This is a genomic window from Silvibacterium dinghuense (assembly GCF_004123295.1).
Classification (GTDB): Bacteria; Acidobacteriota; Terriglobia; order Terriglobales; family Acidobacteriaceae; genus Silvibacterium; species Silvibacterium dinghuense.
In genome coordinates this window covers 461,372-518,719 of record NZ_SDMK01000001.1, presented here as the reverse complement: position 1 = coordinate 518,719, position 57,348 = coordinate 461,372, and the positions used below count along the sequence as shown (strand labels likewise).

The window sequence follows — 57,348 nt, the reverse complement described above, 5'->3', positions numbered from 1 at the left end:
AATCTTTTCGTCGACGTAAGCGACGGTTTCGTCCATGGTGACGTTATGAAAAGGCACGCCCAAAACAGCCACTGTGGCGGGATGCGTCGTCGGCATGTGGCAAAGGTCCATTTCCGGGGGATGAGAGATCGGCGTAAAGAACTGCGGGGGGTCAGTTCACCAGGGCTGCAGGGGTTGCGTTGCTTGTTTCGAGCAGATCGATGTCGTCCAGGTGAACTTCGACGGCGATGGCCTGGCAGACCGAGCTGATATTCACCAGGATCTTGACCTGGTTGGCAATGCGTACGACTCGTCCTTCGACTCCGGCCAGCATGCCGCTGCGAACCTTCACCGGCGTGCCAATCTCGACACAGGGATGACGGTCGCACTCCGCGCCGCTGGTCAGAGCCAGCCGCAGGGAAGAGATCTCGCTCTCCGGAACCGGTTCAGGGCGTCCGTGGTTGCCCAGCAGCTTGACTACGCCCGCCGTCTCAAGTACCCGTACCCGGTTCTGCAGGGAGGGCTCGAAACGGGCGAAGATGTAGCCGCCGAAAGCGGGCACGTCCATGACCTTCTTGCGATCCTTCCACTGATGCGTTTCCCGCAGAGTGGGCAGATAGCTTTCAAAGCCCTTGGCTTTGAGTTCACTGGCAATGCGTTCCTCGTAGCGATACCGGGTCTGAAGAGCGAACCACGAAGAAGCAAAAGGGGAGTTGGCATGAATGTCCATACATTCTCGCTTTAGATCAGTATTTTGGCCGGGCTTCGCCCGTGTCAGCCCCGTGGGACTGATTTCCACTTCCTGGATCCTGACGATAGAAAGAGAGACAGGTGAAGGCAGAACAACAGGTTGAAAAAGGCCCCAGGTCTACTTGCTTGGTGGCCAGGTTTGAGGATGAAATTCCGGGCTCTCTTCACTGAGCAGAACCTTCTGAAAAAGCCATTCGGGATCGCAGTGCAGGATTTCTGCAATCTGCGTACGCAAATCCGGGCTAGGTTCACGGAATCCGTTCACAATCTTACTGAGGTGGGCCTCATCGATCCCCACCATCTTGGCAAGACGGTTCTGACGGACACCGCTCGTATACATACGCAGCTTCAAATTTGGGTATATGTCGCGTTGGATAGGCACTTGTTTACCCAGCGTCTCTCGTTGTCGAGCAGCAAATTCTCAGGTGGGGGTCTGAGTTGCCCGTCATAGTGCACGAGACGTGCCAAAAGATTTCCACAGGATATGACAACATTTTGTTGATGATTCCCAATAACGTCCGGCTGAAAGCTGCCTGATGCTTGGGAATATGCGAAATTTATTGGTAAATATTCCTAAATTTTAGGAATATTTGAGACGAGATCGCTCCCCGCTGGATCGCATTTTCCTGCTGCCTGGCATCGCTTCCGAAGAAGGGTTGGCAGCTCGCATACTGCGTCTGAAAATGCCTGTAAATGGTTGTATATAAATGGTTTGAATGAATATTGGAGGTGTGGGGGAGAGGACATGCCCCATTGGTCACAGCGCGAAAAGGTACCTCCAATTCAATGGTAATGAGTAGGCGAATTCTTGTTGATACGCCCGGCGAACTTCATTACTGTCAGGTTTAGATCCTTGATCGTTCAGTTGCTCTTGTCTGCGATCAGTGCTTTCACGCCTCCATTACCTTGGGTTCAAATCCGTGCAAAAGGCTCACGGGTAATTGGAATATTTCTGGCAAGATAGCAATAAATTATTGAGCGCAACGGCGAGGCACGCATTTCCCCCGACCACGCCGGAATCCTTACGCAGAAAGTCGCCGTATTCGCATGCCTAGCACCATCGTTCTGGTCGCCGATCAGCAGGAACTGCACGCCCCGCTCACGCGTCGCCTCGAGGACCAGAGCCACAGCGTTTTTGTTGTCAAAGATATCCCGGAAGCGCTCCTGTATCTTCGCGATCCCGCCTGCACGGCCTCTGTTGTGGTCTTTCACATGGTGCTGCGCCGGCAGCAGGATGCTTTCACGCTGACGGAGATCTGCTCCTTCCGCCCGTATCTGCAGGTCATTCTGCTGGCGGACAAGGCGCGGGGTACGGTCTTTGACGGACAGACTCCGCATGCCAACATCCGGATTCTGCATCGCTCCATCGGACCGCAGGAGCTGCTCCATGTGGTGCAAGATGCGGTGGGCGCCGCGGATGCGCAGATGGGCAGCAAAGAGGAGGACTCAGAGGTCGATCTTGACGCGGAAGCCGATGAGAACGGTCCGACGGTTTTTACTACTCCCTTCTTGATGCGCGTGGGCATGGCCGATGTGCCGGTGCTTCTGCACGGCGAAACGGGTGTTGGCAAGGAAGTAATGGCGCGGCGTCTTTGCGCTTATTCTCCGCGTGCGAACAAGCCGTTTCTCAAGTTGAATTGCGCCGCGCTTCCTTCGGAGCTGGTCGAGAGCGAGCTCTTCGGCTATGAGAAGGGCGCATTTACTGGAGCCGCGGTCGACAAGCCGGGCAAGTTCGAGATCGCCCAGGGCGGCACGATTCTGCTCGACGAAATCGGCGATATGGATATCCGCCTCCAGGCCAAGCTGCTGCAGGTGCTGCAGGATGGCGAGGTGCAGCCGCTGGGCAGCCGCAAGACGGTGAAGCTGAATGTCCGCGTGCTGGCGGCGACGCACCGCGATCTGCGCCGTGCTATCGAAGTCGGTACCTTCCGCGAAGACCTTTATTACCGCCTGAATGTGGTGAACATCATCATCCCGCCGTTGCGCGAGCGCCGCGACGAGATCATTCCTCTGGCCGAGAAGCTGCTCAAGCGCCACATGCGGCCGGGCATGGTTGAGCCGGTGTTGAGTGAACCGTTCAAGGAGCTGATGCTGCAGTATGACTGGCCGGGCAATGTACGCGAGTTGGAAAACCTGATGCGCCGCCTGCTGGTCTATCAGAGCGAGAAGATGATCTTCGGCGATCTGGAGCGTGCGATCGAACACTCGCGCACAAAGGCGCGTCCAGTGCTTCCGGTTGCTGTCGAGACTGCCGAACCGGTTGCCGCTGCTGCGCCGCAGGTGGCCCCTGCGATTGCATCGATCACCGATCTGGCTGAGGTTGCGCGCCAGGCCGAGGCCAAGCTGCTGCTTGAGGCTCTCGAGCACACGCACTGGAATCGGCGCCAGGCGGCGGCGCGCCTCAATCTCGATTACAAGGCCTTCCTCTACAAGTTGCAGAAGCTGGGACTGGTGGGGAAGAAAGATAAGACGACCGTACCGCAGACTGTCTGATGCAGAGTCTGTCCGGAGATGCGCGTGTTTGAACTGCTGCGGGAAGACTGGGAGACGCACGAGCGGAAGTTTTCACGGCAGGGCTTCTGGGCCATGTCGGTGTACCGCTTTGGCCGCTGGCGTTACACCATTGGCCCGCGGATTCTTCGTGCTTCGTTCTCGTTTCTTTATAAGTTTCTGCAGAAGCTGGTCGAGGTGCTTGCGGGGATCGAACTGCCTTGCGAGGTGACGCTTGGCCGTCGCTTCCGGATCGATCACTTCGGCGGCATCATCATCAGCGGCGATGCAACCTTTGGAGATGACTGCGTTGTCCGCAACGGAGTAACTGTCGGGTTGCGCCATACTGGTCAGCGCGGTGCGCCGGTCATTGGTAACCGAGTGGATATTGGCGCGGGCGCGAAGATCCTGGGGCCAATCCACATCGGAGACGATGTGGCGATCGGCGCCAATGCGGTGGTGATTCGCGATGTGCCTTCGAACTCGATTGCCGTCGGTATTCCCGCTCGCATTCTGCCACGCCGCGATGCAGCTCTTGCTCAGGCGGAGATAGCGGAGTTGCAGTCGTGAAGCACTGTCGCGTAACGATGCAGGAAGGCCGCTGCGCAGTGAATTCGGGAAAGATTGCCCGGAAGCAATGGGAAAGTTTTCCCAAAATCTGGATGAGTCTCGACGGGAGATAGGAATGATGCTGCCTGCACTCTCGGTGGTGGTAATCGGCCGGAATGAAGGCCAGCGCCTGGTGCGCTGCCTCGATTCCGTCGCTGCACTTCGCAGCCATGTGGCGTCGCTCGAGATTCTCTACGTGGATTCTTCCTCGACGGATAACAGCGTCGCAACGGCATCTGCCATGGGCGCAAAGGTGATTGCGCTGCATGCCGAGCATCCCACGGCTGCTCTGGGGCGCAATGCAGGCTGGCGCGAGGCAGCTTCAGAGTACGTGCTGTTCCTCGATGGAGACACGGTGCTGGATGCGGATTTTCCGGCCCGCGCCTTTGCTGCGCTTGCTGCGGATGATCACATTGCCGCAGTCTGGGGACACCGCCGTGAGCTGCATCCGGAGGCCTCGCTCTACAATCGCATCCTGGATCTGGACTGGATCTATCCGCCCGGTCCTGCGGAGTTCTGCGGTGGCGATGTGCTGATGAGCCGTGCGGCGCTTGAGGCCGCCGGCGGTTATGACGGAACGCTGATTGCGGGCGAGGAGCCTGAGCTTTGCCGGCGCATGCGCGCGCTCGGTTACAGCATTCTGCATATCGATGCGCCGATGACCGGGCACGACCTCGAGATGCGCCGCTTCCGCCAGTACTGGCGCCGCGCCGTGCGGGCGGGGCATGCCTACGCGGAAGTTTCAGGCCGCTTTCGGCGTACCGGCGATCCCTTCTGGCAGGATGTGCGTGTGGCCAACTTCCGTCGCGGCGGTTTCTGGGCCGGCTCGCTGCTGCTGGCACTTCTGTTGTCGCTCTTGCTGCGCAGCGTGTGGCCGTTCGCCGCATGGACCGCGCTTCTGTTGCTGCTCTCACTGCGTTCTGCGCGGAAGTCGCGCTGGAAGTCTGATGATCGCGGCACGCTTTTCCTCTATGGCCTGCATTCGCAGCTGCAGCAGATACCGATTCTCTTCGGGCAGATCGGCTACGAGCTTGGCCGTCGCAGACAGGGACCGCGCAAGCTGATCGAGTACAAGGGAGTCTCCTCCTGATGCTCCTGTTCTCGCTATGAGGCCCTTTGCTCTGCTGTTGGTCCTGGCGCTTCTGCTCGTGCTGCTTGCGCTGATAGCCATGCCTGCTCTGCTGTGGCTGGCGCTTGCCGCTGCCTGTGGGGTGCTGGCGTTGCATCTGTGGCGCGAGGGCGTGCACTGGCAGATGTATCCAGCCTATGCCGCGGTGTTTTCACTGGGCGCTGTCGCGGCTGGAATTCATGTGTTGCCGATTGGACATCTTGCTCTGTGCGCCGTGGCTGCAATGCTGTTGCTTCTGCTTGCTGCTTCCTGTGGCTTGCACTGGCTCGCTCCGATGTTTCGCCTGCCGCGACCGACGGGCCGCTATGCTGTGGGCACCCGCATTCTACACATGGTTGATTCTTCACGGGACGAAGAGGGTGGATATACCTCGATCAACAGGCGGCGCGAGCTGATGGTGCAGGTGTGGTATCCGGCGCAGAAGGGACACTATCCGCATGCGGTCTACCGACGGGCTGCGGAGGTAACGCGCGCGTCTGCACATCACAGTGTGCTGCAGATACAGCCGCTGCAAGAGGCTCCGGTGGTGAAAGAGGCCGGTCCGTTTCCGCTGCTCGTCTTTAATCCCGCATGGACCGGGCAGCGCACGCAGAGCACCTTTCTGATGCAGGAGCTCGCTAGTCACGGCTACATCGTGGCCAGCATCGATCACACCTTTTATTCCGGCCTGGTCGCGTTTCCCGATGGACGCGTATTCGATAGCCGCATGGCGCCTGCACTGGGAGATTTCACGTACCTCAGCATTGAAGAGGGCATCGCGCTCGCCGATCAGTTCACCGCCATTCTTGCGGAGGATACGGTTGTCGTCGCTGACTGGCTGGTCGCGCTCAGTAATGATGCGACAAGTTCCTGGTATCAAACGATCGATGAGACGAAGATCGCAGCTCTCGGTCATTCCATCGGAGGAGCGGCGGCTGCGGAAGCCGCACAACGCTCACCGCACATTCGCGCGGCGTTGAATCTCGATGGATGGAGCTTTGGCGAGACGCTGCGCCACGGCCTCGCGAAGCCGTGGGCGGTGATCTATGGGAAAGGAGTTGAAGTTGAGCCTGCCGATTCTGCTGCGCAGCCTGAGGGCGTCCAGCGCTACTGGGAGATGAATCGCCGCAACTATGCCGCGGTGGCGGAGCATATGCGTGAGACAGATGGCATCATCGTGACAATCGAGGGCGCAAGCCACTGGAACTTTACCGATCGCCCGCTTTACTCACCGCTGCGCTCGAAGACCGGGGCCGGGACAATCGATGCGCGGGGAGCACAACGTATTCTTGCCGAGCTGGTGCTCGCATTTTTTGCCGAGGTGCTCGATACAGGACCGCAGCGCATGGAAGAGGTCGTTTCGCGCTATCCCGAAGTGCGCCGGATTTAGATGGCATGCGGGAAGAGAAAAGGGGATCGCGAAAGCGATCCCCTTTGTATCGGAAGCAGGATGGGACTACTTGCGCCGGCTCCGGTATGCGTCCGCGATGAAGGGTGGTGTGACCGCGTGCAGGAAGCTCTTTACGCCACTGCGGCCGTTAGCCTCGGCGATGACCGGAGCATCGGGGCGTTGGAGGAAGATGGTGCTGTGCGAGTCGGTAACCTCTTCTTCCGGGCGGCCATTCGAGTAATAGTAGGTCGCCATCGATTTACGCGAACGATCCGGCGGACAGGCCAGCGGCGTGGGATGTCCGTGATACGAGAAGTCAGTGGTGCTGAAGATGGCGCAGCGGTTGAAGAGCGGCAGGATCTTCCTATCTGCCCGTGTCATCTCACGATTCCATAGTTCGAAGTGGCCGCCGTACTCTTCTTCCCAGTCCTTGTTCAGATAGATGAGCACATTGATGCGGCGATCGAGCTGCAGCTGCTCGTGCCAGTTGAAGTCGGCATGTACTTCGAGATGGCCACCGCGCTTGATCTGGTGCAGGCCGCCGCCGACGAAATAGGGATCGGGAATTACGCCTTTGATGCCGGTAAGTACTTCGAGAAACTGCACCATCGGCCGGCTGTTCATGAAGAAGAGCACGTCGCGCACGGAGGTGGGCAGCTTTTCTACAAAGTCGAAGGCCAGCTTCTTCTCGTTCTGATTGGAGAATTCAGTCCACTGCAGCTGGCGGGGCTCGGGAAAGTCACGCAGTGCCGCCTCGGCTGCTTCCAGGGGAAGAAAGTCATCGAAATAGATATGCGGAAAAGGCTTGTTCGCCGCGTATTCAGGCGCTTTTTCGTGCGCCAGCTGTTTCAGTTTTTCCAGGTATTCATCGCTGTAAAGCACACTCATCGCTCGATTCTCCTCGCGGTATCTGCTCCGCTTTTCCTATTTCTCAGCAGGATTTGGTCGAAGTCTAGCATGCTGCGAAGACGCCAGAAATACCACCTGCGGACGCAGAAAGTGGTTACGCGCGGGGGATAAGTCACGAGAACCGGTCTCATAAGTAGTGCAGAAATTCTGCATGACCGCATGAGACCAGTTTTAAGAGAGCGCTTGACTCGGAACGGTCATCAGTGAGGCTGACGCGCTAACAGCTTTTTCACACGCAGACCTCCAGCCATCGCCAGAGATTTCCCGCGATCGAGCATGGCATGCTGGCCAGGCGGAGTGGGATGCAGGCCAAACTTCCTCAGATAGTAGTTTGCCTGGTAGACATATTTTCGATTGGAGTCCTTCTGCTGGTAGCTGATGCTCAGCGAGATGGAGATGTTGTTGCCATTCTGCAGCCAGTGCGGAGAATTCACGGGAATATGCACGCCATCTCCTGGCTGCATCGCGAAGACATGTGCCCGGTCTTCATACTGCTGTTTGTAGATACCCGCGTTGTTATCTCTTGACCAGAAGGTTTCCAGTTCCTGCTCCGGGGTAACTTCACGATCATCGCGGTTAAAGATGTGGATTGTCTTTGTGCCGCGGACCTGCATCAGGAAATTGCACTCGCGGTCGATGTGATAGGAAGTGATCCGGTTCGGTGAGGTCACGAAGATCATCGCTTCCTGGCTCTTGCGGTCTTCCTCGATGCGGCGTCCGCTCAGGGCTTTTACATCTCTGAGGCACTCTTCGAGGATGTCGTTGTAATCCGGATCGAGATGGACACGGCGAAAGATCATCCAGGCGCCGGAGTTCTCAATCGAGTCGAAAGCCTCTTCCATGGTGAGCGGCCGCCGCGGTACGGAATCCCAGCGTTGATCCACCTGCACCTGTCCGGAGTCGAAATAGATCCCGGCGCGGGTGATGGGATTCTCCATCAGCCGGCGCATCCTGGAGAGCTGAAAAAGGGGATGATCTGCGCCAAAGCGATGAGAGAACCCGAAAGGCAGACGATCGAAGTCCTTCTGGAAATGCTCACGAGAAGATTCCAGAAAGAACAAAGGCGCAGCAGAAGACAAGGAAACGGAGCCCATACATTCTCCTCGGGGGAAAAATTAAAGGGGCCTGAATACAAACGTACTGTAACTCGTTCCTATCGATTTGCAAGAGTGACTCGCTTCAGCCATTGGTAACCGGAAGTAATGCGAATCGCATGAGCGAGCCGCAAATACCTCCTCTTCCTGCGAGCAGTTGTGCGCGTCTCCTGTTAAGGAAAATGCATGAAATAGGGAAAACCGTGCGGGATCTAGACAAATGTATCCATAAGTGTGACAAATATCTGCGGTCACTGGATGGGGCAAATCCTTGCGGTTACTAGAAAAGGCTGCTTCGTTACCAAATGGGAATGGCAGCAAGCGGGTGCAGCCGATAGTGTCATTGCAGATTGAAAAAGGCAGGCACGATGCAGCAGATATGCTGCCGCTGGCTGCCCGCACTTTTTCTGGCGCAATCTCGGCCCAGCGCCGCCAGACGCGCAATGAGACCGGTCAGGGAATATCCGGCGAGAGCATCAGTCCCGGCAGGTCAGTTTGTAACAGTGAGCGGTCCTTTGCCATGGACTCACTTTGGCGAAGCCTTGCCTCATTGTCATGCCGAAGTATCTCGCTCAGGGATAGAGATTTCCACGAAGTCACGGAAGCCCCTGAGGGTGTTCGACACGGTCCACGTCGTTCTTCGGCATCCATCCCCCCGTAAATTCCCCTGCAAGTTTTCCCTGCTGTTGGATCTCCATGCCTGAATCCGTCTCGCTGCCGATATACATTGTGCGGCGGAGGCGTAAGACAGGCATTCCGGAAGGCATTCCTGCTATGGCAACGATTAGTCTTGGTAATTTACCGCGCAGCAAACCGGCAGCCGGCAAAGCTGCCGGGGCGAGTGTCCTGGTTTCGGGGAGGATGCTGCGCACGTCGCTGACGACCTCGCTGATGATGGTTACCGACATTGCAGCGGTCCTGCTCGCTCTGCTGCTTTCCCTGCGCATTGGCCTCGAGCGGTTGCTGGATGCTGGCAGCATCCATTCGGTGTTGAGCGGCGCTGTGCCGGTTTCCTGGCAGATGGGATATCTCGGCTGCTACCTCGCAGCCTTGCTGCTGGTCAGCCATCACCAGGGCCTTTATGGCCACAGCCTGAACTACAGCGTGCTCTACGAGCAGCGCAAGACAGTACAGTGCGGTCTCACCGCCGGACTGCTGCTATGCGGCGCGATCTATGCCACCCACGGGGGCAGCACTTCGCGCGCCGTCGTATTCGGCCTCATGTTCTTCGGCACGCTCTTTACCTGTATCACGCGTGGTTTCTGGCGTTATGTCATGATCCGGCGCTATGAGCGCGGAATCGACGCGCGCAACGTGGTCATCCTTGGTGCCAACGGTATCGGCATGGCGCTCCAACGGCAGATTATGCGGCGCCGCCACCTGGGCCGGATCTTCAAGGGCTTTGTGCACCTCTCTTCCTCGCCCTCGCAGTGCTCCTCCGAAGACGTGCCCATGCTCGGCACGCTGGACCAGATCCGCTGCCTTGCGCGTCAGCATTTCATCGACGAGATCATCATTGCCGAAGCCTGCAGCCTTGATACTGTCCGCGATCTTATCGACCTGGCGCGGGAGATGAGCCTCGAGATCCTGGTGATTCCCGGCCTGTATGACGGCATCACCCATGAGGCTCCGATCGAGTATGTCGGCGATTTCCCCGTGGTTGCACTGCATTGCCGCGACGAGAAGGTCATCAGCCACTTTTTCAAGCGTGTGTGCGATATCGTTCTGGCGGCCTGTGCGCTGATCGTCTCGCTTCCGCTCCTGCTCGCTCTCATGATTGCGGTCAAGCTCGATTCGCAGGGGCCGGCTTTCTACGTTTCGCCACGCATTGGGAAGAAAGGCCGTGTCTTTCGCTGCATCAAGTTCCGGACCATGGTTGCCGATGCGGAAAAGCGCAAGCAGGCCCTGGCGGCGTTTAATGAGCGCACCGGCATTCTCTTCAAGATGCGCAACGATCCACGTATTACCCGCGTCGGCGCATTTTTGCGCAAGTACAGTCTCGACGAGATTCCGCAGTTCCTGAATGTGCTGCGGGGTGAGATGAGCCTGGTCGGGCCGCGGCCTCCGCTGGCCAGCGAGGTGGAACAGTACGAGATCGAACATTTTCGCCGTCTCGAAGTGCTGCCAGGACTGACTGGCCTATGGCAGGTCAGAGCCCGGCAGGATCCTTCCTTCGAGCGCTATGTCGCCCTCGATCTGGCTTATGTCGAGAACTGGAGCTTCTGGCTGGATATGAAGATCCTGGTTCGCACAACCGAAGTTATCCTGCGGGGCACCGGCTCGTAACCAATGCAGGCATGTGTTCCGTTTTAGGAACACATGCCGAGATACCCTAGCCTTCGAGGGTTGGACGCGGCTCCTGTGGACGCATCACCTCTGGTTCCATCTTGAATACCTCGGTCGTTTCGATGCTGACCTGAACCTCGGATGCGGCGGATTCCCAGGTGCTCATGCCGCCGATGATGAGCAGGAGTGGCAGGATCATGGCGTTATTCAGCAGGTTGTCGACCGCGGTGAGCAGGATCGCTGCGGCCAGCGCATGACGCAGGTTCAGATATTCGATGTCGGAGCGCGCCATGGGAAACCAGATCGCGCGGATGACCGGCACGAACTGCAACATCTCGAGAGCCAGCAGCCCCAGGATTCCGAACATCCCGAAGCCCAGCAGCCATAGTCCCCACGGGCGCAATGTGCCGCGGCGCCACCAGTCCCACTCGCCGTAGCCGAGCACAGGCCGTTCCAGCGCAATGCTGACATGCCGCTCATCCTGGCTCAACCGCCAGCCGAGCGAACCCCGGCCGATCTTCTTCAAAAATACTTCGACGTCACGGGCGCCACGATACTCCCGCACCATGCGGTGCAGAGAGACTACGTTTGTCAGCCGCAATCCGGCGAAGACCATGATGCCGAAGATGAAGAGGATGGCAATCGCGCGCGGGAAGGTGCGGTGACTGACAAAGACGAAGGGCAGCAGGGCGATGAGCAGCAGGACGCTTCCCGCGGACTGGCAGGCGAATGTCGTCAGCAGTAGGATCATCGCAGCCCAGGCCACAGGAATGCGTGCCACGCGGGTGACGATGCGTTTGGCCCAGAGCCAGGTGGCGATCAACGCCGAGGTGGCCATCCAGATGCCGAGCTGATTGCCGTTTTCGAGCAATCCGATCGGACGGAAGCCGATATACCGATTCGCACCGATCCATTGGAAGGGAAGATAGCCGTAGAGGTGCTCGTAGAGGTGCGGTCCGCGAATGATTTCGTAGATGCAGATGGGAACGTAGACCAGTCCGGCGAGTACAAAGGCCTGAGCGGCAATGCGCAGCGCGCCGGTGTCTGAGAAGTAAAGGCGTCCGATGAGATAGGGTACGCCCCAGGCCAGCGTCTGGTAGGCCTCCATGCTGGCGATGTCCCCGGTCGGCAGGGCATTGGCAATCCCGGAAAGCAGGGGCGCGACGCACCACATCAGCATGGGCAGGTCCCACAGCGTCAGGCGGAAACGCCGCAGCGCATCACGGTAGAAGAGCAGCAGGCACAGCAGTCCGCAGAATCCCGAGATGGTTGCTTTGGTAAGGAAATAATCGCTGGGCAGGCAGTTGCCCAGGATCCAGTAGGGAAAAGGCGTGGTGATGTGGCCGTAATGTGCTGCGGGCAGCAGCGCCCATCCGCCGAGAAAGATCGCAAGGAAGGCGATGCGCGGAGGATATCGGATGCCGAGCGCAAGACTCACAGGTATCCAGGCCGAAAAGGCAAGTAGTGGCGGCAGAATCATGGGGAGGCTGGAAAGCCGGCTAGGCGCTACTATAACCGGAATGGCTGGGTTCCCGCTATTTTCCGAATGGTCACTGACCCAATGGGCAGGTGTGAGTTCGTATGGTGCCTCTGCATGGCTCTGTGCTGCCTGTGCGGCGCGGGAACGCGGGATGGGTTTTGAAGAGGTGGATTCCGGAAAGATTGCTGCCGCGGCTGCCCTGATCGACGCCTGCCTGGCAGGGGATACGGCCGCCGGCTGGCGGCTGGAGCTGCACACTGCTCTGGCGAATACGTTCGTACACTATAATTTGTACCAAGTTCGACACGTATATCAGATTGGATTGCTTTTCGTGCTGGGACTCTTGCTCCTATATATAGGGCGAGGTGTTTTTTCCCGGTTCCGGTCGCGGCCCGGTGCTCGGCTTGCCGCCTTCGGGCTCCTGCTGTCCAGTGCTCTCTGGGGACTGGAAGTGATCTCGCTGCACCAGACAGATCAGGTTCTGTACCATCTTTGGGGTGGATGCATGACCGTCGCGTATCTTTGGGTGCTGGCTGCTGTTTTGACCGCGTTGGGCGCTTTCCTCGATGTGCTGAGAAGAGATAGAAAACGGGCCTGCTGTTCGTAAAAGAGCCCGCTTCGCAATCTTTCTGTGTCTTGATCTCCTATTACGCCTGGTTTGCAGGCGAATCATTTTCTGCCAGGATTCTGTAAGCCTATGTCCGCTCCCGCTGCAGCCGCTCCGATTGCGGCCCCCGGTCAGAAAGAAAGCACCAAGTCAAAGGTCAATGTGCGTCAATCGCTGTCCGGTGTATGGGAGATGCTTCGTCCCCGCAAGGGCATGCTGTTCGCCGGCTTTCTGCTGATTATCGTCAACCGGATTGCCGGCTTCGGCCTGCCGTTTTCGACCAAGCTGCTGATCGACAATGTGCTCATTCATCACAAGGTCTACCTGCTGTCTCCCATTGTTCTTGGGCTGCTGCTGGCCACGCTTATCCAGGCCGTAACGTCGTTCGCGCTCTCGCAGCTGCTTTCGAAGGCTGCCTGGAGGCTGATTACCGATCTCCGCATCCAGGTGCAGGAGCATATCGGCCGGCTGCCGATCGCGTTTTATGATGCGAACCGTACCGGCGTGCTGGTGTCGCGGATCATGTCGGACGTTGAAGGCCTGCGCAACCTGGTGGGTACGGGGCTGGTGGAGTTCCTTGGCGGAGTGATGACGGCAGCGCTCACCTTTGTGGTGCTGCTGTGGATGAACGTCAAGCTAACCCTGATGGTGATCACCATCATGGGCATCTTCGTTGCGGTGATGAAGTGGTGGTTCGGCACCCTGGGGCCACTCTTCAAGCGCCGCGCCGTGATCTTTGCCGATGTTACCGGCCGCCTGACCGAGTCGCTCGGCGGTGTGCGCGTGGTCAAGTCCTATCGCGCAGAGAAGCGCGAAGCGGAGGTCTTTGCGAGCGGTGCGCGGGAGCTGCTCGATAACCACCTGCGCGGCATCACTAACAATTCTCTGATGGGTATGTCGTCGACCGTCGTGATCGGCGTGGTGGCTTCGCTGGTCATGTTCTTCGGCGCGCATAGCATCCTGGGCGGTTCGATGACGCTGGGCGGATACATCACCTATACGGTTTTCCTGGCCTTCATGGTGGCGCCGCTCTTCCAGGTCGTGTCGATTGCCACGCAGTTGACCGAGGCGATTGCCGGGCTATCGCGCACGCGTGAGATTCTCTCCGAATCGACGGAGGACAGCGACCCCCGGCGCACGCGCAGCTTTCCTGAGGATCTGCACGGTTCGGTGACCTTCGACAATGTGCAGTTCTCCTATGTTCCGGGCAAGCCGGTGCTGCATGGAATCTCCTTTACCGCGCCTCCAGGCTCGGTGACCGCGCTGGTTGGGCCATCCGGTTCGGGCAAGTCCACAATCATCAACCTGGTGAATGCCTTCCATACGGCGGATAGCGGAACCATCCTGGTAGATGGGATCGATCTGACGACCGTGGAGCTTGGCAGCTACCGGAGCCATCTCGGCGTGGTACTGCAGGAGTCGTTCCTCTTCGACGGCACGATCCGGGATAACATCCTGTTCTCCCGTCCGGATGCAACGGAAAGCGAGGTGCTCGAGGCGGCGCGCATTGCGCGTGTGGATGAGTTCGTCGAGCGGATGCCGGAGGGTTACGGCACCATCATCGGCGAGCGTGGCGTGAAGCTCTCCGGAGGCCAGCGCCAGCGTCTGTCGATTGCCCGGGCGATTCTTGCCGATCCTCGTATCCTGATTCTCGACGAGGCGACCTCAAGCCTCGACTCGGAATCGGAGGCTCTGATCCAGGAAGGGCTCTCCTACCTGATGCGCGGGCGGACGACCTTCGTCATCGCTCACCGGCTTTCGACGATCCGGCAGGCAGACCAGATCTTCTTCCTGCAGGAGGGCGTCATTCTCGAGCGGGGCACACACGATGAGCTGATTGCCGCGCGCGGACGCTACTACGATCTCTACACACGCCAGTACGCGCTCGAGAGCAATCTCTTCCTGGCGCCGGGCGAGGGAGACAGCGTTGCCCAGGAAGAGGAGTCGGTCTTCAATGGCAAGGCAACGATCCCGAGCTTCTCGCAGGCGCTGCGCGGCGCGCAATAGAGCAGCGCTGTTGTCGCATCGGTAACCGCATTGACCGGCATCGGTAACACTGTTATGTTCCTTTCCGGAAGGTAAGAAATGTCTCAGTTCGAAAAGCTCTACCATAAGGTCCTTACCGATGCTCATTTCCGCAAGGAGCTGGTCGAGGATCCGCATCGCGCTCTGAAGTCGCTCGATATTGAGCCGACGCCGGAGATTCTGGACGCCATCAAGCAGATCGAGATTGCTGTGGAGAAGCTCGGCATCGATCTGGAAGGACGGCCGCTCGGCAGCGCACAGCTGACCTGATTGGCATTTCCTTTGAGCCGGACGTCTCAAGATAGGCAGACAGCAGAGGAGTGGTTCCTCCCTCTGCTGTCCTCAACCTTTGATCGTGCTCTGGAAGAAGTTCTATTCCGTCTCCAGTCGCGTAGTACCATCCTCACTGAGAACGTTCTCCTCTGGATCTCCGATCGCTGCCCTCTTAGCGATCTGCGAGGGTATTTTCTCCATCCCCAGGCGATGCCTCTTCTTGCTTTGCCCTGGTGGGCGGAGCAGAGCATTTGCGGAGAGGTCGATGCAGCCTTCCAGGCTGCCTTGATGAGAGCCAGCATCGAAGGCTACTTCTTCATCCGCATGCTCGATGACGTGATGGATGGCCATTCCGTGCCGGCTGCCTCGCTTCCGGCAATGCATCTCTTCAGCCTGCGCTTTCACTCCGCCTATCATTCCCTGTTTCCTGCGGACAGTCCCTTCTGGGCGGTCTTTGCGGATGCTCTTGTCTGCACGGCAGAAGCCGAGTCGGCGGACACGCTGCTGACCTCGATCGAAGAAGAACAATTTCTTGCTATTTCCGCCCGCAAATCCGCTGCCGCGCTCATTCCTGTGGCTGCAGTTTGCTACCGCTATGGCCGTGTCGATGCTCTTCCGGCGTGGCGAGCCCTGCTCGACGCGTTCGCTCCATGGCACCAGATGCATGATGACCTGCTCGACTGGAGTGAGGACCTTGCCTCTGGGCGCTGCACCTGGCTTCTTTCCGAAGCGGAGCGCCGCAAGGCTCACGGAGAGACGGTTGCAGTCTGGATCGGGCGTACCGGCCTTCGCTGGGCGGCAGACAGAATGGCGGAATGGATGGATCGGCTGCACTGCATCGCCGGGGAACTGGGCAGTCCGGAAGTGATGGCCTATCTTGAGCGGCGGGACGGGCTTTTCCGTCGCCAGATCGAGGCCCGCATCCAACTGGCGGTCTTGTGCGAGCCCATGCTCGCGATTGCGCATTCCTGATTCCGATTTTTGAATCAAGAGTTTCTGATCGCATCTTCCGTCTGATATTTTCATTTACCTCGAAGCGATGAGGCCTTCCGATCAGTTTCTTGCTCTTGCCGATCAGTGCATCCCCAGCGGTCCTGCCCATAAGCTGCGCCTGATCGAGGAGGCCGAGAACCGCGCGGCGAAGGCTCTTCACATTCTGGAACGGGAAATTCCGCAGGGGATGTCCATTACGGCTGAGGCCTGGCAGGATTTGCGCGAATCCCTGGCTGCGACCCTGCTCTGGATGCTCCGTTTCGGGCTTGGAGCCTTGTGGCTTGATCGGGCGTCGGGTTGCTGGATCGAGAGTCAGCGCGAGCTGTTTACCCGGCTGGCTGAGGACAGCGACGCGATTCACAGAACCTTTGGACGCCCGGCGAGGCGGCTTGTCGGCATTCATGGCGAGCTCTCGCATCGTCATCATGGAGGCCGCTCGGTTGCATCGCTCGAGTTTGCCTCAGGCCTGCGCCTGATCTATAAACCTCGCGGCATGGCCCTCGAAGGGTGGTTTTCTTCGCTTCTCGACGAATTCGACGAGGAGCAGGCACCGATCCGCTTTCGTGCCGCCCGCGTCCTCGACCGCGGCCATTATGGATGGGCGAAGCGCATGGCGCACCGTGCCTGTCATGGTGAGGAAGAGCTGCGTCATTTCTATCGGCGCTCTGGAGGACTGCTGTGCCTGCTGCATCTGTTGCAGGCAACGGATGTCCACTATGAAAATCTCATCGCCTGTGGTCCCGATCCTGTTCTGGTGGATGCCGAGACGCTGCTTCAGCCTTCGCTGGATGCGGGGCCGGCCTCGGTTCTGCGCACGGGCATGATCCCGGTGCCGCGGGTGGATGGCTCCGACTTTTCTGCGCTGGGCTTTGTCCGCGAGCGGCATCTTCCGTTTCCGGTGGACAGCCACTGCGCCACTCCCGTGCTGCATCTGCGCCCCTCGTGCAGCGTCCCTGTCGAGGACTCGGCCGGTATCGCTCCCGAGCTCTTTGCACAGGAGCAGGTGGACGGATTTCGACTCACGTGGAACTGGGTCTCCAGGCATCGCTCTCTTCTGCTGGATTATCTGGAGCAGGCCAGGGATTTGGAGATTCGCTACGTGGTGCGCGATACGCAGGACTACTATCTCGCGCTGGCCCATGCGCTCTTTACCGGAAACCCAGGAGCCGTCGTCCTTCCTGAGCTCGACGGGGAAAGAACCGCATTTTCTTTTCTTCTTCAAGAAGAGCACCGTGCGCTCGCACAGCTCGATCTTCCTCGCTTCACGCTCTCTGCGGATGCCCGCGCCATTGCTCTCAACGGTGCTTCCGGAAACGAAGTATTTCCGCGCTCCGGCTATGCCGCGGCGAAAGAGGCCGTCACCACGATGCACGAGGACGAGCTCGAGCGCCAGCTGGCGCGCATGGACGGCGCCTGGCAGTTTTACGCTGTTGCCAGGCGTCTTCTTTGCCCTCTACAGGGGTGAACTGGCTAGAGGTGGTGTCTCTAGAGGTGGCGTCTCCATATCGCCATTACGCAAATTTTCATTTCGACCGGAGCAGGACGTTTTTTGCTCCTGCGAGTGGAGAAGTCTGCGGTTTTCTGTCCGGGCAGGCGCAAACCGCAGGCGCTGCGCTTCGGTCGAGATGACAATGCAGTGGTAAGTTTTTTATTTCCAATACCTCCATATATGGATACGTCCTAGAATGAATGCACCATGATCGGACGTATCATTGCGCACTATCAGATCCAGGAACTGCTGGCGGAAGGCGCCATGGGCATCGTGTATCGAGCCCGCGACCTGAATCTCGAGCGCTCTGTCGCTATCAAGGTGCTCAAGCCACAGCGCTCTTCCGATGAGGCCGCCGTAGAGCGCTTCATGCAGGAAGCCCGCGCCGCTTCCTCGCTCGATCATCCGAATGTCTGCACTATCTACGAAATCGAGAAGGACGAAGCCGGACAGCTGCTCATCGTTATGGCTTACTACGATGGCGAGACGCTGCGCCGCAAGCTCTTCCGCGGTCCGCTTGCTCCGGAGGATGCGCTGCACTATACCGTCGACATCGCCCAGGGGCTTGCCAAGGCTCATCGTCAGGGGCTGGTGCATCGCGATATCAAGCCGGAAAACATCATCATCACTGCCGATGGCATCGCCAAGATTCTCGATTTCGGCCTGGTGAAGCTGCCGCGTGCCACGGTTTCGGGAGATGCTGTTCCGGAAACCGTGGTCGGCACCGTCGGATACATGTCGCCTGAGCAGATCGAAGGGCACTCCGACCATCGCAGCGACCTGTGGGCCATCGGTGTTCTCTTTTATGAGATGCTGACCGGGCGCAGGCCTTTTCTCGGCCTGCCCTCCCAGGCCGTGGAAGGCATTCTGCACTCCGGCTATACGCCTGCTTCCGAAGTACGGCCGGGCATTCCCGATGGGCTCGATCATGTGATTGCGCGGGCACTGGCGAAGAAGCCCACGGACCGGTACCAGCGTGCGGAAGAGATGCTGGCACATCTTCATGCTCTGCGCCATGGCCTGGCGTCCAGTCCCGCGATGCCGGACAAGACTGGCAATGAAGCGCGGTCGATGACGATTGCCGTGCTGCCGTTCTCCAACGTAGGCGGCGGGGAAGAGGCAGAGTACTTCAGCGATGGCCTCACCGATGAGCTGATCCACCTGCTTTCGCAGCTCAAGGGACTGCGTGTCGTCTCGCATACCTCGGCATTTGAATTCAAGGGCAAGGCGCAGGATATCCGCGCCATCGCGGAACGGCTGAATGTGAATACGATCCTCGAGGGCTCCGTGCGCCAGTTCGGCGAGCGGTTGCGTGTGACGGTGCAGCTGACGGATGCGATCCACGGCTATCACCTTTGGTCGCAGAAGTACGATCACGAGCTCAAGGACATCTTCGCCATCCAGGAAGATATCGCGCGTTCGGTGGCCGCGAAGTTTGAGATGAAGCCGACACGGGAAATGGCGCTCCCGCGTTCGCGCTACTCACAGAACATCGATGCGCATGCTCTTTACCTGAAGGGCCGCTACTACTGGGGATTGCGTACGCCGGAGGCAGCGCAGCGCGGCATGCAGTGCTTTGAGCAGGCCATTGTTGTCGACCCGCAGTGCGCGCCCGCGCATGCCGGGCTGGCGGACTGCTTTGTCAGTCTGGGGTTTCTCGGTGTCATTCCGCCGGGCGCTGCCTGGGCTCGTGGCCGCGAGCTGGCGATGAAGGCGCGTGAGCTTGATCCCCATCTTGCCGAGGCGGAAATCTCGCTGGCCAAGTGCGCGCTTTTCAGCAACTGGGACTGGCGTCTCGCCGAAGAGCTGGCCATTCGTGCGATTGAGCTCGATCCGGGCTTCTCCGGCAGTCATTTCTTCTACGCGATTCTGCTGCTGCAGTCCGGGCGCTATGAATCTTCGCTGCACGAGCTCCGCACGGCGCGTGAGCTCGATCCGCTTTCTTCGCCTATCTCTTCAGGCATTGCCTGGGTTCACTACTACCAGGGCAATCACCACCTGGCGCTCGAGCAATGCGAAAAGGTTTTTGCCGTCGATCCGGATTATCCGGAAGCTCATGCCTGCCGGGGGCTGGCGCTACTGGCTCTACGCCGCCACGCCGAGGCCATGCCGTGCCTGGAGCACAGCGTGACTGTCTCAGGTCATAACCCTATTGTTATTGGCTTCCATGGCGCGGCGCTGGCTACCGGGGGAAGAACGGACGAGGCTCGTGCCGTGCTTGCCCAGTTGCAGAATATGGCGACAAAGCGCTTTGTTTCCGCAGTGCCGCCGGCCATGATCCTCATTGCGCTCGGCGAATATGAAGCGGCGATGGAGCATCTGGAGACGGCGTACAAGACGCGCGAGGCGTTTCTTGCCTATGCCCGGGTCTTTCCGCTCTTCGATCCGATTCGCGAGCAGCCACGCTTCCAGGCCCTGCTCGGAGAGCTTGACCTGGCCAGCAGCGCGGAGATGATGACGAGCGAGCTGCTGGCCTCGGCGCAATAGAATGGGCTTTATGCGTGCTGTGAGCCGCCGCGCATCATCGCCAGCGATGCAGCTGTGCCATTGAGCTGGAAGTCATATTCCTTGACTACCTTCATGACGGCGCGGCGGGTTTCGTCCGTGTGTTTGCCCTTGTTATGGAGCACACGCGAAACCGTGGACATCGAAACTCCGGCCTTGCGCGCCACGTCGGCAATGGTAATCCGCTGGCGTGCGCTGCCCGGCGTATAGTCTTCGTTGCTGTCTTCCGACTTTTCCAGCGCCTCGATGATGGTGTTGAGCTGATGCCAGATCTCGCGGTCATCGATCGTCATGCGTTCGGAGATTTCCGGACCGGTCATGCCCTGCGCGATCAGGTCGAGGATCTCCATCTGGCGCAGATCGAGGTTGGCGCGGGGCATGCGCTCAGCCAGACGCGTCGTAATGTGCTGTGGCAGATAACGTTCTCCGGCATGGACCTGGCGGATAGCGTCGATGATCTCCTCATCAGACGAGGCCTTCAGAACGTATCCCTGGGCGCCGGCCTTTACTGCCTGGTAGATGTCCTCATCGCTCTCATAGCTGGTGATGACCACCACCCGCGCCTGACTGCCTGTCTGCCGAAGTGCCTTGAGTGTCTCGATACCGTTTTTCTTCGGCATGCGGAGGTCCAGCATGACGACATCGACGGCGGGATTGCCACCAGTCAGTACAGCCACGGCCTGTTCTCCGTCTGCCGCGCTGCCCACGACTTCCATATCGGGATAGGTTGCCAGCATGCTGGCCAGACCGGCGCGGACAACAGGGTGATCGTCTGCAATTAAAATCCGGATCCGGGATGCAGTAAGCGTTTCCGAGGTGCTAGACATCTGTGATGTTCTCCTGACTTTTGCGTTTTCTATATGTCAGACGTAGAAACCATGGCTGGCGTTCTGGATTTGGTACTTCTACCCGAATTTGGCTGCCGCCGCCAGGGTCGCTTCGGACTTCGAGGGTGCCGCGGATCAATTCTGCCCGGCGCCGCATTCCGGAGAGCCCAAAGCCGCCGGAGTCTGCTCGCGGCACAAACCCGATGCCATTGTCTTCCACTACCAGAATAATGGAGCGCTCTCCATATTCCACCTCAATATGAATCCGCGTGGGATGTCCATGCTGGATGGCATTCGAGATGGCCTCCTGCCCGATACGGAAGAGGGAATCGAGCATGTGGAGGGGAAGTGGGCGTGCTTCGCCGCGCACGCGGATATCGATCGCGATCTGGCCGCGGGCTACGATGCGCCGGGCTGTCATTTCAAGCGCTGCGACCAGCCCTCTGGACTCGATGGCTTCGGGCCGCAGCGTAGTGATGCTGCGCCGGGCCTCGTCATGGCTGTGACGAACGAGATCGGTGGCGATCTTCAGGTCTTCGAGCAGATACGGTACATCGATTTCCACATCCTTTTTTGCCAGCCTGTTGCGGATCGCGCGCAACTGGAAGCCGATTCCGGCGAAACTCTGGGCCAGGGTATCGTGCAGCTCGTTTGCCAGCCGCTCGCGCTCGCGGATCACCGCATGCAGGCGCCATTTCTCGGCACGGCTGAGCAGCATCTGCACGACGAATCCCAGGGCCAGCATGACGATGGCCATCAGGATCAGGTGTTCCGGACTCCACCAGGGGGGACCGTCGATGATCTTTACATCCTCGGGCGAGCTTACAAGGAGTGCGAACGGCACCATATCATTCGTGTATTCCGAGCCAAGGACGCAGATGCCTCGAATGCGGATCGTGCTGTGCCTGTCCAGGCTGCGGAAGCGCGCTGTGGCCTCGGGTGTATCGGCGATGGCGCGAAAGGTCTGCATCCCATCATGCATGCTGATCAGGCTGCCCTGCGTCCCATAAGGCTCGATACTGTCGAACTGTCCCTGCACCTCAAGGTACATGTCGGAATACATGCCGGTTGCCGCCTGATCCGCAGTGACAGAGGAGGGTGGCAGCGGAGACGTGCCTCCGATGCGGCTTGCCATAGCCCGGGTGATCAGCACTATAAGCCCTTGCGGGTGAGCTTCGCCCTCTACTTCCACTTCGTCGCCCAGGCGCAGAATCGTCGGGCGGTCCAGCTGTACCAGCGCACCTCCGCTACGGTCCTGGACGTACAGACTGGGGGTCGTGCTGGTGACCACGCCGTGTATCGTGACATGCTCAGGCCGGCTCGTGGAAAGCATGCGAAGACTGCGAATCGAAACGGCCTGATGCGCAGGCGTCGATTCACTTATCAGCGATGGGGGCACTTCATTGGTCGAAGAAGGCATCGAGCCCTGGCTGGTGGGATAGACCATCATGTGCGGCGTCGGCGCTGGAGGGCCGGCGTTCTCCGGCAGTTCCGTGATCCGCACATTTTTCCACATACCACCTGCGGCCACGGAGCGCAGTCCGACTTTGCCCGCGGTCAGGCAGTGGGGATCTTCCGCGCGGATCTGCGTGGCTCCGGGTGCGTCGATGCCCCGGGCGTCGGCTGTGATGGTGCAGCCCTGCACAGACAGGCGCAGGTGATACCAGCGTCCTGGCACGATGCCTCCGGGAAAATGCTGCGGAGGGAATTCAGTCCAGCCATGGTTAGCGCGTCCGAGCACGAGCGTGTTGTCGAGCGTGCGCAGGCCCGCATAGTAGCCGCTGTAGGCATCCACACCGCGTTCGGTATCGCTGACACGTGCGATCAGGCCCGTATCGCCTCCACCGATCAGCTGGATGTCGGCTTCCACCACGTAGGAGCGCCAGCGATTCGAACCGGTGACGAGTTTTGCCCCGCGTTCTTCCGAGTCGTTTCGTACTCCGCCCTCTGCGGTGTGCCAGCTTCCGCCGTAGGCTGTCCAGCCATCCATTTGTCCGGAGGCGAAGGTGTCGTGATACGGCAGCCCAATCGAGCGGCTGTGCAGGAGGAGTGCTGCTCCGGCGCTGAGCAGCAGCAGGCCGCAGACAATTCCAACAGCGAGTCCACGCCGTTTCCGCTGGATTCCAGCTGTGAGGGCTGTGGTCATGGCTCGCGGCTCCAATCGACATTGATCAGCGCCCGGGATTCGTACGAGTCGAGATTCTCTGCGGTCAGCAGGGTCGGCTCCAGGTAGATGTAGGGCGGTGTGCTGCCTCGCGGCGCGGCCAGAGATTCCATGGCCCGATAGCCCATCTCATAGGTATTGATAGCCACCAGCGAGTCGATAGCCCCCTGCCGCACCAGGTTGGCCAGCTCTACGCTCTGTTCATAGCCGATTACCTTTACCTTGCCAACCTGTCCCTGGGCTCTCAGCGCTACATAAGCGCCTCCCGCGGCTGCGGAGGAGACTGCGAAGATGCCGTCCAGGTGCGGGTCGTCATGCAGCACATCGTCAGCCCGCTGTTGAGCCTCTGTCTGGTTGTGCGTTCCAAATCGCCGTTCGGCGATGACAACTCCGGGGAAGTCGTGTTCGAGCGTTGTTTCAAAGGAGTGCACCATGGCAAGGGTGCTCAGCGATTCCGGTGGTATCCCCAGAATCGCGATTCTTCCATGGCCGCCGAGAATCTGTCCCATGCGCATCGCGGCCATGCGTCCACTCGTCAGGTCGTCGTTCACGATATAGGTGAGATTCGGCCCGGGCGGCAGATCGAGCGGCGAAGCCACGATCACGGTGCGCACGCCCTTGTGGATGGCACGCTGCACCGGGGCCATCAGCGCGATGGCCTGGTCAGGCGCAAGAATCATTGCCGGATATTTTTCTTCGACGACACGGTCGATCAGCGCAGCCTGCTGCTGAATATCGTCTTCGCTCGTCGGCGCATTCCAGTACACCTGGAAGCCGTGATGGCGTGCAGCAAACTCTGTGCCGGCATGCTCCGCTTCCCAGATGGTAAGAGCGGTTGTCTGTGGGATAACGGCCACACGCATAGGAGAGGAGTGGCAGCTCACCAGCGGGGCGAGCGCTCCCATTAAAAAAAGAAAAGCGGCCCTCCGGGGCCAGGACGAACGGGGAGTCGGCATCATGGGAAAGACGTTCCCAAGTGTAACTCCGCGCACCCGCCCATTTCTCTTCTCCGAAAGGGCGGGTGGTGGGTCTGTCATCCCCTAAAAGTGGAAGTGGTAGCGGAATTCCCCGTAGATCTGCCGGGGATCGTTGTAGTGGAAGCCGCCGAAGGTCAGGCTGTTATCCAGCAGCACCCGCGTATTGGCGATATTTAACAGGTTCACCGAAAGGCTGTACTTTTCGGCGAAGGTTTTGCCGAGTGCTATATCCGCCGTGGTGTGAGCGGGCAGGTAGTTCCCTGAATATGGTGATGGAGGATCGGTGTAGCCGTTCGAAAATCCCGAGCCGTAATACACGTTGAAGGCTCCGGTGATCTGGTGCGGCAGCTTGCCGTTGAAGCCCACGTTGAGCGTGTTGCGCTGGTCGTGGTCGAGCGCGCTGTATCCGGGAGCCACGGCGCAGGCCGAAGGATCGTCCGGGTTGTAGCAGATGAGTCCGCCGGTGATCGGTCCGATCTGCTGCGCGATCTGGTTCGAGTAGGCGAGATGAAACTGCCCATAATGCCAGAGCTCGGGCGAGCGCAGTGTGAGCTCCCATCCCTGAATCAGCGCGCCCTGCACCGTTACCGGGATGAAGATGCTCGATTCGCCGATGTTGCTGTGGTCGAGGAAGTTGTTGGCCCGCGTCTGGAAGGTGTCTGCGTCCAGCAGCCAGCCCCTGAAGGGAATCTGCAGGCCGAACTGATGCTCTTCATCGCGCTCGCCGCGCAGCGGAGTGAAGCTGGTGTTGGTCGAGTTGGCATAAGCCAGTGCCGGGCCGGTGATGCTGGTGAGCGGCGGCGGCTGGTAGTAGTGTCCGTAAAAGCCGCGCAGCACCCAGTTCAGCTTCGGGATCAGCACGGCTGCGCCGATGCGCGGATAGATCGCATTTTCGCTGATCGTGCCCTGAAAGTGCGTCTGCCGTTCTCCGCCGATCAGCGTGAGCCATGAGGTTGGTTTGTAGTGATCTTCGAGAAAGGCTTCCTCGACGCCTGCGAGTACGCTCTGACTCTGCGAGAAATTCGCATAGCTGCCGTCGTTGAAGGTGGTCGCAAAGAGATCGTTCTCGTGCTGCGCATAGCCGTATACCCCGCCTGTGATCGTGTTTCTGGCGATCACGGTGCTGGCCGAAGCCTGTAGTCCGGCATAGTTTCCTGTCTCATCTACCTTTGTTGCAGTCGGCAGATCGTTCGCGCTCGGATCATAATCGGCATCATTGTAGTGGTAGAAGGGCGAGACCTGCGCCAGCGTTGTCGGACTCCACGTATGAACCCAGGTGAAGGCGGTGTAGCCGTCGGTTTCGTGCTCGCCGTCGCGCAGCCCGCTCGAGTCGTAGAGCTGGTTCTGCCAGTCATTCGGATTGGGATCGTAGGGGATCTGGTAGTAGTCGGTGCGCAGCTGATTGATGAGGCGCAGCTGGTTCGCCGGATCGTGATTGTAGATCAGCGACGCAAAGCCGCCGTAGCCGTTTTCGGCGTCATGCACCGGCTTTTCAGTCGCAGGCTGCAATCCGTAGTCCGAACGGTTGCCGTTCAGACTGGTGAACCAGGCAAAGCGCTCGGTGTGATCGCCGAAGCTGATCTGGTTGTTGGTCTGGTAGAAGTTTCCCAGCGTCATCACCAGTTCGCCCTCGCGGTCGCGCTCAAAGCCCGATCGCGGTTCCACGTTGAAGACACCATAGGTGCGGTCGCCGACGCCTGCGCCGTAGCTGCCGCGCTCCACTTCAATCGTGTCGATGTCCTTCGGATCGATCTGCGGCGCAATGTTGCTGGCAATGTTCGTATTCGGAATGTTTACTCCATCGATCATCCAGCTGAGCTCGTGGCCACCGCGCATGTGCAACATGTCGTGAGTCATGTAGGCACCCGGCACGTAGTCGGTGATCATTGCCATGCTGTTGGTGCGGTCGGCGCCTGGGGTGCTGGCAATGTCCGTGCGATTGATCATCGTTGTCGGGGTAAAGGAGTCCGCATGGATTGACTGCGTCTCTTCATGCAGCGTCGTGGTCTGCGTTACGGTTCCGAGCGCCAGCTGGCAGTGAAGAATTTCCGCAGAATCGGCTGTGACGTTCACGGTTTCGGCGAAATCTGCAAAGCCGGAGCTGGATACGGTTACGGTGTATGTCCCGATGGGGACCGAGGGAATACGGAATGCGCCGTCGTTACCGGAGACAACAGCGAATTTCAGATCGGAATAGGCTGCGTGCACCTGCACGCGCGCACCGGCGATGGGACGGTGCGCGGGATCATGCACTACGCCCTGAATCTGTCCGAAGACAGAGGCCCGTGCCGGGAGCGCGGGGAGAAAAAATGGTAATAGAAGAGCAGATAAGACAAAGAGCAAGCGAGGAGCGGGCAGAAAAAATAGAGATCGATGAACGGATCGTTGCGGCTGTAGCAAGAGACGGCTGAGAAATCGTTGTAGCAAGAGCGGGCCTCCGCCGTGAAAAACTCACGGCTCTCATATATCCATGACTGTTACAAATCAGAGAGGATGCGCATCCGCACGCAGGCACGGGGAAACACGCCTGTGAGCCGATAACACTCTGAAAGACAGGAGGGGTTAGCTGAGCGAGGGAGGTCCGCGCTTCTGCCGCGCGCGATCGTAGGAGATGCGCTGTTGCGCTTCGGTCTGCGGTGTGATCGAAGCATGCTGCTGCACGCCGGCATAGATGGCTGCTGCGGTCGAAGGCTGGAAGGAAGGAAGTACGATGATCGAAAGCGCCGCCGGCATATAGGGGCACTTCTCGCTGATGATGCCGAAGCCACGCTGCGCATTTTCGGGATTCACCATCCCGGCCATCATTGCGCAGTGGTGTTTGCCAGCTCTGCGGCAGCAGGCTGGGAGGTTGGCCTCCGCAGCTGCTTCACCGAAGAACCCCGCAAAGATGGGGAACATCAGGAGCAACAGCATCGGAATGGCAACAGCGCGGCGCATGACTCGGTTCGAGCATACACCACGCTGCTGCGCGCAGGGCGAATCGCCTTCGGTCGGGATGACAGCAGTTTTGCTCTCTATGTATCGGCCTTTTGCTCTGTGCCGATACAACATGCACCGTTTGTGTCGATACGCCTTACTCCTGCGCGTAGTACCCCTGCCGCGTCTGTACGATCTGATCCTTCTTCTTTGGTTCGAGCGTGATGCGGTGATAGCCGCCGCCAGCTACGCTCTTGTCCGGCGTGTAGCCGAGGATGTACTGGCTGCGAAGCTCTTCGGCAATCTGTGAGTAGATATCGTCGAAGTTTTCTTTCTTTTTCACTTCGAACATGCGGCCACCGGTTTCGGCGCAGATCTGCTCGAGAACTTTCTTGCCGTCTACCGACGACTTCTCCTGCCGCTGGCCGCCTCCACCCCCGCCGGGATAACCTCCGCCGCCGCTGCCTGGCCATCCACCGACGCTGCCTGGCCAGCCCATGCCGCCGCCGCGATGTCCTCCGGGGAATCCGCCGCCGTTGTTGTTATTGTGCTGCTCGCTTTTGAAGTACATCGCGTAGACCACGGTGTCGGCTCGCTGCGCGGCCTCGATCGCGGTGTGCAGCGTTTCCTTGCTGCCGCGATCCTCGCCGTCTGTCAGCACGATAAGCGCCTTGCGGCCCTTCTCTTTGCTCATCAACTCGTCCGAGGCAAGATAGATGGCGTCGTAGAGCATGGTGCCGCCGCCGTTCATCCGCCGCCCATGGTTGTTGTTGTCACCGCTGTTCTGGTCCGGGTCGCTGCCTCCGGAGGGATCGCCATTCGAGGGGTTGAACTGCGGCGAGTCGAGATGGTCGAGCGCGCGCTCCAGCGTCTGCTTGTTCGAGGTGGGATCGGCCAGCAGGTCGACCTCGCGATTGAACTCGACGAGAAAGGCGCGATCCTTGCTCTGCGACAGCATCTGGTCGAGGAATTTCTGACTGGCTGTGCGCTCGTCGCCGATGGCGTCGCGCAGGCTTCCGCTGGTATCCACGAGCAGGCCCAGGGTCAGCGGCAGATTGGGGTCGATGTTGAAGTACTTGATGGTCTGCGGATGGTTGTCATCCTGCAGCGTGAAGTCGTCCTTGGTGAGATTGGGGACGATCTTGCCGTGCTTGTCGCGCACGGTGACGGCCATGGTCACCACTTTCACATCGACATGCAGCGTTGTCGCCGGAGCATTGTCCGGGGAGGTGTTCGTGGCAGGGGTAGCGTGCTTGGCCTCCTGCGCAAAGGGCAGGGGAGTGGCCATGAGCAGGGCAAGGGAGCAGGCGGCGGCTTTCAGCGCGGTCATAGACGATTTCTGGAGGGCCGCGTATGTACTTCCCGGCCCAGCCATTAGACGAGAGAAATCTCTACTAAGCTGCAGTCCGCTAATTTGCCGCCGGCGCAATCCAGGGAGCCATGCCTTCGCCTACCAGCCGCTCCAGTTCCTGCTGGTCCTTGCTGGTATCCATCGACTTCCAGAAGCCGTGGTGCAGGTAGGTATAGAGCTGCCGCTCGGCGGCAAGACGAGGCAGGACGTCGGACTCGAGGTTTGTGCCCTGCCAGAACTCTGCTGCGGCCTTTTCGAAGACGAAGAAGCCGGCGTTGATCCAGTAATCGTGAATCACAGGTTTCTCGGCGAAGCGGTCGACCTGCTGCCCGGCGTTGAAGTGCACGGTGCCGTACTGCGAGCGCAGCGGGACAGAGGTTACGGTGGCGAGGCCGCCCTTTTCTTCGTGGAAGCGCAGCAAGGCATGGAGGTCGACGTTGCCCAGGCCGTCGCCGTAGGTGGCGAAGAATTTATCTCCCACGCGGTCGAAGCAGGAGCGGATGCGCTCGCCGGTATCGGCCTCGAGCCCGGTGTCGACAATGTCGATCTTCCACTCCGGAAAGCGGCCGTCGAAGTAGTCGTAGAGCATCTCTTTGCGGTGCCCCGCGGCCAGCACAAAATGGCGCACGCCTTGCGCCGCGTACACGTGCATCAGGTGCACCAGCACCGGGCGGCCGTGAATGGGCATCATTGGCTTGGGGAAATATTCGGAGAACGGATAGATGCGCGAGCCTTTGCCTCCGCACAGGATGACTACGGAAAGGTCGCCGGGTACTGCTTTCTGCGATGCGTTCAAGGACAACGTCTCCGCGGCAGGTCGTGGGCAGCCGCACATTTCTTTTGAAAATGATCTAATAGACATCTTAGTACCATGCGTTTCGCCGTTCTTTGTGCCATGGCGTTTCGCCGGATTTTCAGGTGTGTTGGAGAGGTTCGTTTGGCGGGATTCTGGAAGGGCAAGCGCGCGTTCGTAACCGGTGCCACGGGGCTGCTGGGAGGCTGGCTGGTCAAGGCGCTGCTGGAGCAGGAAGCCGAGGTTACCGTGCTGCTGCGCGATCCGGCGCCGAAGAGCATCTTCGCCCGCGAAGGCATGCTGGAACGCGTGGATGTGGTCGCGGGCGAGCTGGAATCCTTTGCCACCATGCAGCGCGCCATTGCCGAGTATGCGCCGCATACCGTCTTTCACCTGGCCGCGCAGCCGCTGGTCGGCGTAGCCAAGCGCGATCCCATGGGCACGCTGCGCGCGAACGTCGAAGGCACCTGGAACCTGCTTGAGGCCTGCCGCATCTCCGCACCGGCCGACGCGCCGCCGAATATCCTCGTTGCGTCTTCAGATAAAGCCTACGGATCGAGCGAGAATCTGCCCTACCTCGAAACTCATCCCCTGCAGGGACGCTATCCCTACGATGTCTCGAAGTCCTGCGCCGATCTCATCACGCAAATGTATGCCGCGACCTACGGTCTGCGCGCCGTAGTCGCCCGCTGCGGCAATCTCTTCGGCGGAGGCGATCTGCACTGGAGCCGCACCTTTCCCGGCGTCATCAAGGCCACGCTGGAGAACGAGCCGTTCCTCATCCGCAGCGATGGCCACTACGTCCGCGATTTTCTCTATGTGAAGGATGCGGCGGAGTCCTATCTGCTGCTGGGCGAAAAGCTCACCGAAAACCCGGCGCTGGCTGGCGAAGCCTTCAACTTCTCGCTCGGCGAGCACCTGACCGTGCTCGAAATCGTCGAAACGACGCTTGGTATCATGGGCCGCACCGACCTCAAGCCGGTGATCCAGAACATCGCCAGCGCGGAGATCCGCGAGCAGCACCTCGATGCCTCGAAGGCGCGCAAGCTGCTCGGCTGGGAGCCGAAGTACGCAATGCCTGAGGCTATTCGTGAGACGGTCGAGTGGTACCGCGAGTATTTCCAGAGCACTGCAGGCTGAGCGCTCTGTCGCGGGCACCTGGGAGATTTCAGTCACCCAAAATCATCTGAGAGCTGCGGAGTGACACCTGCAACTCTTGGGCGCATACTACGTCTATAGGAGCGGGACTTGTCCCTCTCCGGGAGCCGTCCATGCGCTACCTGCCTCTTTCCCATCGCCTGCCTGCGTCGCTGGTGTTGGCCTCTTTGGCCTTCGCCGCGCCCGCCTGCGTCTATGCCCGGCAGACCTCGGCACAGAGTGGCACCTCAGGTACGCAGAGCACATCCCCGTCTGGCACCTCTTCGTCAGGTACGTCCCAGTCGGGCAACGCGCAATCCGGCAGCAGTTCCCAGACCACTGGCTCCAGCTCTTCCAATAACTCCGGCCAGAGCACGCAGCAGCAGTCCCCTCAGGTTCAGAACGCTCCCATCAAGAACACGCCGGTCGATGCGCCATCGAAGGCCCCATCCGATTCCACGCCTGTGACTCCGGATGGCAGCTCGACCTCTACGGCGAAATCCGACAGCAACAGCAAGAATGTGCCCTCAAGCGGGGATGTGGTCCCCATGCGCCAGGCTAATCCCGACGGCACCATGCCGGGCGTCAAGAAGGGAACTATCGAAGATGTGAACGCGGTAGGTACGCGCAACATCGGCGGCCGCGGCATGGGTAACTGGTACTCCACCGAGTCCGAAATCAAGATGGGCAAGTCCTATGCCATGGAGCTCGAGAAGAGCACGAAGTTCATCACCGATCCGGTTGTCACGGAGTACGTCAACCGCATCGGCCAGAACATCGTGAAGAACTCCGACTGCAAGGTACCCTTCACCATCAAGGTCATCGATACCGACGAGATCAACGCCTTTGCGCTGCCCGGCGGTTTCTTCTACGTCAACTCCGGTCTTATCCTTGCGGCTGACGAAGAGGCCGAGCTGGCCGGTGTCATGGCTCATGAGATCGCCCACGTCTGCGCGCACCACGCCGCCCGTGAGATGACCCGCGCCAATTATGCGCAGATCGGCACTATCCCGCTCATCATGATCGGCGGCTGGACCGGCTATGGCATCTATGAAGCCGCGAACGTCGCCATTCCGATTACGTTTATTGAATTCTCCCGTGAGTTCGAGGCCCAGGCCGACTACCTCGGCATCCAGTACATGTACCGCGCCGGTTATGATCCGCAGGCCTTCATCACCTTCTTCGAGAAGATTCAGGACCTCGAGAAGCATAAGCCCGGAGCCGTGGCGAAACTCTTCTCCGACCATCCGCAGACCCCGGATCGCATCGCACACTCGCAGGAAGAGATTGCCACCATCCTGCCCGCGCGGGATGAATACATGGTCACGACCTCGGAATTCGATGACGTGAAGGCGCGGCTGGCCCGCATCGAGAACAAGCGCCGTCTCACCAACGGCAAGAATGGACAGAAGCCAACGCTTCGTAAAGTCAGCACCAACGATCCGAACTCCAGTACCGATGACGAGCGCCCCACGCTCCACCGCCGCGACGACACCGGCAGCACGACCAGCGGCTCGGACAGCAGTTCCGGTTCCAGCACGGGTTCTACCTCCGGCAGCAGCACTGGTTCCGGCACAGGCAGCACCACTGGTACTACTCCTTCAAGCCCCAACCAGCAGTAACGAGCTGTCGGACGCATCTTCCGTGCTGCTTTCGTAACTGTCTAAGTCGTTACCTGGCAACAATTTGTATTACTACTTTCTGCTTGGGAGCAGGGCGAAATCGCCGTATGCTGAAATCACAGCTTCCGGCTTAAGTGTCTCCCCCTGTCCGCAGCCGGCCTATGAACCTGGCGAGGCATCGTACCCACATGGCTACCAGCTCCATTGCCAACGGCAATCTCCCCGTTTCCCAGCCTGCTGTTTCTTCCGGCAGCGCGCCGCTTGTCTCCTGCGATGAGCGCATCTTCCGCGAGAACTTCAATCGTTTGCCATTCGAGGTGGCGCATCGCTTCAGCGGGCATCCGCTCTTTGAACTTTCCCGCCTGGTCGAGCTGGCGAACGAGATCACTTCGCGCAACGACCCGCACCGTCCCCATGGTGATGCCTATTGCCTCATCGGCAATCCCAGCCACGCGGACAAAGCCCTCGAAACCTCGAAGCCAGTCCGTGAGGTGCGTGAGACGATCGAGCAGATCGAGAAGGCCAACGGCTGGATCATGCTCAACCATGTGGAGCGCAATCCGGCGTATCAGAAGATTCTTGAGGACGGCATCGCCGATGTGCTGCAGCTTGCCGGCCGTCAGGTGAAAAACAAGATCAAGTGGTTTGAGTCAATCATCTTTATCACCTCACCGGGCCGTTCGACGCCCTATCACGTGGACCGCGAGTGTGCGTGGCTGCTTCAGATCCGCGGCGACAAGGAGATCCACTTCTTCCCACGCTCGAACAAGGCAGCCGTGCCGGATGAGGAGCTGGAGCGCTTCTGGGCGGTCGACAACCAGGCGGGTGTTTACAAGCCCGAGCTTGAGGACCAGTCCATGGTCTTCATGATGAAGCCGGGCACCGGCACGCATATCCCGGTTAACACCGGTCACTGGCTCAAGAACGGCAACGATGTTTCCATCTCGATGAACATCAACTTTGTCTTCCACGACCGGCTGTGGGGCAATATTTACAAGGCGAACCACATGCTGCGCCAGCGCGGCCTGAAACCGACGCCTCCGGGGCAGAGCGCCTTCAAGGATGCTGTCAAGGGCGCAGCCTGGTCGGCGATGCAGCGGGTCAACGGTGCGATCAAGAAAAAACCTTACCAGCCGCAGATCGCGAAAGAGCAGAACGAGCGCATTTTCAAACAGATGGAAGGCCGCTGGTAGCTGGCTGTCACGGGCATCTGCGCCTTTGGCGCGTCTCTCATGGTTTGAAATAAAGCAAAGGGCTGGCATCTCGGGATGCCAGCCTTTTGTATCTCATACTGCGATAGATGGTGTTCTAAGCGGTTTTGAGACGATGCACTATGGTCAGTACGAAAAGATTATCCCGGTAAGCGAGGCACGGATGTCTGTCCGCATGTGGAATGTATCAATGCTCTTCTGGAACATATTGGGAGCAGTCGTATATCTGGTCGCTGCTTCTCATGGATGGGTAATTCCGGCAGAGCGTGACGCGGGAATTCACGCTGTGACAGGAGAACCGTTCGTTTGGTTTGCAGCGATTGCTCCAGTTTTAGCCTTGTTTTTGCTTACGAACCTGATCTGGGTGATCGTAATTTCAGTGCGCAGGCAATGGAAGCACTCACGCATGTGGTTTCTAGGATTTCCAATCTGGATTACTGCAATTATTGTTGATTTTGCGCACCATGGTTAATGCGCAAAATCAGCACTTCTTGCATTTAGCAAGGATGGCCTGCTGCAGCCGCTCGCGCATGGCGTTGGGCAGCTCGTAGATTTCGTGCTTTCGATAGACCTCGATGGTCTTGCGCGTCGTGCTGAGGGTCACTTCGCAGTGTTCGCAGCCGCGCAAGTGCTCTTCCAGGTCGGCGCGCATCTCCACCGACACTTGGTTGTCGATCAGGTCATCGAGCTGAGCCAGAAACTCGGAGCACGTCACTTTGCACCATCCTTACCGTTTTTGCGGAAGTAGCGGCTAAGCCGCTCCCGCAACTGGAGTCGCGCCCGCAGCAGGCGAGACTTCACCGCCGGAATACTTAAACCCAGGGTCTCGGCCGTTTCCTCGGTCGAAAGCCCATCCACATCGCGCAGCACAAAGACGACGCGGAACCCCGGGGGCAGTCCCTGGATCGTCTTGCGCAGAATCTCCGCCATCTCCGACTGCCCATACTGGGCCTCCGGGTCCGGGCTCCAATCGGCCAGGTCGCGGGGCATGGAGCCTTCATCCGTCTCCACATCCTCGTCGATCGAGACCATTTTGCCGGTCCGCCGCTTCCGGAGCCGCATCAGCGACTCGTTGACGGCGATACGCACCAGCCAGGTGTAAAACTTCGAGTTGCCCTGGAACTGGTCCAGCTTCTCGTAGGCCTTCAGAAACGCATCCTGGACCACGTCCTCTGCGTCTTCGCGATTTTGAGTGATGTGCTGCGCGATCCGGAAGACCTGGCGGTCGTACTGACGCACCAGTTTCTCGAATGCATGCACATCCCCCGCTCGCGCCTGTTCGACCAGCAGAACGTCCGGGTGAATCTCTTCCGTGCCTTGTGTTTGGATCGTTGCCATGCGAGATAGTTGCAGAAATTCAACAGAAGTGGGAAACGCTCCCGGCTCTGTGAACTCCTTCAGGTCATCCTATATCTCTCCGGTGTCTCACGGCAAAGGAGTTGCCGGGTCGGGCTTCGAATCCGGCCATTAAGGAACAGTGGATGCCTGGATTGCGTATAGTCGGGTACGGTCCTGGAATGGGTTTGGGGCAGGAGTGTGCATGAAGATCAATCGTCTGCAAGGTATTGTGCTTTCAGCAGTCTGCCTGTTTGCAGTCCAAACCTGGGCCCAGGCTTCGGCACAGCTTCCAGTTCCAGACCTCGCCCTCCGCGGCGCGCGGGTCTATGCGAATCCGCAGGCCGCTCCGATCGATAACGCCGTGGTCCTCATCCATGACGGCCATATCGCTGCCGTCAGTTCTGCTTCGGCCCTTACTGTTCCCTCTGGTGTTCGTGTCCTCGATTGCTCGGGGAAGATCATTGTTGCCGGCTTCTGGAACAGCCACGTCCACTTCGAGACTGGCTGGGACGATGCTGCCCATGCTCCGGTCGCTCAGCTGGAAGGGCACCTGCAGCAGATGCTCACACGCTGGGGATTCACCACGGTCTGGGACCTCGGCTCTGTCCCGGAGAACACGCTTGCCTTGCGCAGCCGCATTGAATCGGGCGAGATTCCCGGGCCGCAGATTCTCATGGCCGGGGACATCTTTCCGCTCCACGGTCATCCTGTGTACCTCCCTGCCAGTCTCCAGCTTCCCGAGGCGGCTACCCCGGATCAGGCCCGGGAGATGGCCGAGCGCTATCTTCACATCCCGCTCGACGGCATCAAGCTCTTTACCGGCGCCTTTATGGGGGATGCGCCGGTCATTAATATGCCGGAGCCGATCGCGGCGGCAGCCGTCGACGTGGCCCACGCGCAGCACAAGCCGGTCTTTGCGCATCCGCAGAACTACGCGGGTGTGGACAATGCCCTGGCTGCCGGCGTCGATATCCTTGCCCACACCATCCCCACCGAGAACGGCTTTACCCCGGCGGAGCTGGCGCGAATGAAGCAGCAGCATTCGGCGCTGATTCCCACGCTTACCCTGTGGACGACGGTCGTCCATAATCCTGCGGTCTCCGCGCATCTGGTCGATTCCGGAGTATCCGAGCTGAAGAGCTGGGCTGCAGCTGGGGGAACGGTGCTTTTCGGCACCGATGTGGGTTTTCAGTCGGTCTACGACACCACGCAGGAGTATCAGTTCATGGGCCGCGCGCTCGGTTGGCGTGAGATTCTCGCCTCGCTCACCACCGCGCCCAGCGACTACTTCCATCAGCCGCAAAAAGGCCGCATCGAGCCGGGAAGTGTTGCCGATCTCGTCGTCCTCGACGGTGACCCAGCCACCGACGTTGCCAACCTGGCACGCGTTCATACAGCGATCCGAGGCGGGAGGGTGATTTACGAGGAGACGCCTGCGCGCTGACGGCTGCCAATTGCCCGCCCCCGCAGCCTCCGGCTACACTGAGGGTTCGGTTATAAGCAGGACGGAAAGGTCAGGCACTCGATGTTAGTTGTCATGAAGGCGCAGGCCACGCCCGAGGAGATTCAGGCGGTCTGCGATCAGATCACCCGCCTCGGATTCCGGGCGCATCCTCTGCCGGGCGCTCAGCGCACCGCCATCGGCATCACCGGTAACAAGGGGCAGGTAGAGGCAGGCAGCCTCGAAGAGCTTGCCGGCGTTGCCGAAGTCATCGCCGTTTCGAAGCCCTACAAGCTGGTCAGCCGCGATGTCAAAGCGGACAACACCGTCATCACCTTTCCGGGGACGAACGCGACCATAGGCGGTCGCGACCTGGCGGTGATCGCCGGGCCCTGCTCGGTCGAGTCGCGCGAACAGGTCTTCGCCGCGGCCGAGCAGATTTCTAAGGCCGGCGCCCAGTTCTTTCGCGGAGGTGCTTTCAAACCACGCACTTCGCCGTACGCCTTTCAAGGATTGGGTGAAGAAGCGCTGAAGCTGCTCGCCGAGGTTCGCGAGCGCTATGGACTGCGCATCGTGACCGAGGCCATCGATACCGAAGCTCTGGAGCTGGTCGATCACTACGCCGATGTCATTCAGATCGGCGCCCGCAATATGCAGAACTACTCGCTGCTGAAGGCTGCCGGCCGCAAGCGGAAGCCTGTTCTGCTGAAGCGCGGTCTGGCTGCTACGCTCGAAGAGTTCCTCATGGCCGCCGAATACGTCATGAGCGAGGGCAATTACCAGGTTGTTCTGTGCGAGCGCGGCGTCCGCACCTTCGCCGATCACACCCGCAACACGCTCGACCTCAGCATCGTGCCTGCGGTGCAGCGGCTCAGCCATCTGCCCATCATCGTCGACCCGAGCCACGGAACCGGCAAGCGCAACAAGGTCCTGCCACTGGCTCGCGCTGCGGTCGCCGTCGGCGCGGATGGACTCATGGTCGAGGTGCATCATTCGCCCGATAAGGCGCTTTCCGATGGTGCACAGTCGATCTATCCCGAGCAGTTCTCAAAGCTTATGGACGAGTGCAGCCAGATCGCCAACGTGGTTGGCCGCAACATTCCGCGCGGCATCGAAGTGACGGAGACCGCCGCTGTCCGCTAGCTATCGTATGAAGAACCTGACGAGGCGGCCGCGCGTGAGCCGCCTTTGCCTTCTCGCGCTGGCCCCGCTTGTGCTGGCCGGATGCACACGCAACCACTTTCCCCAGTACCCGCCGGACTATCGCCAGTATGCCTACGTGACCAACGGCGGTTCGAATACCGTTTCGGTGCTCGACCTCGTCAATCTGCGCCAGGATCGCGTACTGCAGGTGGGGCAGGAGCCGACGGGGGTGACTGCGAGCCCCGTTCGCAATGAGGTTTATGTCGTGAATGCGGGGCCGGCCAGTGGAAATGGCTCGCTCAGCGTCATCAACGCGGAAAAGAACCAGGTCGTTGCGACCATTCCGCTGCAGAAGCGTCCGTTTTTCATCGACGTGACGCGCGATGGCAAGTTCGGCTATGTCGCCAACTCCGGTTCGAATACCGTCTCGGTCATTGACCTCGAGGCGCGCAGGGAGATTGGCGTCGTCGGCGTTGGAGAAGCTCCCGGGCTGGCGAAGATTTCCCCAGACGGCAAGTCCCTCGTTGTCACCAACCGTGATGGCGGCAGCGTCTCGGTCGTCGATCCGGTGAAGATGCGCGTCCGCGCCGTCTTCTCCGGCTGTCCGCAGGCTACGGATGCGGTCATCCTGCCCGATTCTTCCAAGGCCTTTGCCGCCTGCTCGGGAGGCCATCAGGTCATGTCTGTTGGACTGGCGAAGCCAGACAGCCCGAACGATGATGAGCATGCCGACCGGCTGCTCGCCCTCCTCGATGTGGGTAAGACCCCGGTACATCTCGCCATGAAGCCTGACGGAGGCGAGATCTTCGTCTCCAACTTCGACAGCGACTCCGTCTCTGAGATCGCTACCGGCACTAATGAGGTCGGCGGCGCCTACCTCGTCGGTGCGCACCCGGCCAACGCCATTGTGAGCGCGGACAATTCGCTGCTCTGGATCAGCAACTCCAATGCTGATTCGATCGGTGTGTATTCGATTGACGACGGACGGCTTATCAAGCCTCCGGTCCGTGTCGGCGGCGGTCCCGGCGCTCTGGCTTTCTCAGAAGATGGATTCCTGTTGCTGGCTGCCGACACTCGTTCCGGCGATGTCTCTGTCGTCCGGACCCAGAGCTATGCCTCGAACGGCTCTATTCGCATCGGCACGCTCTTTACCATGCTGCCAGCCGGTGTGCGGCCGAATGACATTGCCGTCAAAGCCTTCCACGTCCACTGATCTCCCTTCCTCTTGATGGCGGTCCATGCAGGCTGCATGGACTACTGCCGGTTTCCGTGTCTTCGGTAAATCTTTCCTGAAAAATTGAGCCTCTCCGCATCCTTCTTTTTCCAGTTGGAATCGAAGGCGGTAACGTCACATTCTGGCGAAGGCTGTGCTTTGCCCATTTTCAATTGTGTGACGGTGCTCACAGCGCCTTAAAGGCCCATTGCGTAGCATCAGTCCAGTTCCCTTAGGAGATCTTCGATGGCTTCCACCGATACGCTGACCGCGGGACTGCAGGAGCAGCCCCTCTCCCCCGAACTTCTGCGCAAAATGGACGCCTACTGGCGTGCAGCCAATTACCTCTCCGTCGGCCAGATTTATCTCAAGGACAATCCTATGCTGGATCGTCCGCTCACCATCGAGGACACCAAGCCGCGCCTGCTGGGCCACTGGGGCACTACGCCTGGACTCAATTTTCTGTATGTGCATCTGAACCGTATCATTCGCGAGCGCGAGCAGAAGCTGATGTACATCATCGGCCCCGGCCATGGGGGTCCCGGTCTTACGGCCAATACCTATCTTGAAGGCTCCTACACTGAGCTTTATCCGAACATCGAGCGCGACCGCGACGGCATCAAGCGGCTCTTCCGCCAGTTCTCCTGGCCGTATGGCGTGCCCAGCCACGTTGCGCCGGAGACGCCCGGCTCCATCCACGAGGGCGGCGAGCTTGGCTATTCGCTGGTGCATGCCTTCGGCGCGGCCTACGATAATCCAGACCTCGTGGTGGCCTGTATTGTCGGCGATGGCGAATCCGAGACCGGGCCGCTGGCGACCAGCTGGCACTCGAACAAGTTTCTAAATCCGATCACCGACGGTGCGGTGCTGCCGATTCTGCACCTGAACGGCTACAAGATCGCGAACCCCACGGTGCTGGCACGCATTCCGGAGAGTGAGCTCGAAAGCCTGCTGCGCGGCTACGGTTACAAGCCCTACTTCATCACCGGGCATGAGCCGGCCATCATGCATCAGCAGATGGCGGCGCTGATGGATGTGGTCTTCGACGAGATCAAGGCGATTCAGCAGCATGCTCGCGAGAAGAACGACGCTACCCGCCCGGCATGGCCGATGATCGTGATGCGCACGCCCAAAGGCTGGACCGGGCCGAAGTTTGTGGACGGCAAGCCGGTCGAGGGTACGTGGCGTGCCCATCAGGTGCCGCTGGCTGATGTGCGCGACACGCCCGAGCACCTGAAGCAGCTCGAAGACTGGATGCGCAGCTACAAGCCCGAAGAGCTTTTCGATGCGCAAGGCACCTTCAAGGCCGAGTACGCCGACATTGCTCCCAAGGGCGAGTTGCGCATGGGCATGACGCCCCACGCCAACGGCGGCCTGCTGCTGCAGCCCCTGCGCCTGCCCGACTTCTGCGACTATGAGGTGAAGTTCCCCTCAAACGGTGCGGTGGATGTCGAGGCGACCAAGGTGCTCGGCGACTATCTGCGCGATGTGGTGCAGTCGAACCTGGCGCACAGCAATTTCCGCGTCTTCGGCCCGGATGAGACGGCGTCGAATCGTCTGCAGGATATCTACCAGGTCAGCGGCAAGCGCTGGATCGCCGAAACCGAAGCCGTGGATGAGAACCTGACGCCCACCGGCCGAGTGATGGAAGTGCTCAGCGAGCATATGTGCCAGGGTTGGCTTGAGGGCTATCTGCTCACCGGCCGCCATGGCTTCTTCTCCTGCTATGAGGCCTTCATCCACATCATCGACTCGATGTTCAATCAGCACGCGAAGTGGTTGAAGGTCACACGCAATATCCCGTGGCGCAAGCCCATCGCGTCACTCAACTACCTGCTCTCGTCGCACGTCTGGCGGCAGGATCATAACGGCTTCAGCCACCAGGACCCGGGCTTCATCGATCACGTGGCCAGCAAGAAGTCGGACATCGTGCGCATCTATCTTCCGCCCGATGCGAACACGCTGCTCTCTGTCGCCGACCACTGCCTGCGCAGCCGCAACTATGTGAACCTGATCATTGCTGGCAAGCAGCCTGCACCGGTTTGGATCAACATGGACGATGCGATCCGCCACTGCACGGTGGGTGCGGGTATCTGGCACTGGGCTTCGAATGACGGCGGCGGCGAGCCGGATGTGGTAATGGCCTGTGCCGGGGATGTGCCGACGCTTGAGACGCTGGCTGCCGTCAGCATCCTGCGCCAGAGAATTCCGGAGCTGAAGATCCGCGTCGTCAACGTCGTTGACCTGATGTGCCTGCAGCCCGATACCGAGCATCCGCACGGCCTGCCGGATGAGGACTTCGATCGCATGTTCACCAAGGACAAGCCGTGTATCTTCGCCTACCATGGCTATCCGCGATTGGTGCACACGTTAACCTATCGCCGCACGAATCACGACAACATTCATGTGCGCGGCTATAAGGAAGAGGGCACGACGACCACACCGTTCGATATGTGCGTGCTCAACGACCTTGACCGCTTCCGCCTGGTCCTCGATGTGGTTCTGCGCACGCCGAGTCTTACGCATCTGCGCGAGGAGACCACGCAGTGGTTCTATAGCAAGCGGCAAGACCACAAACTCTACGTCTCGCAGTACGGCGAGGATATGCCCGAGGTGCGTGACTGGCGCTGGAGCGGGAAGGCGCACACCTCCGCCAGTCTCGATACAGGCGGGGACAACGCATGAGCGATGTCCCTATCCTTGCCATCAACAGTGGTTCTTCCACGCTGAAGTTCGGTCTCTTCTCGCTTGAAAATGGCGAGGAGAGGCCGCTTCTGCGTGGATCGGCCGAGGGTATTGGAAAAGACGGCGGCAAGCTCGAGGTATTCGACGGAGCAGGAAAGCTGCTCCACCACGAAGACCGCAAGTACGCTTCGCAGCGTGAGGCTCTCGAGCATTTGACCGAGACGCTGAACCAGCTACACGAGCCAAAGCCTGGTGCCGTGGGACATCGTGTGGTGCATGGCGGTGCGAAGCTCCGCGACCATGCTCGTATTGACGACAAGGTGCTGGCCACGCTCGACGCGGCCGTGCACTTTGCTCCGCTGCATATTCCTACCTCGATCGAGTTGATCCGCGCGGCCCAGAGCGTTTATCCAGGCATCCCGCAGTTCGCCTGCTTCGACACGGCTTTTCACCAGACGATGCCGGAAGAGGCATGGCACTATCCGCTTCCGGAGACGTTCGTCACGGAAGGCGTGCGGCGGTACGGCTTCCATGGATTGTCGTATGCCTCCATCGTGCACACGCTGGGTGGCGCGCTGAAGCCGCGCGCGGTGATCGCTCACCTCGGCAATGGAGCCAGCCTCTGCGCCGTGCGCGATGGCAAGTCCGTCGACACGAGCATGGGGATGACTCCTACGGGCGGCATTCCCATGGGGACGCGCACCGGTGATCTCGATCCCGGTGTGCTGCTGTACCTCATGCGTGTTCACCATCTCGACGACCAGGCGCTCGAGTCGCTGCTGAATCACGACTCCGGGCTGAAAGCTCTTGGCGGAGACAGCGATATGCGCAAGCTGGACGAGGCTGCGGGAAAGGGAAGCCATGAGGCTGCTCTTGCCATCGAGATCTTCTGCCGCGCCGTTGCGCGTACGGTCGCGGCCTTTGCCGTCTCGCTGGGCGGGCTCGATCAGCTCATCTTTGCCGGCGGTATCGGTGAGCACAGCGCTTCAGTTCGCGCCAATGTCGCAGATAAGCTCGCATGGCTTGGCGTGCAACTTGACGATGCCCGCAATCGCGACGCCGCGAAGGTGATTTCGGAAGAGGGAGAGCCGATCGAGGTTCTCATCGTGGGGAGCGAGGAAGAGGCGCAGATAGCCCGCGAGGTGCGCAGGCTTTTGTAGTGCTTAGCTTGCGAGGGAAGCGGCTTGTTATTCCGACTGGAGCGAGGCAGCTTTATCGCCCCACCGAGCGCATCTGCCGAACCAGTCCTTCGAGCAGCCGTTCCGGTTTCGCGTCCGGCTCGAGCGTGATCCCCATCTTTGCCGTCATCTGCCGTGCCAGCTTGTCGGCGATGCCGGCGCGTGTCTCCAGGTCCATATCTAAAATGCGGGCAAAGAAGCGCTCCATCACCAGCAGGTCGTCGGATGAGAGCCGCGCCACGGCGTCGGCCGGGAATTCTGCTTCCGGTGGAGCGAAGCTGGTGGTTTCCGTGGGAGGCGTAAAGAGAGAAGCGGTGAGCGTGCGCGATCCCGTGCCGCCCCATATCGGTTCCTCGGTGCGTCGCTCATGCACGACCAGCGTTCCTGCCGCCATGTCGCCCAGGCGCTTGTGCTGGCGGTTCGAGACCATGGCGACTACTCCTACCAGGTACATGCCTGGGAGCATGTCGACAATCCGGATCAGGTTCCGTGTCATCGATTCGAAGAAGGTGATCTGCCGGCCCGAATCCTGGATCACGCGCAGTTTGCACAGACGCTTGCCTGGAGTCTGCCCGTTCCAGAATGCTTCGAAGAGCGCGAAGTAGCCCCAGTACATCAGGAAATGGATGAGGATCAGGATGGCGATCAGCCACTTCTCGCCGCTGTGCGACATCTGCCCGGCCGGAGTCTTCGGCGCGGCCGAGACCAGCAGCACAAATACCAGCACGATGATCAGATACACCACGGCCTGCACCACGCAATCGGTGAAGAGCGCCAGGAAGCGGCTGCCCACCCCGGCCACCGGGAAGCGCAGCGCCACCTGCTCAGGCGTATCGATCGTCAGCAGATCCGCGTTCAGCGCGGACTCGGCAGAATAGCGGTCAGCAAATGCCATCAGTCGAGTTTTACCCGAACTCCCTGCTCGCTGTCTCGAAAAACCAGCGGGACTGCTATGCTGATCGCAACTGCCGGAGCTTTTTCCTGCCCGGTGGAGTACGCATGACCTCCGATCGCCTCATCTCACATCGTTGGATCGAACAGCGGCAGGGCTCCTGGTCCCGGCTGGAAAGCATCACCCGGCAGGTGGAGAGCTCCGGCATCCGCACGCTTCCTCCGGCCGAGCTGCGCGAGTTCGGGCTTCTCTATCGCCAGGTCGCCTCCGATCTCTCCGCCGTGCGCTCCGACCGCGCCGCGGTTGCACTTGAGGATCACCTCAACGGGCTGCTTAGCCGTGCTCATAACCACATCTACACCGGACGTAAATCCGGTTTCGGCTCCATCTTCCGCTTTCTGGCTTTCGATTATCCGCGGATCTTCCGCCGGCTCTTTCCCTGGGTCGCAGCGTCTACGCTCATCTTCCTGGCCGGAGCGGTACTGGGCACGCTGCTCACCCTCGTCCGTCCGGAGTTCATGCGTACCATGCTCGGTCCGCAGATGCTCGAGACCATTGCGCAACATCGCATGTGGACGCAGTCCATTGTCTCCATGAAGCCCCAGGCTTCGAGCGCCATCCTCACCAACAACATTGGCGTCGCGTTCATGGCCTTTGCCGGAGGCATCGTCGGCACGCTTGGCAGCATCTGGCTGCTCTTCCAGAACGGCCTGCAATTCGGCGTCATCAGTACTGCCTGCTCGCAGGCGCACATGGCGCTCGATCTCTTCAGCTTCGTCGCTGCTCATGGCTCGCTGGAGCTGCCCAGTATCTTCATCGCCGGCGGAGCCGGTCTTCGCCTGGGCGCGGCGCTGATCTTTCCCGGCATGCTCTCCCGCCGCGACGCGCTGGCCGAGGGCGGGCGGGAGGCAATTCGCCTGCTCTCCGGCGTGGTGCCGCTGCTGATCATCGCCGGCATGCTCGAAGGCTTTCTCTCGCCTTCAGGCGCGCCTGTCGCACTCAAGTTCACCGTAGGAGCTGCGCTCTTCAGCCTGCTCTGCTTCTGGCTTGCCGAGGGAGGCCGCTCGCGGACTCCTGCGGAGGCTCACCTGGGCGGTAACAGCGAATAGGCGTCGCTCGAGGGCGTTCCATCCCACATCATCCTGTTGTTCCTGCTCTCGGCAACCTGCCAGAGAAAGCGATTATCGGCGTAGATGCGCCATTCGGAGATTCTGCCCGAACGCACTACCGCCTGCCACGCAGATGGCGTGCGCCAGCGCTGATCCTTGTCGGCCCGTCCGCCTGTCGCATGCGTGCCCATGGCCAGTCCGGTGATGACGGCGAGATTGCCGCTGGCAAAGGACTGCTCAACTTCGATCGAGTAGTCGGGGAACCAGGTGAAATAGGCGCGCATGCAGCGCTGCAGCGGCTTCCTGCCGTGCATGCGGTTGCCTTCGGCATCGATGAACAGAAGGTCTTCGGTGGTGAGGCTCTCGAAATTCGACATGTCGTGCAGGTTGATCATGTCGATGAACGCAAGTGCGATATCGGCTGGCGTGATCTTCATAGGGGGAGGGCTGCTGTCTGCAGCGTCTCACCTTCCGCAGGAGCGCGGCACATCTTTCAGGAATGCACGAGCACCAAGGTCATGATGCGGTGTCGAAATGAAATCCGCTATGGGGTATCCGGCAGTTTGTACGCCACCTGGATATAGTGCCGCGCCTCGTTCAGTGCTCCCGCCGTGTTGTCATTGGTCTGGATCGCCTGCCGGTACTCGGTGATCGCGCGATCCCGCTGCCCGGTGATGTCGAAGATCTTGCCGATCTGCACGTGGCTCCAGACCTCTGTCCACTTCGGGTCTCCGTCGCCGCGCAGGCAGTCGCGGTAGGAGTTTACCGCCGACTGGAAGTTGTGCTGGTTGAAGAAGACCTCGGCAATGCGGTAGCTCGCCAGTGAGCTTTGCGGATTGGCTTCGAGCGCCTTGTGGAACTCGTCGAGGCCGCCGCTGATGTCGCCCTGTGCGATCAGCTGCTGGCCCTTCAGGATCGATACCCGCACCTGCATGTCCGGCGTGGTCTTGAGTACCCAGTTGTCCGGATCGATGCGCACTTTGCGAGGACGTCCGAAGGTGTCGACCACGTATTGCGAATCGGTGCCCACCACGTTGATTTTCTTCGTCTCTGTCTTGCCCTCGGTCTCGATTTCGAGGGTCACCGGCATGTTGAAGAGATCCAGATCCTGCTGGATTTCGCCAATGGTACGGAAGCCGCGGTTATTTCCCAGGCGGTAGACGGCATATTTATTGGTGAAGTTCGGTGCCCCGGTACCGTCCAGCCACTGCGCGAAGAAAGGTGTGAGCTGCTGCTGCGACTGCGCTTCGGCAATCTTCTCGAAGTCGCTTGTCCGGATGCTCTTGTCCTTGTACTCGGTGAGCGTCTCGCGCAGAATCTTGCTGAAGCTATCATCTCCCACCATGCCGCGCAGCATGTGATAGACCATGCCTCCTTTATCCAGCGTCATCGACTGGAACTCGGGCGAGAAGACATTCAACCGCCCTGCGCTGGTCAGCGGAATCGTGTCATAGGCCAGCGCCGCCGCCTCCACATCCAGGATGGCTGTGTCCAGCGCGGAGCGCCCGGCCGCGTCTTCGAGATACATCAGTTCGCCGTAGCGCGCCATGCCGTTGACGATCCACTCGTCGTTCATCGAGGCCGGACTGATCTCGCTGCCCCACCACTGGTGCGCGATGGTGTTGGCCAGCAGGCGATAGTCACCCTTGCCTCCGATACGGTTGCCCGCTACGGTTGCAATCTCCGGCGCCCAGAAGACTGGCACCGTGTCGTTCGGCAGCTCGACCACGTTGATCTGGTTCGACTCCGGCAGTCCGAAGGCGGAGGTGAAGAAGGCGAAGACACGCAGCGTCTCCTGTGCGTAGTCTTCGGCGGCAGCCTTGTGCGCTGCCGTTGTGTAGATATGGATATTCGGGGCTGGAGAAACCGCTGGCTCGAACTTTCCGGCGAGGATGGTGCCGGGGAAGCCGGGCTTGTCCCAGTTGAAGTCGTATTCTGTTTCGCCGCCATCCGCCGGCTTGCCCTGGCCCTGTCGTCCGCTGCCCACCACTGTGTATCCGGCCGGCACCTTGACGTGGACTGCCGCGGTGAAACGGTCGGTCTGGTAGCCCGTCATCGGGAACCACCGCCCGGCATAGAGCAGGTAGGTGATCGGATCGCCGATGTAGGCCAGCTTCAGTCCTTCCACCGGTCCGCCCGCATCATTTTCGAGCGATCCGCCATAGGTGAAGGTCCAGGTGTAGCTTTTGCCCTGCTCCAGCGGCGTTGCGGGGGTAATGCGTAGCGAGGCCTCGGCCCCGCGCTCGCCGCTCAGCGCGATATTGGTCGAGTCGGTCACCTTTTCGACACGCAGCGCCCCGTGCAGGTCAAAGATCACTGTGTCCACCGGGGCCAGCGCCTTGAAGGTCACCTTGGCCGTCGCCGTCAGCGTGTGCTCCGCAGGGTGAATCTCGGCATCGATGGTGTAGCCCGTTACGTCGATCGTCGGTTTTTCCGCGGCAAAGAGCTGCGCGGGGCGGCCCGGGAACAGGACCGCAACCAGGACCAGGACCAGCATTGAGCGACGTACCAGCGTTTGTCCCACCGACCCCATCCCCTGCGTCTCCTCCGACAGATTTCGAGCCTTTAATCCCGTGTCCCGGCTGCTTTTGCCTGCAGCATCTGGCTGGTCACGCGAGCCACACGATCGATGGCCGTTGCTTCCTCTTGTCCTTCGGCCTTGAGCATATCCGATATCGCCTGCAGCCCGCTCAACATCCGTTCCCGGTCATTTCCATCCCGCAACAAGGGCTCGAGCTCAGCGACAGCCCGCTCGGCGGTAAAGTCGTCCTGGATCAGCTCCGGCACCAGCCGCTTTTCTGCGATCAGGTTCACCATCGCTACGTGGGGAACATCTACCACCCGTTTGGCTACCGCGTAGGTTGCCGGGGATACGCGGTAGACCACCAGGAACGGATTTCCGATCAGCGCCGCTTCCACGGTTGCTGTACCGCTCGCTACCAGGCTGCCGCGGGCATGTAGCAGCGTGCCCCGGGCATCGTCGGTTACCGCGACCTTTGCGTTTACCGGAACCGTAGCCAGAATCTCCTTGACCGTCTCTCTGTGTGCTGCTGTCAGTGTGGCGGCCAGCGGCAGCACGAACTCGTAATCGCCACGGCCTGCCAGCAGCGCGGCCGCCCGCAGCATTTCCGGTAGGTTCAGGCGGATTTCTTTGCCCCGGCTGCCCGGCAGCAGGCCAATCCACTGCTTGGACGGGTCTAAACCCCAACATGTCGCGAAAGTCTCGCGCGTAACCACGGGTAGCGGCAGTTCTGCCAGCGGATGCCCGACAAACTGCGCTTCTACCCCGCGCTCACGATAAAAGTTCTCCTCGAAGGGGAAGATCACCAGCATCCGGTCGACATAGCGCTGCACCTCGCGGATGCGGTACTTCTTCCAGGCCCAGAGCTGCGGTGAAACAAAATAAATCACCGGCACGCCGGCGCGATGCAGGTGCCTGGCCAGCGAAAGATTGACGTCGGGAAAGTCGATCAGCACCGCCGCATCCGGCCGCTCGGTCCGGATCGATGCTTTCAGCCGGCGGTATTCGCCATAAATACGCGGCATGTGCCGGATGACCTCGGTGATCCCCATGACCGCCACGTCTTCAGCTTTCACGATCCGCCGGAAGCCGAGTGTCTCCATGCGCTGCCCGCCCAGGCCGAAGAACTCCGCCTGCGGTACCAGCCGCCGGATGGCCGGGATCAGCAACGTGCCGTAGTGCTCGCCGCTCGCCTCGCCTGCGGAGATAAAGATTTTGGGTGCTCCGCTCATTCCCATCCGTGCCCTATCTTCTGTCCGATCGTTGCACACTACAAGTTATGGCGGAGCTGCAGTGGGCGGCTCCGCCGTTCGTAGTTAGCTGTCCTTGCGGTAAAGCAGATCGCGGATCGCCTTCCGGCGCTCGGCATTGATCTCGCTGGTGCTGTCCAGCGCATCCGCCGCCGTCTGGCCTCCGCCGGAGGCGTCAGGCTCATCATTCACGCTGCAGTCCCAGCAGCGGTTGGCGAAGCCTGGCTTGTCCGGCCTCAGTTCGAACTCTTCTCCGCATACGATGCATGTCTTGATTGGAAATGGCATTGCTCATCTATTTTATGACCGTTTGCGGCCGGATGACGCACCCTGCGCCCGGCCTTTTATACTCAGAAAAAGCCCAGAACAGGTTGGCGGCGTCCCGCGGCCGGCAGTTCGCAGGAGAGATCACCATGGCTGCACTTATCGACGCCATCGACGTCAAGCGCAAGGACTTTTTCGAGATCGAAGGCACGCCGTTCTACTGCCTCGACGTGGAAGTCTCCACCCCCACCGCCCGCGGTGGCCAGACCCTGGTTCGCATCAAGATGCGGAACCTTCTCACCCAGGCCGTCTTCGATAAGACATTCAAGGCCGGCGAGAAGTTCAAGGAACCCGATCTCGAGGTCGTTCCTTCCTCTTTTCTCTATTCCGATGGCGAAGGCTCCCACTTTCTCGACCAGGAGAGCTTCGAGACTCTTACCCTCAATGAGTCCATGATCGGCAATGCCAAGGACTACCTGCTCGAGGGGCTGATTGTGAAAGTTCACAAATTCAATGGAAACCCTATCGGTCTTGAGCTGCCGCAGTATGTCGAGCTGACTGTGACCTATGCCGAGCCGGGCGCCAAAGGCAACTCGGCAAGCGGTTCGGTGACCAAGAACGTCAAGGTCGAAACCGGCATCGAAGTTGCAGTTCCACTCTTTATCAAGGAAGGCGAGAAAGTCCGCGTTTCGACCGAGACCGGCGAGTTCAACGGCCGGGCCTAAGCGGATTCTGGCTGCAAAGTCAAAAGCGGCTGCCCTGTTCAGGCGCAGCCGCTTTTTCTTCTTCAGAGAAATCCACTCTACGGAGTAATTTTCTCGACAGCGCCTGTGTGAGTGGCCTCAAAGCTCTCAACCTTCTGCTTGCAGCCTTCCTGTAGCTGAGTCTGCTGACGGTCTGAGATCTTTGCACATACGAAGATTCCCGACTGGCTCGGCCCCCGCTCGCAAACACCCGCAGACCCAGACCTAACCCCGCGATCATAGTAGGTGCAGGCCAGCGCCGCATCCTCTTCGGAGATGGCCGGGGCATTCGCATCACCCTTGAATGGAACAGTGAGCGTTGTCCTGACTGTGGCGGTGCTTCCGTCGATCGAAAACGGCGTAAAACTCCACCGGATTACAGCTTCCAGTGCTGCGCTCTGCAGCATGGGCGGCCCGCTCACGATGTGCGCCTGGATCACTTTTCCACTCTCATCAATGGTGACGGCAACGGCAACCTCGCCATCGATATGGGCTGCTCTTGCTATGGGAGGATAGGCAGGCTCCTGGTGAGCAAGCAGATGCTGGCGCGCTTCGGACTCAGTGACAGCAGGAGCAGAAACTTGCGTAGCCGTCTGTTGTATCTCCGCTGTTGCACGGTTTGCCGCGAAACCGGCAAGCACCAGCAATGCTCCGGCAAGGATCGCTCCGGTCGCGAACAGTGAGAGCGCAGTTCGGCGTGAAGGGGTTTGTGTAGATGGTCCGTAAAGCAGGCGTTGTATGCGCATGGTGAGCTGTCCTCCGTTGGCTGCAAGTGCAAAGGTTTCCGGGCTCCGCTGCTCTTCGAGGAGATAGAGTGCCCTGGCATAGAGCAGTGGCGATCCGCTGATCGCAACGGCGACATCGTCGCAGCACAGTTCGCGTTCGCGGCGAATCTGCCGCGAAGTCCACCAGACTGCGGGGTGATAAAACAGCACTGCTTCGGCTGCCACCTGCAAAAGGTTCACCTGGTAATCTTTTCTGCGGATATGTGCGAGCTCGTGCGCCAGCAGCGCTTCCATCTGCTCTGGAGACAGGCCTATCACGCAGGTGAGCGGCAGCAGCACTACCGGTCGCAGCCACCCCACGACCATCGGCGTCGTTACTCTTGCCGAGAGAAAGATGCGGAAGGCAGGCTCCATGCCGAGCTTTTGCGCCGTCCTCATTGCTGACGCCACAATGGAATCCGGCGCCGGCAGCAGCGACTGCTTCTTCAACCGGTCCGCCGCCAGGCTGGCGGCAGCCATCCTGGCCAGAGCCAGCAGCACACCGGCTATCCAGGCGGTGAGAATCCACGGCATCTCGCGGTCTGCGGCCGTGGTCAACTCGTCCGCCAGTCTCCATGGCGCAGCGGAGCCGGGCAGGGGTTGAGCAGATGCTTCGGATGCCACGGATGCGCCGGTCTCATACGTAAACCTGCTGCTGTTTTGCCCCGCAAGATACACGACGGTGAGAAGTGGGCAGAGCAGCATCGCAGCGAGCGTCGCACAGCACACTGCATAGCGGAGGCGCGGCGTAGCGTTCTTTACTGCACCAAGCCATGCGCCCAGCAGCAGGCCGAGCAGCGCGCCCTGCCAGACAAAGTGCAGCAGACTCCAACCCAGCAGGGGAAGGAAGGATGCGATGTGCCCTGTGATGGTCATTTTGATTTCTCCTCGAATGCATGGAGCATCTCGCGAATCTCCGCCAGCTCGTTCTTCGAAACCGGTTTTGCTGCAAGCGCGCCCATGACCAGGCTTTTCGCCGAGCCGGAGAATGCCTTCTGCACCAGTTCAGTAATCAGCCGGTGCTGCGTCTGCTCACGCGGATACCTGGCTTCATAGAGGTGCGATCGATAGCGCTCATTCCGCACCAGCAGCTCCTTCTCGACCATCATCTGCATCTGCTTCAGGATCGTCGTGTAGCCCGTCTGCTGGTCGCGCAGGGCTTCGTGCACCTCGCGGACGGTCAGGGGGGTGCCGGCCTCCCAGAGAATCTGCAGAATTCTGAGCTCGGCTTCGGTGGGGAGCGGTGCTGGCTGCGGAGAGTGCTGTCTGCTGACCATGGCAGCCATCTTTGTACGAAAATAATCGTATGTCAACGAAAAAAATCGTACTGGAGAAAACATGTCGCCACCCTACAAGGGGCTTCCTTCTCTATTCCGGCAAATCTAAGATGGTTTCAAAATGCTCCTCAATGCCACCCTGCTGATTCAAGACGTGCAGCTGCTCTGCTTCACTGTCGTCTTTGGAGCGCTGGCGCTCCAGCGATGGAGCGACCCGATGCGGCGGTGGATTTTCTATAGCTTTCTGGCCAATTCCGCGGGCGCCATCATCGATCTTGGCGCCGCCCATCTTCCACTTTGGATCACCCACGCCCTCAACCAGGAGATGATCCCGCTCTCCTATTGCCTGCTGAATATCGCGCTCGTAGCTTTCACCCGCCGCAGGAACACCGCTGTCTGGATCTCGGTTGCATTTCTCGTGCTTTCGTTCCCCGTTTTCCTTGCGTGGATGCACCGTCCAGCTGCAACCTGGAGCGACGCTCTCGGTGATCTGGTGATCGCGCTGGAGTCCATCGTCGCGTATACCTTGCTCTTCCTCAGCCGGGAAGCTTCTACGCGCGTTCCCCGCCTGCTGCTAGGCTGGTTCTTTATCTTGTTCACGATTGTCGAGATGGCCCGTGTCTATGTGGCCTTCGTTCTGCATGGCGATCCCGATGTCACTACGCCCCGGCTGCAGGTGATCAGCGTCGTCATTTATATCGCCAACGTGTCCCTGCTCCCGCTCACCTTTCTCTGGATGATGCAGGCACGCACCGAAGATCATCTTCTGCACCAGAGCATCATCGACCCTCTTACCGGGGTCCTCAATCGCCGCGGGCTCGATCAGGCACTTAGCCGGGAGCTCGCGCGATCGCAGCGTTTTGGCTATCCACTTACGCTTGCGATCCTGGATCTCGATTACTTCAAGGCGGTGAATGACCGGCATGGGCATGCCGTGGGCGATGCGATTCTGCACGGAGTCGCGGGCTTCCTGGTGCAGCGCATTCGCCAGACGGATACGCTGGCCCGTCTCGGTGGCGAGGAGTTTCTCCTCATGCTGCCTCATGTCGATCTGCTGGCCTCCGGCAATCTTGTGGAGCAGATCTGCCGCAGCCTGCGTGAGTGGCCCAGCTTTACGCCCGATGGTGAGCATCGCATCACCGCCAGTTTCGGCGTTGCCAGCACTTCGGCACAGCGTCCGCTTACTGCAGAGCAGTTACTGCGCGAAGCCGACATTGCGCTTTACCAGGCAAAGGCCGAAGGCCGCGATCGCGTCTGCTTCTACAGTCCTGACGATGCCGTGCTGCCCAGTTGAGCCCATACATCTTCCGGCTGTTGTGCTCGGCGCTGAAAAGGAATCCAATCAGGAGCGAGGAGCTATATGAGCATCATCATTGCCCCGCCTTTCACCGATCCTGAGCTGGCCGAGCAGAAGGTTCAGCTTGCCGAAGACCTCTGGAACACACGCGATCCTGAACGCGTTGCACTGGCTTATACCGAGGACACGGTATGGCGCAATCGCGCGGAATTCCTGCAGGGACGCCATGAGGTGGTTGCGTTTCTCACCCGCAAATGGCAGCGTGAGCTCGGCTATCGTCTCAAGAAGGAGTTGTGGGGATTTCGCGGCAACCGCATGGCCGTGAAGTTTCAATACGAATGGCACGATGACAGCGGAAGCTGGTATCGCAGCTATGGCAATGAGCTCTGGGAGTTCGCTCCCTCCGGTCTCATGCAGAGGCGGGAGGCCAGCATCAACGATCTGCCGATCCGAGAGAGCGAACGCCAGTTGCGCTGATCGCTGTCAGGGGCGGATGTTCAGCCCGATACCACGCCCGTTCGGAGTGGAGACGGCTGAGAGGCTGAAGTGGCCCCAGTCGCTCCGCTCCGATCGCCGATGCATGACGTATCCGCCGATAAAATAGCCGAGGCCCGCGCCTACCAGAACGTCAGAGGGGAAGTGGTCGCGCGCCATCACGCGCGAACCGGAAACCCCGGTGGCCAGCGAGTAGACGATCAGCCGCGTGGCCCAGCCGTTGTACTCGCTGGCGACCACATGCGCGAATGACCACACCAGTACCGAGTGATCAGAGGGCATCGACTGGCCATCGGGCCATGTTCTCAGCCCATGCGGCCAGAAGCGCCCCGTGCCGTCGCCTTCGAGCGGCGTCTGCCGGTCAATGGCATAGCCCAGGCCGGTGTTCAGGATGATCGAATCCGCCATCGCCTCGCCTGCCAGCACCGCGGTTTCGCGCAGGTGATCGTTATGCGTCATGCTGCCGGCGATGTATCCCACCCCCACGGCCGCCGAGGGGCCATAAATTCCGCCATAGTCCGAGAAGCGGCCGAAATCCTTTTCCCGCGTGGGATGTACCCCTACGGCCTCGAGAGCGTTTTGGTCCTGGTCGAGCGCTACGCCTGTGGCGACTCCGAAGGGAACTACCCAGTAAAGTGCATTGCTATTGACATGGAAAGGCGCCGTGACAATGCCGGCCTCATCCTGTGCGACATGCAGCGCGCATACCTGCAGATGGGTCAGGCCGCAGTCCGGCTGCGTTGTCGTGGTCTGTGCGGCAGCCAGAGTGGCTGTCGCCAGAAGGAGCAATGCAAAAGAGCGAAGAGACATGGACTTCGATGCTACACGACGCATCTCTCGAGTCAGTCATCTTCGCTCTGTGATGGCCGTTCGCCGTTATTCGTAAAAACGAATCACGGCAGTTACATTTTCGTGGCCCATCTCTTCGGCGGCTCGCTGGTATACGGCAGATGCCGCATCGGCGATCGGCGTTTTCTCATTGCCGGTCGTCTGCTTGAAGTAGCGGAAATCCTTTGCCAGCAGGGCATTGGTGAAGCGTGGAGCATAGTCCTGCGCCAGCATCAGTCTGGACATGCCAGCGGCTAGTGGACTACACACCGGCATGGTCGCCAGCAAGTCCATGGTCTTATGCGTGTCGAGCCCCTGCTTGCCGAGAAAGCCCAGCATCTCAGCCCATGCCGTGATCTGAATGCCCATCAGCGCATTGACCGCCAGCTTCAACGCTGCGCCCTGTCCGCTCGCGCCCACGTGGTGCGTCGGGCCGATTGCTGAGAGTACCGGCTTTACCGTTTCGAACGCCTCAGTATCTCCGCCGGCCATGACTACCAGTTGCCGTCCCTCCGCCTGAGGCAGGGAGCCGGAGACCGGTGCATCCACCAGCGCCACGCCGCGTGCGGAAGCCTTCTCTTTCAGCTTCGCTACCCACTCCGGCGTCAGCGTGCTCATTTCTACCGCAATCGATCCTGCGTTCATGCCTGCCAGGGCGCCGGTTGCTTCGTCAGTCCAGAGATCGGAGGAGACCACATCATCCGTAACCATCGCGATGACAATTTCCGCACCGTCTGCCGCACTCTTCGGTGAGTTGGCCTGCCGCGCTCCTGCTTTGACCAGATCCTCTGCCGCAGAAGCGGTGCGGTTCCATACCGTCAGTTCGAATCCTGCGTCGAGGATGTTCTTTGCCATGCGCGAACCCATCGCGCCCAGCCCCAGGAAGGCAATCTTCGTCATGCTGTGCTCCGCTCCTTGTCTGTTTTCAGTGGAAGTTAGTAGGCGCTCTTAACCACGCCGCCATCCACGCGCACCGGCGCGCCGTTTGTCGCACTGGCCTGCTCGCTGCACAGGTACACGGCCATTGCCGCTACTTCTTCGACCCTGGCCAGCCGCTTGATCAGACTCGAGGGGCGCGCGTCGCGGATAAAGTCTTTCTCCACCTGCTCGGGTGTGATGCCTTTGTCCTTCGCAATCTTCGCAACCATTGCAGTTACACCTTCGCTCTCCGTAGGGCCCGGAAGCAGGCTGTTCACTGTGACGCCGCTGCCCGGAATCGTTTCTGCGATACCGCGCGCCAATGCGATTTGTGCCGCTTTCGTGACGCCGTAGTGCACCATCTCTTCCGGGATCTGGATGCCACTCTCGCTGGAGATGAAGAGTACTCGGCCCCACTTGCGCTCAAGCATGCCGGGCAGATATTGCCGCGTTACGCGCACGCCACTCAGCACATTTGTCTCAAGGAATCGCAGCCATTCTGCATCTTCGATTTCAAGGAATGGTTTCGTTTCGAAGATGCCAAGGTTGTTCACCAGAATGTCGATGTCCTTTACTTCGGCAAACAGCTTTTTTGCGCCTTCTGCGGTAGCGAGATCGGCTGCTACGCCCTTCGCATCGCCTTTTACCTGCAGCAAAGCCTCATCCACACGCGCCTGTGTGCGTCCGTTTATCCATACCGTTGCGCCTTCGGCGGCCAGCTCTTTCGCAATCGCCAGGCCAATGCCGGCAGTCGATCCAGTCACCAGAGCGCGCTTGCCCTTCAGCCCCAAATCCATGATCTGACTCCTTTATCTGTTCCGGGTAGATGGATCGCCAGCGCCGTGACGGCGCGAACGTATGCCATATGCCTGCATCATAAGATGCTGGACAGCAGGGAACGCTTCAAGGCAGGGTGCTCGCTATAACTTTGTTCGGAGAACGCGGATTTCAATCCGCGCCGGCCAGCAGCGGCGGCGTCAGTCCATCTGCAGGCAATCCCAGTTCCTGGTCTTTGTACTGTAGCCGATAGAGCTTCCAGTAAAGTCCATGCTGGGCCAGCAGCTCCTGGTGAGTGCCCATCTCGCGCAGTTGTCCTTTATGCATCACCAGGATCGTGTCCGCTCGCTGCACTGTCGAGAGGCGGTGCGCGATCACAATCGAGGTGCGGCCGACAATCATCCGCTCCAGCGCAAGCCGCACGCGTATCTCTGTGTCCGTATCGACAGACGAAGTTGCCTCATCGAGGATCAGCACCCGCGGGTCATGCGCCAGCGCTCGTGCAAAGTTGATGAGCTGCTTCTGCCCGGTCGAAAGCGAGTTGCCTCGCTCGCGCAGCGGCTCCTCATATTGTTTCGGCAGAGACTGGATAAAGTCGTGCACATTCACCTGTTCGGCGGCAATATGCATCTGTTCGTAGGTGATCCGCTCCGTCCCCAGCCGGATATTGTCGGCGATCGTGCCGCTGAAGAGCACCGGGTCCTGCAGGACCACGCCGAAATGCTCGCGCAGTGTGCGCAGATCATGTTCGCGCGCATCGAGCCCATCGATAAGTACGGCGCCACGCTGCACATCATAGAAACGCATGGCCAGGCTGATGATCGTCGACTTGCCCGCACCCGTGTGTCCCACGATGGCCGCCGTCTGTCCTGGCTGCACCGTGAATGAAACGCCGCGCAGGATCCACTCGATCTCCTCCATCGCTGCCAGCTCGGTCTCGCTCGCGGTAGCGATCTTTGCCCGCTGCTCGTCGCTCAATCGTTGATAGGTGAACCAGACACCGCGGAACTCGATGGAGCCCGAGCCGTCGCCCTGCTTCGGATGTGCTGGGGAGACAATCTCCGGCGCGGTGTCGAGCAGCTTGAAGACCCGCTCGCTCGCCGCCATGGCCGCCTGCAGGATGTTGTACTTTTCGCTCAGATCCTGGATTGGCCGGAAAAAGCGCTGCGCGTATTGGATGAACGCCACCAGCACGCCCACTGTGACCGCCCCGCGCATCACGCCGCGTCCGCCCATCCAGATCACGAGGGCAATGGCCACAGAGCTGAAGATTTCCACCGCGGGATAGTACAACGCGTAGGCAAGGATCGAATCCTTGAATGCCTCCATGTGCGTGCGGTTCACCGCTTCAAAGTCGCGGAAGGCGCGATCCTGGCGATTGAAGAGCTGCACCAGGCTCATGCCGGTGATGTGTTCCTGCGTGTAGCTATTGATTTTCGCGATGGCAGAGCGGATACGGCGGTAGGAGTCGCGCACATACTTGCGGAAGATGCGCGTGGCGATGAGGATTAGCGGCAGCACGGCGAAGGTCAACAGCGCCAGCCACCATTTCATGCGCAGCATGACGAAGATGATGCCCGCTAGGACGAAGACATCTTCGAAGATGGCGAAGACGCCTGAAGTAAACATCTCGTTCAGGGCGTCTACGTCGCTCGTCAGCCGCGTGACCAGCCGGCCTACCGGGTTGCGGTCATAAAAGCCGATATGCATCGACTGCAGGTGGCCGAAGATCTGCTTGCGCATGTCGAACATAATCTTCTGGCCGGTCCACTGCATCAGGTAGGTCTGCACGAACTCAAGCAGGTAGCTGACCAGCAGCGCGCCCAGGTAGATCATCGCAATTTGAGTGATCCCTGTTGCTGCGTCATTGCTCAGCCAGCGCGCCAGAAACGCGCCCTTCGCCTCTGTCAGCGATCCCACATGCCGCGTCATGTAACGGTCGATCGCCACTTCCATCAGGTATGGCCCGAGCACATCGCAGACGGCCTTGATCAGAATTGCGATCACCGATACGACAGCTGCCCACTTGTATGGATAGAGGTACTTCAACAGCCGGCGCATCAGCCGGGCATCGTATGCCTTGCCGACAACTTCATCATCCTGCTGTTGCGCCTGTTTTTTTTTGTCCTCTTCTGCCATGCACCCGCCAAAACTACTCTGCCATGATTGAGATGTGCCAGCCTGGGCGTTTGATTCCGGAAGATCGCCCGTTATCCCCTGGGCCAGAAGG

The 57,348-nt window shown here is 59.8% G+C and carries 51 protein-coding genes (2 of these 51 only partly in view); 24 read left to right on the top strand and 27 right to left on the bottom strand.

Going from position 1 to position 57,348, the window contains the following annotated elements:
- The 3 genes from ESZ00_RS02025 to ESZ00_RS02015 all read right to left on the bottom strand — a co-directional run.
- On the bottom strand, window positions 1-96 hold the beginning of the coding sequence (locus ESZ00_RS02025; protein ID WP_164981297.1) for a WecB/TagA/CpsF family glycosyltransferase. 1,206 nt of this gene lie to the left of the window's left edge; 96 of the gene's 1,302 nt are visible here — the first part of the coding sequence; the start codon lies at window positions 94-96; the stop codon falls past the left edge of the window.
- A 55-nt stretch (window positions 97-151) separates the two neighbouring features.
- Window positions 152-709 carry a UpxY family transcription antiterminator gene (locus ESZ00_RS02020; protein ID WP_129206518.1) on the bottom strand — a complete coding sequence of 186 codons (558 nt, stop codon included), beginning with the start codon at window positions 707-709 and terminating at the stop codon, window positions 152-154.
- A 138-nt stretch (window positions 710-847) separates the two neighbouring features.
- The gene (locus ESZ00_RS02015; RefSeq protein ID WP_164981296.1) at window positions 848-1,111 is read right to left on the bottom strand and encodes a helix-turn-helix domain-containing protein; all 264 of its coding nucleotides are present in this window, start codon (window positions 1,109-1,111) and stop codon (window positions 848-850) included.
- 665 nt (window positions 1,112-1,776) lie between these two features.
- Here ESZ00_RS02015 and ESZ00_RS02010 point away from each other — a divergent pair.
- From ESZ00_RS02010 to ESZ00_RS01995, 4 genes are all read left to right on the top strand, one after another.
- A complete protein-coding gene (locus ESZ00_RS02010) occupies window positions 1,777-3,222 on the top strand; it encodes a sigma-54 interaction domain-containing protein (RefSeq protein WP_129206515.1) in 1,446 nt (481 codons plus the stop codon).
- 24 nt (window positions 3,223-3,246) lie between these two features.
- Window positions 3,247-3,789 (top strand): serine O-acetyltransferase, encoded by a 543-nt coding sequence (locus ESZ00_RS02005; RefSeq protein ID WP_129206513.1) that lies wholly within the window; start codon window positions 3,247-3,249, stop codon window positions 3,787-3,789.
- A 115-nt stretch (window positions 3,790-3,904) separates the two neighbouring features.
- A complete protein-coding gene (locus ESZ00_RS02000; protein WP_129206511.1) occupies window positions 3,905-4,918 on the top strand; it encodes a glycosyltransferase family 2 protein in 1,014 nt (337 codons plus the stop codon).
- Between the two features lie 16 nt (window positions 4,919-4,934).
- Window positions 4,935-6,326: an alpha/beta hydrolase family protein gene (locus ESZ00_RS01995; protein WP_129206509.1), complete on the top strand. Its 1,392-nt coding sequence runs from the start codon at window positions 4,935-4,937 to the stop codon at window positions 6,324-6,326.
- A 66-nt stretch (window positions 6,327-6,392) separates the two neighbouring features.
- Here the strand turns inward: ESZ00_RS01995 and ESZ00_RS01990 are convergent, their stop codons facing one another.
- Window positions 6,393-7,214 carry a 2OG-Fe(II) oxygenase gene (locus tag ESZ00_RS01990; RefSeq protein ID WP_129206507.1) on the bottom strand — a complete coding sequence of 274 codons (822 nt, stop codon included), beginning with the start codon at window positions 7,212-7,214 and terminating at the stop codon, window positions 6,393-6,395.
- 221 nt (window positions 7,215-7,435) lie between these two features.
- Complete coding sequence (locus tag ESZ00_RS01985; protein ID WP_129206505.1) at window positions 7,436-8,173, bottom strand: cupin domain-containing protein; 738 nt, start codon at window positions 8,171-8,173, stop codon at window positions 7,436-7,438.
- A gap of 930 nt (window positions 8,174-9,103) precedes the next feature.
- On the opposite strand from ESZ00_RS01985, the gene ESZ00_RS01980 reads away from it, so the two are divergent.
- Entirely contained in the window at window positions 9,104-10,615 is a 1,512-nt protein-coding gene (locus tag ESZ00_RS01980; protein ID WP_164981295.1) for a sugar transferase, read from the top strand.
- Between the two features lie 46 nt (window positions 10,616-10,661).
- Here the strand turns inward: ESZ00_RS01980 and ESZ00_RS01975 are convergent, their stop codons facing one another.
- On the bottom strand, window positions 10,662-12,053 hold the full coding sequence (locus ESZ00_RS01975; RefSeq protein WP_129206502.1) for a hypothetical protein: 1,392 nt from the start codon (window positions 12,051-12,053) through the stop codon (window positions 10,662-10,664).
- A gap of 193 nt (window positions 12,054-12,246) precedes the next feature.
- Here ESZ00_RS01975 and ESZ00_RS01970 point away from each other — a divergent pair, with 193 nt between their 5' ends.
- The 6 genes from ESZ00_RS01970 to ESZ00_RS01945 all read left to right on the top strand — a co-directional run bounded on the left by ESZ00_RS01970 (window position 12,247) and on the right by ESZ00_RS01945 (window position 19,969).
- Window positions 12,247-12,702, top strand: a complete 456-nt coding sequence (locus tag ESZ00_RS01970) for a hypothetical protein (protein ID WP_129206500.1) — start codon at window positions 12,247-12,249, stop codon at window positions 12,700-12,702.
- A gap of 90 nt (window positions 12,703-12,792) precedes the next feature.
- The gene (locus ESZ00_RS01965; protein ID WP_129206499.1) at window positions 12,793-14,709 is read left to right on the top strand and encodes an ABC transporter ATP-binding protein; all 1,917 of its coding nucleotides are present in this window, start codon (window positions 12,793-12,795) and stop codon (window positions 14,707-14,709) included.
- 78 nt (window positions 14,710-14,787) lie between these two features.
- A complete protein-coding gene (locus ESZ00_RS01960; protein WP_129206498.1) occupies window positions 14,788-14,997 on the top strand; it encodes an Os1348 family NHLP clan protein in 210 nt (69 codons plus the stop codon).
- Window positions 14,998-15,288: 291 nt separating this feature from the next.
- Window positions 15,289-15,972 carry a class 1 isoprenoid biosynthesis enzyme gene (locus ESZ00_RS01955; RefSeq protein ID WP_129206496.1) on the top strand — a complete coding sequence of 228 codons (684 nt, stop codon included), beginning with the start codon at window positions 15,289-15,291 and terminating at the stop codon, window positions 15,970-15,972.
- A 67-nt stretch (window positions 15,973-16,039) separates the two neighbouring features.
- Window positions 16,040-17,458, top strand: coding sequence for a type 2 lanthipeptide synthetase LanM (locus tag ESZ00_RS01950; RefSeq protein WP_129206495.1), 1,419 nt, complete (start codon window positions 16,040-16,042; stop codon window positions 17,456-17,458).
- Window positions 17,459-17,689: 231 nt separating this feature from the next.
- Window positions 17,690-19,969: a protein kinase domain-containing protein gene (locus ESZ00_RS01945; RefSeq protein WP_129206494.1), complete on the top strand. Its 2,280-nt coding sequence runs from the start codon at window positions 17,690-17,692 to the stop codon at window positions 19,967-19,969.
- Between the two features lie 8 nt (window positions 19,970-19,977).
- Here ESZ00_RS01945 and ESZ00_RS01940 read toward each other — a convergent pair whose 3' ends face one another.
- The 7 genes from ESZ00_RS01940 to ESZ00_RS01910 form a co-directional block, all read right to left on the bottom strand.
- On the bottom strand, window positions 19,978-20,814 hold the full coding sequence (locus ESZ00_RS01940; RefSeq protein ID WP_129206492.1) for a response regulator: 837 nt from the start codon (window positions 20,812-20,814) through the stop codon (window positions 19,978-19,980).
- Window positions 20,807-22,960: an ATP-binding protein gene (locus ESZ00_RS01935; protein ID WP_129206491.1), complete on the bottom strand. Its 2,154-nt coding sequence runs from the start codon at window positions 22,958-22,960 to the stop codon at window positions 20,807-20,809. The genes ESZ00_RS01940 and ESZ00_RS01935 overlap by 8 nt, the downstream gene beginning before the upstream one ends.
- Window positions 22,957-23,841, bottom strand: a complete 885-nt coding sequence (locus ESZ00_RS01930) for a substrate-binding domain-containing protein (RefSeq protein WP_164981294.1) — start codon at window positions 23,839-23,841, stop codon at window positions 22,957-22,959. The genes ESZ00_RS01935 and ESZ00_RS01930 overlap by 4 nt, the downstream gene beginning before the upstream one ends.
- A gap of 177 nt (window positions 23,842-24,018) precedes the next feature.
- Entirely contained in the window at window positions 24,019-26,298 is a 2,280-nt protein-coding gene (locus tag ESZ00_RS01925; protein WP_268235248.1) for a TonB-dependent receptor, read from the bottom strand.
- A 219-nt stretch (window positions 26,299-26,517) separates the two neighbouring features.
- Window positions 26,518-26,748: a hypothetical protein gene (locus tag ESZ00_RS01920; protein WP_129206487.1), complete on the bottom strand. Its 231-nt coding sequence runs from the start codon at window positions 26,746-26,748 to the stop codon at window positions 26,518-26,520.
- 280 nt (window positions 26,749-27,028) lie between these two features.
- On the bottom strand, window positions 27,029-28,201 hold the full coding sequence (locus ESZ00_RS01915) for a VWA domain-containing protein (RefSeq protein ID WP_129206486.1): 1,173 nt from the start codon (window positions 28,199-28,201) through the stop codon (window positions 27,029-27,031).
- 79 nt (window positions 28,202-28,280) lie between these two features.
- Window positions 28,281-29,018, bottom strand: a complete 738-nt coding sequence (locus ESZ00_RS01910; protein WP_164981292.1) for a sugar phosphate nucleotidyltransferase — start codon at window positions 29,016-29,018, stop codon at window positions 28,281-28,283.
- 141 nt (window positions 29,019-29,159) lie between these two features.
- Between ESZ00_RS01910 and ESZ00_RS01905 the strand changes: the two genes are divergently transcribed.
- The 4 genes from ESZ00_RS01905 to ESZ00_RS20235 all read left to right on the top strand — a co-directional run bounded on the left by ESZ00_RS01905 (window position 29,160) and on the right by ESZ00_RS20235 (window position 33,457).
- Window positions 29,160-30,155, top strand: coding sequence for a GDP-mannose 4,6-dehydratase (locus tag ESZ00_RS01905; protein WP_229740892.1), 996 nt, complete (start codon window positions 29,160-29,162; stop codon window positions 30,153-30,155).
- Between the two features lie 131 nt (window positions 30,156-30,286).
- Window positions 30,287-31,774 (top strand): M48 family metallopeptidase, encoded by a 1,488-nt coding sequence (locus ESZ00_RS01900; RefSeq protein ID WP_129206481.1) that lies wholly within the window; start codon window positions 30,287-30,289, stop codon window positions 31,772-31,774.
- Window positions 31,775-31,935: 161 nt separating this feature from the next.
- Window positions 31,936-32,967: a transcriptional regulator gene (locus ESZ00_RS01895; protein ID WP_129206479.1), complete on the top strand. Its 1,032-nt coding sequence runs from the start codon at window positions 31,936-31,938 to the stop codon at window positions 32,965-32,967.
- A gap of 25 nt (window positions 32,968-32,992) precedes the next feature.
- Complete coding sequence (locus ESZ00_RS20235) at window positions 32,993-33,457, top strand: hypothetical protein (protein WP_229740891.1); 465 nt, start codon at window positions 32,993-32,995, stop codon at window positions 33,455-33,457.
- A gap of 9 nt (window positions 33,458-33,466) precedes the next feature.
- On the opposite strand, the gene ESZ00_RS01885 is transcribed toward ESZ00_RS20235, so the two are convergent.
- Together ESZ00_RS01885 and ESZ00_RS01880 are read right to left on the bottom strand one after the other, a co-directional pair.
- The gene (locus tag ESZ00_RS01885) at window positions 33,467-33,700 is read right to left on the bottom strand and encodes an anti-sigma factor family protein (protein ID WP_129206477.1); all 234 of its coding nucleotides are present in this window, start codon (window positions 33,698-33,700) and stop codon (window positions 33,467-33,469) included.
- Window positions 33,697-34,323 carry a sigma-70 family RNA polymerase sigma factor gene (locus tag ESZ00_RS01880; protein WP_129206475.1) on the bottom strand — a complete coding sequence of 209 codons (627 nt, stop codon included), beginning with the start codon at window positions 34,321-34,323 and terminating at the stop codon, window positions 33,697-33,699. The genes ESZ00_RS01885 and ESZ00_RS01880 overlap by 4 nt, the downstream gene beginning before the upstream one ends.
- Before the next feature lie 202 nt (window positions 34,324-34,525).
- On the opposite strand from ESZ00_RS01880, the gene ESZ00_RS01875 reads away from it, so the two are divergent.
- The 5 genes from ESZ00_RS01875 to ESZ00_RS01855 all read left to right on the top strand — a co-directional run bounded on the left by ESZ00_RS01875 (window position 34,526) and on the right by ESZ00_RS01855 (window position 41,965).
- A complete protein-coding gene (locus ESZ00_RS01875) occupies window positions 34,526-35,767 on the top strand; it encodes an amidohydrolase family protein (protein WP_129206473.1) in 1,242 nt (413 codons plus the stop codon).
- An 81-nt stretch (window positions 35,768-35,848) separates the two neighbouring features.
- Window positions 35,849-36,907 (top strand): 3-deoxy-7-phosphoheptulonate synthase, encoded by a 1,059-nt coding sequence (gene aroF / locus ESZ00_RS01870; RefSeq protein ID WP_129206471.1) that lies wholly within the window; start codon window positions 35,849-35,851, stop codon window positions 36,905-36,907.
- 34 nt (window positions 36,908-36,941) lie between these two features.
- Complete coding sequence (locus ESZ00_RS01865; protein ID WP_229740890.1) at window positions 36,942-38,120, top strand: beta-propeller fold lactonase family protein; 1,179 nt, start codon at window positions 36,942-36,944, stop codon at window positions 38,118-38,120.
- A gap of 246 nt (window positions 38,121-38,366) precedes the next feature.
- Window positions 38,367-40,805, top strand: a complete 2,439-nt coding sequence (locus ESZ00_RS01860) for a phosphoketolase family protein (protein ID WP_129206468.1) — start codon at window positions 38,367-38,369, stop codon at window positions 40,803-40,805.
- The gene (locus ESZ00_RS01855; protein ID WP_129206467.1) at window positions 40,802-41,965 is read left to right on the top strand and encodes an acetate/propionate family kinase; all 1,164 of its coding nucleotides are present in this window, start codon (window positions 40,802-40,804) and stop codon (window positions 41,963-41,965) included. The genes ESZ00_RS01860 and ESZ00_RS01855 overlap by 4 nt, the downstream gene beginning before the upstream one ends.
- A gap of 52 nt (window positions 41,966-42,017) precedes the next feature.
- On the opposite strand, the gene ESZ00_RS01850 is transcribed toward ESZ00_RS01855, so the two are convergent.
- Entirely contained in the window at window positions 42,018-42,878 is an 861-nt protein-coding gene (locus ESZ00_RS01850) for an RDD family protein (protein ID WP_129206466.1), read from the bottom strand.
- Between the two features lie 104 nt (window positions 42,879-42,982).
- Here ESZ00_RS01850 and ESZ00_RS01845 point away from each other — a divergent pair, with 104 nt between their 5' ends.
- A complete protein-coding gene (locus tag ESZ00_RS01845) occupies window positions 42,983-43,984 on the top strand; it encodes a stage II sporulation protein M (RefSeq protein ID WP_129206465.1) in 1,002 nt (333 codons plus the stop codon).
- Here ESZ00_RS01845 and ESZ00_RS01840 read toward each other — a convergent pair.
- The 4 genes from ESZ00_RS01840 to ESZ00_RS01825 form a co-directional block, all read right to left on the bottom strand.
- A complete protein-coding gene (locus ESZ00_RS01840; protein WP_129206464.1) occupies window positions 43,960-44,421 on the bottom strand; it encodes a nuclear transport factor 2 family protein in 462 nt (153 codons plus the stop codon). The two genes, ESZ00_RS01845 and ESZ00_RS01840, sit on opposite strands and share 25 nt — an antisense overlap.
- A 107-nt stretch (window positions 44,422-44,528) precedes the next feature.
- Window positions 44,529-46,517, bottom strand: coding sequence for a M1 family aminopeptidase (locus tag ESZ00_RS01835; protein ID WP_129206463.1), 1,989 nt, complete (start codon window positions 46,515-46,517; stop codon window positions 44,529-44,531).
- 32 nt (window positions 46,518-46,549) lie between these two features.
- Window positions 46,550-47,737, bottom strand: coding sequence for a lipid-A-disaccharide synthase (gene lpxB / locus ESZ00_RS01830; RefSeq protein ID WP_129206462.1), 1,188 nt, complete (start codon window positions 47,735-47,737; stop codon window positions 46,550-46,552).
- An 84-nt stretch (window positions 47,738-47,821) separates the two neighbouring features.
- Window positions 47,822-48,043, bottom strand: a complete 222-nt coding sequence (locus ESZ00_RS01825) for a hypothetical protein (RefSeq protein ID WP_129206461.1) — start codon at window positions 48,041-48,043, stop codon at window positions 47,822-47,824.
- A gap of 125 nt (window positions 48,044-48,168) precedes the next feature.
- On the opposite strand from ESZ00_RS01825, the gene ESZ00_RS01820 reads away from it, so the two are divergent.
- On the top strand, window positions 48,169-48,744 hold the full coding sequence (locus ESZ00_RS01820) for an elongation factor P (RefSeq protein WP_129206460.1): 576 nt from the start codon (window positions 48,169-48,171) through the stop codon (window positions 48,742-48,744).
- A gap of 77 nt (window positions 48,745-48,821) precedes the next feature.
- On the opposite strand, the gene ESZ00_RS01815 is transcribed toward ESZ00_RS01820, so the two are convergent.
- Window positions 48,822-50,402 carry a M56 family metallopeptidase gene (locus ESZ00_RS01815; protein WP_129206459.1) on the bottom strand — a complete coding sequence of 527 codons (1,581 nt, stop codon included), beginning with the start codon at window positions 50,400-50,402 and terminating at the stop codon, window positions 48,822-48,824.
- Window positions 50,399-50,803: a BlaI/MecI/CopY family transcriptional regulator gene (locus ESZ00_RS01810; protein WP_129206458.1), complete on the bottom strand. Its 405-nt coding sequence runs from the start codon at window positions 50,801-50,803 to the stop codon at window positions 50,399-50,401. Before ESZ00_RS01810 ends, ESZ00_RS01815 begins: the two co-directional genes overlap by 4 nt.
- A 121-nt stretch (window positions 50,804-50,924) precedes the next feature.
- Between ESZ00_RS01810 and ESZ00_RS01805 the strand changes: the two genes are divergently transcribed.
- Together ESZ00_RS01805 and ESZ00_RS01800 are read left to right on the top strand one after the other, a co-directional pair.
- Complete coding sequence (locus ESZ00_RS01805; RefSeq protein ID WP_129206457.1) at window positions 50,925-52,097, top strand: GGDEF domain-containing protein; 1,173 nt, start codon at window positions 50,925-50,927, stop codon at window positions 52,095-52,097.
- A 66-nt stretch (window positions 52,098-52,163) separates the two neighbouring features.
- Window positions 52,164-52,577: a nuclear transport factor 2 family protein gene (locus ESZ00_RS01800; RefSeq protein ID WP_129206456.1), complete on the top strand. Its 414-nt coding sequence runs from the start codon at window positions 52,164-52,166 to the stop codon at window positions 52,575-52,577.
- A 6-nt stretch (window positions 52,578-52,583) separates the two neighbouring features.
- Here ESZ00_RS01800 and ESZ00_RS01795 read toward each other — a convergent pair whose 3' ends face one another.
- The 5 genes from ESZ00_RS01795 to ESZ00_RS01775 all read right to left on the bottom strand — a co-directional run.
- Entirely contained in the window at window positions 52,584-53,405 is an 822-nt protein-coding gene (locus ESZ00_RS01795; protein WP_164981291.1) for a phosphatase PAP2 family protein, read from the bottom strand.
- Window positions 53,406-53,471: 66 nt separating this feature from the next.
- Window positions 53,472-54,323 carry an NAD(P)-dependent oxidoreductase gene (locus ESZ00_RS01790; RefSeq protein WP_129206454.1) on the bottom strand — a complete coding sequence of 284 codons (852 nt, stop codon included), beginning with the start codon at window positions 54,321-54,323 and terminating at the stop codon, window positions 53,472-53,474.
- 35 nt (window positions 54,324-54,358) lie between these two features.
- A complete protein-coding gene (locus tag ESZ00_RS01785; protein WP_129206453.1) occupies window positions 54,359-55,138 on the bottom strand; it encodes an SDR family NAD(P)-dependent oxidoreductase in 780 nt (259 codons plus the stop codon).
- Window positions 55,139-55,289: 151 nt separating this feature from the next.
- Complete coding sequence (locus ESZ00_RS01780; RefSeq protein WP_129206452.1) at window positions 55,290-57,257, bottom strand: ABC transporter ATP-binding protein; 1,968 nt, start codon at window positions 57,255-57,257, stop codon at window positions 55,290-55,292.
- 71 nt (window positions 57,258-57,328) lie between these two features.
- Window positions 57,329-57,348 carry the 3' end of an SGNH/GDSL hydrolase family protein gene (locus tag ESZ00_RS01775; RefSeq protein ID WP_164981290.1) on the bottom strand. It continues 685 nt past the right edge of the window, so the window shows 20 of its 705 coding nt (coding positions 686-705); its start codon lies off the right edge, out of view; the stop codon is at window positions 57,329-57,331.

Bases quoted from the DNA above. Each gene is read 5' to 3' on its own strand.
- ESZ00_RS01950 (WP_129206495.1), top strand. From the start codon at position 16,040: ATGAGGCCTTCCGATCAGTTTCTTGCTCTTGCCGATCAGTGCATCCCC.
- ESZ00_RS01915 (WP_129206486.1), bottom strand. From the start codon at position 28,201: ATGACCGCGCTGAAAGCCGCCGCCTGCTCCCTTGCCCTGCTCATGGCC.
- ESZ00_RS01840 (WP_129206464.1), bottom strand. From the start codon at position 44,421: ATGAAGATCACGCCAGCCGATATCGCACTTGCGTTCATCGACATGATC.
- ESZ00_RS01815 (WP_129206459.1), bottom strand. From the start codon at position 50,402: ATGACCATCACAGGGCACATCGCATCCTTCCTTCCCCTGCTGGGTTGG.
- ESZ00_RS01945 (WP_129206494.1), top strand. From the start codon at position 17,690: ATGATCGGACGTATCATTGCGCACTATCAGATCCAGGAACTGCTGGCG.
- ESZ00_RS02000 (WP_129206511.1), top strand. From the start codon at position 3,905: ATGATGCTGCCTGCACTCTCGGTGGTGGTAATCGGCCGGAATGAAGGC.
- ESZ00_RS01800 (WP_129206456.1), top strand. From the start codon at position 52,164: ATGAGCATCATCATTGCCCCGCCTTTCACCGATCCTGAGCTGGCCGAG.
- ESZ00_RS01985 (WP_129206505.1), bottom strand. From the start codon at position 8,173: ATGGAGAATCCCATCACCCGCGCCGGGATCTATTTCGACTCCGGACAG.
- ESZ00_RS01780 (WP_129206452.1), bottom strand. From the start codon at position 57,257: ATGGCAGAAGAGGACAAAAAAAAACAGGCGCAACAGCAGGATGATGAA.
- aroF (WP_129206471.1), top strand. From the start codon at position 35,849: ATGTTAGTTGTCATGAAGGCGCAGGCCACGCCCGAGGAGATTCAGGCG.
- ESZ00_RS01900 (WP_129206481.1), top strand. From the start codon at position 30,287: ATGCGCTACCTGCCTCTTTCCCATCGCCTGCCTGCGTCGCTGGTGTTG.
- ESZ00_RS01860 (WP_129206468.1), top strand. From the start codon at position 38,367: ATGGCTTCCACCGATACGCTGACCGCGGGACTGCAGGAGCAGCCCCTC.
- ESZ00_RS01820 (WP_129206460.1), top strand. From the start codon at position 48,169: ATGGCTGCACTTATCGACGCCATCGACGTCAAGCGCAAGGACTTTTTC.
- ESZ00_RS01880 (WP_129206475.1), bottom strand. From the start codon at position 34,323: ATGGCAACGATCCAAACACAAGGCACGGAAGAGATTCACCCGGACGTT.
- ESZ00_RS01875 (WP_129206473.1), top strand. From the start codon at position 34,526: ATGAAGATCAATCGTCTGCAAGGTATTGTGCTTTCAGCAGTCTGCCTG.
- ESZ00_RS01930 (WP_164981294.1), bottom strand. From the start codon at position 23,841: ATGCGTGTGGCCGTTATCCCACAGACAACCGCTCTTACCATCTGGGAA.
- ESZ00_RS01955 (WP_129206496.1), top strand. From the start codon at position 15,289: ATGAGAGCCAGCATCGAAGGCTACTTCTTCATCCGCATGCTCGATGAC.
- ESZ00_RS01935 (WP_129206491.1), bottom strand. From the start codon at position 22,960: ATGACCACAGCCCTCACAGCTGGAATCCAGCGGAAACGGCGTGGACTC.
- ESZ00_RS02020 (WP_129206518.1), bottom strand. From the start codon at position 709: ATGGACATTCATGCCAACTCCCCTTTTGCTTCTTCGTGGTTCGCTCTT.
- lpxB (WP_129206462.1), bottom strand. From the start codon at position 47,737: ATGAGCGGAGCACCCAAAATCTTTATCTCCGCAGGCGAGGCGAGCGGC.
- ESZ00_RS01855 (WP_129206467.1), top strand. From the start codon at position 40,802: ATGAGCGATGTCCCTATCCTTGCCATCAACAGTGGTTCTTCCACGCTG.
- ESZ00_RS01990 (WP_129206507.1), bottom strand. From the start codon at position 7,214: ATGAGTGTGCTTTACAGCGATGAATACCTGGAAAAACTGAAACAGCTG.
- ESZ00_RS01795 (WP_164981291.1), bottom strand. From the start codon at position 53,405: ATGTCTCTTCGCTCTTTTGCATTGCTCCTTCTGGCGACAGCCACTCTG.
- ESZ00_RS01790 (WP_129206454.1), bottom strand. From the start codon at position 54,323: ATGACGAAGATTGCCTTCCTGGGGCTGGGCGCGATGGGTTCGCGCATG.
- ESZ00_RS01805 (WP_129206457.1), top strand. From the start codon at position 50,925: ATGCTCCTCAATGCCACCCTGCTGATTCAAGACGTGCAGCTGCTCTGC.
- ESZ00_RS01970 (WP_129206500.1), top strand. From the start codon at position 12,247: ATGGGTTTTGAAGAGGTGGATTCCGGAAAGATTGCTGCCGCGGCTGCC.
- ESZ00_RS01995 (WP_129206509.1), top strand. From the start codon at position 4,935: ATGAGGCCCTTTGCTCTGCTGTTGGTCCTGGCGCTTCTGCTCGTGCTG.
- ESZ00_RS01980 (WP_164981295.1), top strand. From the start codon at position 9,104: ATGGCAACGATTAGTCTTGGTAATTTACCGCGCAGCAAACCGGCAGCC.
- ESZ00_RS02010 (WP_129206515.1), top strand. From the start codon at position 1,777: ATGCCTAGCACCATCGTTCTGGTCGCCGATCAGCAGGAACTGCACGCC.
- ESZ00_RS01850 (WP_129206466.1), bottom strand. From the start codon at position 42,878: ATGGCATTTGCTGACCGCTATTCTGCCGAGTCCGCGCTGAACGCGGAT.
- ESZ00_RS01845 (WP_129206465.1), top strand. From the start codon at position 42,983: ATGACCTCCGATCGCCTCATCTCACATCGTTGGATCGAACAGCGGCAG.
- ESZ00_RS01940 (WP_129206492.1), bottom strand. From the start codon at position 20,814: ATGTCTAGCACCTCGGAAACGCTTACTGCATCCCGGATCCGGATTTTA.
- ESZ00_RS01895 (WP_129206479.1), top strand. From the start codon at position 31,936: ATGAACCTGGCGAGGCATCGTACCCACATGGCTACCAGCTCCATTGCC.
- ESZ00_RS01825 (WP_129206461.1), bottom strand. From the start codon at position 48,043: ATGCCATTTCCAATCAAGACATGCATCGTATGCGGAGAAGAGTTCGAA.
- ESZ00_RS01785 (WP_129206453.1), bottom strand. From the start codon at position 55,138: ATGGATTTGGGGCTGAAGGGCAAGCGCGCTCTGGTGACTGGATCGACT.
- ESZ00_RS01920 (WP_129206487.1), bottom strand. From the start codon at position 26,748: ATGGTGAATCCCGAAAATGCGCAGCGTGGCTTCGGCATCATCAGCGAG.
- ESZ00_RS01965 (WP_129206499.1), top strand. From the start codon at position 12,793: ATGTCCGCTCCCGCTGCAGCCGCTCCGATTGCGGCCCCCGGTCAGAAA.
- ESZ00_RS01835 (WP_129206463.1), bottom strand. From the start codon at position 46,517: ATGGGGTCGGTGGGACAAACGCTGGTACGTCGCTCAATGCTGGTCCTG.
- ESZ00_RS01810 (WP_129206458.1), bottom strand. From the start codon at position 50,803: ATGGTCAGCAGACAGCACTCTCCGCAGCCAGCACCGCTCCCCACCGAA.
- ESZ00_RS01960 (WP_129206498.1), top strand. From the start codon at position 14,788: ATGTCTCAGTTCGAAAAGCTCTACCATAAGGTCCTTACCGATGCTCAT.